This is a genomic window from Kitasatospora sp. NPDC090308, assembly GCF_044769485.1.
GTDB lineage: Bacteria > Actinomycetota > Actinomycetes > Streptomycetales > Streptomycetaceae > Kitasatospora > Kitasatospora fiedleri.
In genome coordinates, this window is the sequence record NZ_JBIVXY010000008.1 from 1 (window position 1) to 57,084 (window position 57,084).

The following is a 57,084-nucleotide window of genomic DNA, read 5'->3' on the forward strand; positions in this document are numbered from 1 at the left end:
GTCGCCGTCAACAAGGACCCCGAAGCCCCCATCTTCGAACTCGTCGACTACGGCGTCGTCGGAGACCTCTTCACCGTCCTCCCCCAGCTCACCGAGCAGGTCAAGACGGGCTGACGTCCCGTCGACCGGCCTGCCCGGCCCGAAGGGCGCGACCGCTCCGGTCGCGCCCTTCGGCGTTCCCCCGCCGCCCGCGGCGGGCCGGGCTCCGGCCCCGTCCGACTATGATCGTCCGCCAACCACCGGAACGAGGGGGACCCATGCCGCGGACCGCACCGCCGACCACCGCTTTCGACGCCAACGAGCGCACCGCCTGGGCCGGGCACGGCGCCGTCTACGCCGCCTCGTTCGGCCGGCTCTGCGCCCGCCCCGTGGAGCGGCTCCTCGACGCGGCGGGCGTGTCCGCGCGGGACCGGGTGCTGGACGTCGGGACGGGGCCGGGCACCGTCGCCGCGGCGGCGGTGGCCCGCGGCGCCCTGGTCACCGCCGTCGACGCCGAACCGAGCATGCTCGCACTCGTCCGCCGCGACGTCCCGCAGGCCCGGAGCGAACTCGCCACCCTCCCCGAACTGCCCTTCCCGGACGGCGAGTTCGACGCGGTGGTGGCCAACTTCGTGCTCAACCACGTCGGTCGGCCGCTGCTCGCGCTCGCCGAACTGCGGCGCGTGCTGCGCCCGGGCGGGCGGCTCGCCCTGACCATCTGGTCGGGCAGCCCCGCCCCGGGCCAGACGCTGGTCCCGCGCGCCCTGCAGGCGGCCGGCGCGGCCCGCCCGGCACACCTCGGGCCGCTCGACCCGGCCGACGACTTCGACCGCACCCCCGACGGCCTGGCCGGGCTGCTCACCGGCGCCGGACTGCGCGACGCCCACGGGAGCACCGTCGAGTTCGACCACGCCACCACCCTGGACGAGTGGTGGAGCGGCCCGGCGGCCGGTGTCGCCACCATCGGGCTGACCCTGCTCGCCCAGCCGCCCGCCGTCCGGGACGCGGCCCGCCGCCACTACGAGCGGCTCGCCGAGGAGTACCGCACCGACCCGGCGGCCCCGGACGCCCTGCTGCTCCCGCACCGCGCCCTGCTGGCCTCCGCCGTCCGCTGAACCGCGCCCGCCTGCCGCCTCACCACTCGCGGGGGTCGACCAGCTCCTCCAGGTCGGCCTCCGGGAAGCCGTACGCCCGGGCGAGGTGGTCGAAGTCCGCGGCGATCGCCTCGCGCGCGACGGTCTCGATCTCGCTGCCGGCCTCGTGGAACTCCTCCGCCAGCAGGTTGAACTGCTCCGTCGCGGCGTGCGTCAGCTCGTACAACTCGTCGAGCCCGCGCGGCGGTCGGCCCTCGATCCGCTCGCACAGCGCGTGCAGGATGTCGCCGCCCTTGGCCACCAGGTGCGCCGGGTAGTAGCCGTCCCCGCGCATCGGGCCCAGGAACTCGTACCCCGCCATCCGCTCGTTGGTGATCGTCATGCCGCCGCTCCGTCCGCTGGGGAATCCTCCCGGCCGATGATGCCCCCGGCCACTGACAGTCCCCGGCGGTCGGCGGTCAGCGACCCCGGGCCGGGTCGCGCAGCAGGTCGTCGACGCTCCGGCGCGGGGTGGCCGCCCCGGGCGGGCCGTAGCCGACCCGCAGCACCACCTGGACGGTGCCGACGCCGCTGTCGGGGTCGCGCAACCGCCAGCGGGTGTCCGGGAGTTCGACGGCCTGGTGGAGCACCGAGACGCGCAGCCCGCGCGCGGTCGCCACCAGCCACACCCGCTCCAGCGCCTGCCCGGCCCGCAGCCAGTCCGCCGCCGTGTCGCCCCGGGTGGCGATGGTCGCCACCTGCGGCAGCGCCTCGAAGCGCTGCGTGCGCACGGGCCCGCGCCCGGCGAAGTCCCGTACGGGGACCCGGGCTTCGTGGTCATGGGGCCCGAGCGCCCACTCCGGGATGCCGTCCGCGGCAACGCTCGCGGGAGCACGACCTGCGGGCTCCGCGCGCAGCCAACCACCCGTCTCCGCCCGGCGGGCGGCGTCCGCGGCGATCCGGGCCTCGGCCTCCGCGGTCAGCGCCAGCACCCGGCGCGCGCCGGACTCCTCCAGCACGTCCAGTACGGCGTCCTCGTCGGCGGCGGCCTCGATCAGCTCGCCGATCACCGCCTCGGGCACGTCCCGGTTCCCGAACGGCTCGCGGCTGGAGTGCCGTTGGCCGACCGCCTCCGCCAACTCGGCCAACTCGACCGGCTCGTGGGGCGCGCCGCGCGGGCCGAAGCGCACCACCGCCACCGGCCCGTCCGGCCCGTCCGGTCCCGGTATCAGGTCCAACTCCTCGACCGGCAGCCCGAGTCGGGCGGCCGCCACCCGCAGGTTGAACAGCGCCGCCCCGACCGACAGCAGCATCGCCCGCCCGTCCGGATCGGCCAGCGGCACCGCCCGCGCGGGGTCGGCGAACACCAGCACCCCGGGGCCGTCCGCGGTCGGCCGGAACCGCCACGGCTGCGTGTTGTGCAGCGACGGCGCGGCCCCGGCCGCGGCGACCAGTTCCCGCAGTTCGGCCGGGCTCGGCCCGCCCGGCACCCCGTCCACCGTTCCCGCCATCGGCTCGGTCATCGCGGATCACTCCTCGCCGCATCCTCGTCGGGTCGCACGCTTCCGTGTCTTGAGCCTGCGCCCGCCCCGCCCCGCCCGGTAGGGCCCAAAGGCCCGGGCCCGGCGACCTCCGACCCCGTCCGCCGCCCCGCGTACCGCCCCCGTCCGCCGCCCCGCGCACCGACCCCGCCGCCCTGGCCGCTCTGGCCGCCTGGCCGGGGTGGTGCCGACGCCGCCGCCGCTGACGTACGGTACAGATCATGGAATTCCGTCACCTGGGCCGCAGCGGCCTGATCATCAGCGAGATCGCGTACGGGAACTGGCTCACCCACGGCTCGCAGGTCGAGGAGGACACCGCGGCCGCCTGCATCCGGGCCGCCCTCGACGCGGGCATCACCACCTTCGACACCGCCGACGTCTACGCCGAGACCCGCGCCGAGTCGGTCCTCGGACGGGCCCTCAAGGGCGAGCGCCGCGAGGGGCTGGAGGTGCTCACCAAGGTGTTCTGGCCGACCGGCCCCGGCCGCAACGACCGGGGGCTGGGCCGCAAGCACATCCTGGAGTCGATCGACGGCTCGCTGCGCCGGCTGCAGACCGACTACGTGGACGTCTATCAGGCCCACCGCTACGACCCCTCCACCCCGCTGGAGGAGACCATGGAGGCGTTCGCCGACGTGGTCCGCTCCGGCAAGGCGCTGTACATCGGCGTCTCCGAGTGGACGGCCGAGCAGATCCGGGCCGGTCACGCGCTGGCCCGCGAGCTGCGCGTCCCGCTGGTCTCCAGCCAGCCGCAGTACAGCGCGCTGTGGCGCGTCATCGAGGGTGAAGTGGTGCCCACCTGCGAGGAGTTGGGCATCGGCCAGGTGGTCTGGTCGCCGATCGCGCAGGGCGTGCTGACCGGCAAGTACCAGCCCGGGGCGGAGCCGCCGGCGGGTTCCCGGGCCACCGACGAGAAGGGCGGCGCGAACTTCGTCTCCCGCTGGCTGCGGCCCGAGGTCCTGGAGCGCGTCCAGCTGCTGCACCCGCTCGCCGCGGAGGCCGGGCTGTCGCTCGCCCAGCTCGCCGTCGCCTGGGTGCTGCAGAACCCGAACGTCTCGGCCGCGATCATCGGCGCCTCCCGCCCCGAGCAGGTCACCGAGAACGTCAAGGCCGCCGGCGTGAAGCTGGAGCCCGCGCTGCTCGCCCGGATGGACGAGATCCTGGCCCCGGTCGCCGAGTTCGACCCGGCCCGGACCGCGGAGAACGCCCCCAAGACCCGCCCCTGAGCCCCACCGGCGTGCCGGGCGCCTGAACGCGCGGGCGCCCGGACCCGGCCGGCGCAGCGCGCCCGCGGGCGGCCACCGCGACACCCCGGTGGCCGCCCGCGGCCCGCTACTCCCCGCCGCCCTCCGCCAGCCCCGCCGGCCCCGGCACCACCGGCGCCGCCGAGGCCGCGGGCGCCCCCGGCACCTCCGACGTCTCCGACGCCTCCGGCACCTCCTGCTGCGCCCAGATGGTCTTGCCGTGCCGGGCGAACCTGGTCCCCCAGCGCTGCGCCAGCTGCCCGATGATGAACAGCCCCCGGCCGCCCTCGTCGGTGGACTTGGCGCGCCGCAGGTGCGGGGTGCTGTCCGAGCTGTCCGACACCTCGCAGATCAGGCCCCGGTCGTTGATCAGCCGCAGCCGGATCGGCGACTTCCCGTACCGGATCGCGTTGGTCACCAGTTCGCTGACGATCAGGCCGGTGGCGAACTCCAGCTCCTCCAACCCCCAGGCGGCGAGCTGGTGTTCGGCCAGCCGCCGGGCGGTGCGCACCACCGCCGGGTCCTCCGGCAGGGTCCACACCGCGACCTTGTCCTCGGGCAGCTCCAGGGTGCGCACCAGCAGCAGCACGGCGTCCTCGCGCTGGCGCTCGGGCAGCAGCGCGTACACCGCCTGGTCGCACAGCTGCGCCAGTTCCTCCTCCCCGGCCCGGGCCAGCACCCGTTGCAGCGCCGCCCGCCGGCCCTCCCCCGGCCCGGCCGGCAGCGTCTCGTCCAGGCCGCCGCGCTCCGCGCTCCGCCCCGGCCCGCGCTCCGCGGCGCCGTCCGCCCGGGGCGGCGTGCGCCGCGGCGGGCCGGACATCAGCCCGTTGGTGTACAGCGCCAGGACGCTGCCGACCGGCAGTTCCGCGACGCGCATCTCGTAGCAGCCGTCGCCGCAGCCCAGCGGCAGCCCGGGTTCGACCGGGAACGGCACCGGCACGCCGTCGGGGCCGACCACCACCGGCCCGGGGTGTCCGGCGGAGGCGGCCGTGCAGGTCCGGGCGATCGGGTCGTAGACCAGGTACAGGCAGGAGGCCAGGCCGTCCGGCAGGGTGCTCGCGCCGGCCGGCAGGCTGCCGCGCTGCTCGTCGGTCAGCACCCGGGCCGCGTCGTCCAGCCGCACCAGCAGTTCGTCGGGCGGCAGGTCCTGGACGGCCAGCGTGCGCAGCGCGGTGCGGACCTGGCCCATCAGGGCGGCGGCCTCGATGCCGGTGCCGGTGACCGAGCCGATCGCCAGGCCGACCCGGGCGGCGGACAGCGGCACCACGTCGTACCAGTCCCCGCCCGGGCCGACCACGCCCGGCAGGTAGACGTGGGCGCTGCGCACGGCGCTCAGCTCCACCGGTTCCCGGGGCAGCAGTTGGCGCTGCAACGTGGTGGCGATCGACCGTTCCCGGGCGTAGCTGCGGGCCTTGTCGATGGCGACCGCGCCGCGCGAGGCCAGTTCGACGGCCAGCTCCAGGTCGTCCTGGTCGAAGGGTTCGGGCCGCCGGTGCCGGTACAGCGCCAGCACGCCCAGCACGGCGTCGTGCACCACCAGCGGCGCGACGATCATCGAGTGCACGCCCAGCCCGGTCAGCCGCCGCCCCCGCTCGGGGTCGGCGGCCAGCCACTCCTCCTCCCCGCCCAGCCCGCGGATCAGCCGGGCCCGCCCGTCCTCCAGGGTCCGGCTGTACGGGGTCGGCGCCCCGTACGTGGACAGTGCGCCGTGCGGGACGGGGCCCGCCGAGGGTCCGGCGGGGCCGGTGCCGCGCACCGAGCGGTAGGCGGCCCGGCGCAGTGGCGCGCCGGGGTCGATCGGGCCGGGGCGCAGCGGCAGTCCGCGCAGTGGTTCGTCGAGCAGGTCGACGGTGGCGGAGTCGGCGAAGCGGGGGACGGCGACCTCGGCGAGTTCCTGGGCGGAGCCGATGGCGTCGAGGGAGACGCCGAGGCGGCGGTGCGCGCTGTGCAGGATGTCGAGCCGGTCGAGGGCGCACTGCCGTTCGGTGACGTCCTCGACGGCGGCGACCAGGTAGCGGCGGCCGGTGTCGGAGACGATCCGGAACAGGGAGACCGCGCCGACCATCTCGTGTCCGGGGTCGGCGGGCATCCGGCCGCGCACCAGGTGTTCGCGGACGTAGCCGCCGTCCTGGAGGGCCTGCCGGGCGAGCACCTCCAGTTCGACGCGGTCGAAGCCGGGGGCGAACTCGGCGGGGCGGTGTCCGACGATGTCGGTGCTCGCCATGTCGCGCACGCCGCGGGCGGCGCTGTTGTAGCGGATCACCCGCAGCTCGTCGTCGAGCAGGTAGAGGCCGATCGGGGCCTGCGCGAACAGCGCGTCGAGCAGGGCCGCGTCGACGTGGTCGCCCTGGCCGCTGCCCGCCGGCCGGGGCACCGCGCCCCCGCCCGCCCCGTCCGCCGGTCCGCTCACGTCGCCGCCCTCTCCGTCGCTGTGCCGGTCGTCCCGGTGGCCGTCCACGCCGTTCCTCCGCATCCCGTCCTGCTCGCCGTCCCCCCGCCGCTCCTCCTGCTCGCCGTCGCTCACCGGCCGCCCTCCCGGCCGGGGCCTCTGCTCGCGGCGTCCACCGCGCGTCCCTGCGGGTCGGGCCGGAAGGCGATCACGGCGATGTCGTCGCGGACGTCGGCGACCTGGGCGACCAGGTGGTCGCAGAAGTCGGCCAGCGGGCGGTGGCGGGCCGCGGCGGCGGTGCGGCAGAGCCGGGCGAGGCCGTCGTTCAGGTGCTCGCCGGGGACTTCGACCAGGCCGTCGGTGTAGAGCAGCAGTGTCTCGCCGGGCCCGACGGGGTGCCGGTGGGTGACCCGGGGCCGGCGCGGGTCCACGCACAGCGGGACGTCGGCGTCCTCGGCGGCCAGCAGCCGGGGCGGTCCGTCGACCGGGACGAGGACGGGCGGCGGGTGTCCGGCGTTGGCCCACTCCATCTCCCAGCCGCCGTCGGCGCCGTGCCGCACCAGCCGGGCGTGCACCGCGGTGGCGAAGCTGCCCACGCCCAACCCCTCGGCGGCGGTGTCGAGTTCGCGCAGGGTGTCGGCGGGGGTGTGGGCGTGGCCGCGGGTGTAGGCGATGGAGCGCAGCATGGCGCGCAGCTGGCCCATGGTGGTGGCGGCGGCGAGGTCGTGGCCGGCCACGTCGCCGATGGTGACGGCGAGCGAGCCGTCGGGCAGCGCGAAGGCGTCGTACCAGTCGCCGCCGACCTCGGCGTTGCGGCTGCCGGGCTGGTAGCGGGCGGCGACGGCGGCGGCGCCGAGCCGGGGCAGGGTGGTGAGCAGGGCGCGTTGCAGGACGACGGCGGCGTGCCGGGCGCGTTGCAGGGCGAGGGCCTGGCGCAGCGGGGCCTGGGCGCGTTGCAGGACTTCGTGCTGGAGGTCGATGTCGGCGGGTCCGGGCGGGGGCGCGTCCTCGCAGCCGGCGGTGGCGGCGAGGGCGACGACGGCGCCGTCGACGACGATGGGCAGCAGGGTGAGGCTGGTGGCGCGGGCGGCGGACAGCCAGCGGGCCGATATCTCGGGGACGGCTCCGCCGGGGACCGCGCCGTCGGTGAGGTCGAGCAGGGCGGGGGTGCGGTCGGTGACGGCTTGGCGGGCCCGGGCGCCGAGGGTGAAGGTCTGCTGGTTGAGCGGGGGCAGCGGGGGCAGTCCGGGGCGGGCGACGGAGGCGATCCGGGTGGCGACGATCTCCTCGCCGGCGGCGTCGGGTGCGGGCAGCAGGTAGACGGCGCACACGTCGGTGAGGTCGGGGACGAGGGTGGCGGCGAGGGCGGCGAAGGCGTCCTCGGCGCGTTCGGCCTCGGTGACGGCGCCGGCCCGGGCGAGCAGCCGTTCGCGCAGGCGTCCGCGCCAGTGGTCCTCGATGTCGCGGGTGGTGCCGATCCATTCGGTGCCGCTGCTCTCGTGCGGGACGGGGACGGCGCGGGAGCGGACGTGCCGGTAGCCGCCGGCGGCGCTGCGGACCCGGAAGGTGTGGTCGAAGACGCGGGGCAGGTCGCGGGCGGCGGCGGCCCAGCGGGCGGCGGTGTCGGCGCGGTCCTGGGGGTGGACGACGTCGAGCCAGCCGTCGTCGGCGGCGGCTTCGGAGAAGGGCTGGCCGGTGATCTCCTCCCAGCCGGGCATGAGTTCGCTGGCGGTGCCGTCGGTGCGGGCGACCCAGACCATCTGGGCGGCGGCGGCCATCAGCGCCTCGTAGCGCCGCAGGGCTTCCAGGCGTTCGGCGGACTGGCGTTCGGCCTCGAGGGCGGAGTGCAGTTCGGCGGTGGTGTCGATGGCGGCGGCGAGGATGCCGGGGCCGTACCGGGTGGCGGCGGGCGAGCAGGAGTAGACGAAGTGGCGGTGGGCGGGTCCGGCGCCGGGGCAGCCGAGGGTGCGGTGGGCGGTGACCTGCCGGGCGGTGCCGTCGGCGAGGACGGCGTCCAGGGTGGCGAGGAAGCGCTCGCTGCCGGGTTCGGTGAAGGCTTCGCGGGCGGGCGCGCCGAGCGGGCGGTCGCCGAACAGCTCGCGGAAGGCGTCGTTGTAGTAGACCATCCGGTGCTCGGGGCCGGCGGTCAGGGCGATCGCGACGACGGCGCGGTCGAACACCTCGGGCGTCAGCTGCGGTTCCGGCACGCCGTGGTCCTCCTCCCGTCCGCCGCTCGGCGGGTTCGTCCGGACCGGTCCGGTCCGTTCTCCGGCCCGGCCGGGCGGCCTCGGCCGGGCGGTCCCGGCCGGCGGCGCGGCGTCCGCGGGCCCGCCCGGTCCCGTCGGCCCTCGGGTCCGGTCCCGTCAGCCATCGGTGTTCAGGCGAGCAGTTTCTGCTTCGCGGCCCGGAACTCCTCCTCGGAGAGGGCGCCGCTGTCCTTCAGGTCGGCGAGCCGGGCGAGTTCGTCGACGTGCCGAGGTCCGGTGTCCCGGTCCTCCGTCCCGGCGGCCTTCCTGATGTAGTCCTGGAACTGTCCCTCGGCCTGCGCGGCGACCGCCCGGTCGCGGTGGCCCATCCCCTGGCCGCGGGCGATCAGGTAGACCAGGACGCCGAGGTAGGGCAGCACGATCACGAAGATCGTCCAGGCGGCCTTGGCCCAGCCGCCCATGTCGTGGCTGCGGAAGATGTCGGTCAGCACCTTGAACATCAGGAAGAACCACAGGATCCACAGGAACAGCCACAGCATGGTCCAGAACAGGTTGAGCGCCGGGTAGTCGTCCATCGACTGGCTCCCTTCCACAGGTCCTACGAGTGGTATCACCACATTTCGGGCACCGCACGTCGGCGGTCGGCCGCCGCGCAGCCCGCCGCGGACCGGGCGAGGATGTGAGCGGGTGCCGGGTCAGGCGCCGCGGGAGGCGCGGGAGGCGCGGATGGACGGCGGGCGGGCGGTGCGCACGGAGCCGGACGGCGGCGGGGTGGCGCTGGAGCGCTTGACGGCGCTGCTGGAGCGGCTGACCCGGATGCTGCTGGCGGCGAGCGGCGAGGGCGCCTCGGAGGTCGAGCGGACGGTGGCGCGGGTCGCGGCGGGTTTCGGCGCCCGGAGCGCGATGGTGCTGGTGCCGGACGGCGCGACGCTGACCGTGTCGCTGGACGGCCGCAGCTCGACGGTCGCGGTGCGGGCCTTCCCGGACGTCGCCCGGCTCGACAAGGTCGCCGCGCTCAAGCCGTGGGCGCACCGGGCCGCCCTGGGCCGCACCCCCCTCGCGGAGGCCGAGCGGGGGCTGGCGGCGATCGACGGCGCGCCCGCCCCGTACCCGTGGTGGCTCAAGGGCCTGGGGATCGTGCTGTTCACGGTGGGCTTCGCGCCGCTGATGCAGCCGACCTGGTACGAGATCGGCAGCAGCGCGCTGCTGGGCCTGGTCACGGCGGTGCTGGCGGTGGCGGCGGGGCGGTGGCCGCGGCTGTCGCGGGTGCTGCCGCTGGTCGCGGCGGCGGCCGTGTCGGTGCTGGTGCTGGAGGTGTTCGCCCGCACCCCGGCGCACGGCGGGGCGGTGCTGCTGATGCTCCCGGCGCTGTTCTACTTCGTCCCCGGCGACCTGCTGTCGGCCGCCGCCGCCGAGCTGGCCGCCGGGTTCCTCACCACGGGCGCGGTGCGCCTGGTGTACGCGGTGTTCCTGCTGCTGCAGCTGTACCTGGGCGTGATGCTCGGGGTGTACGCGACCGGCGGGGACACCTCGGCGCTGTTCGACGTGGCGGCGCGCGCCGACCTGCCGCGCTGGGCGGTGTTCCTGTCCTGGGTGGTGTTCACCGTCGGCACGGTGCTGGCGTTCGCGGTGCCGTGGCGGCTGCTGCCGGTCCTGCTGGGCACGGTGTACCTGACGGTCGCGGTGCAGTCGGGGGCGACGAAGCTGGTCGGCGAGGTGGGCGGGACGTTCGTGGCCGCCGTGGCGCTGGGGGCGCTGGCCACGGCGGTGGCGCACCGGCCGGACCGGCCGCCGCGGCTGCTGCTGGCGCTGCCCGGGTTCTTCACCCTGACGGTCGGCTCGCTGGGCATGCGCGGTCTGACCAGCCTGGCCGGCGGCCATCCCGTGCGGGGCTTCCACGACCTGCTGTCGATGGTCACCACGGTGGTGGCGATCGCCGTCGGCCTGCTGGTCGGCGCGGTGCTCGCCCAGCGCCCGCAGCCGCTGCCCTGAGCCGCCGGCCCGTCGGCCCGGCCCGCCCGGACACCTCGCCCGGCTACCCGGCCGCCGCGAGCCCGCGGTCCGTCCCGCTGCCGTGGCAGGGCAGGTCGAGCGCGGCCGGGTCCATCGCGGGCAGCCACTGGCCGCTCTTGCGCAGCACGGGCGTCAGCACGATCTCCGGCCGGCCGTCCTCGCCGGGCCGCACCAGGGCGTCGTAGCGGACCGGGCGGTGGGCGGCGGTGGCGGGCGTGGGCCGTTCGTCGCGGTGGGCGCGGGCCTGCGCGTCGAGGGCCAGGTAGGCGTGGTGGAGGTGCGCCTCCCAGCCGGGCAGGTGGTACGGGTCGGCGGGGACGAGGTAGCGGGCGCCGCGGTCGGTCAGCAGGGCGACCAGGCGGTCGACCGCCTCGGTGCGGCGCAGGTCGGGCGGGAGCAGGTCGAGTGCTTCGGCGAGCGGGCGGGTGACGCGCAGCAGTGCCTCGTTGAAGTCGAGGCCGTGCTCGCCCTCGGCCTGGACGAGCAGGGCGCGCTGGTCGCCGGTGAGGTGGAGCCGGCAGGGGTGGGCGCCGCCCTCGGCGAGCAGGTCGGGCCGGCCGTGCCAGTGGACGGGGGTGTCGCCGAAGCGGGCCCACTGCGGCCAGTGGATCTCGCCGCCGGGGCCCGCGACGGCGTGCCCGAGGTGGTGGTCGCCGACGGTGAGGACCTCGATCCGGGCGCCGACCACCCGGGCGGGTTCGGGGTGGTGGACCAGCCGCCGCCCGTCCCAGTCCAGGCCGCCGGTGCGCGCGCCGACGGGCGCGGTGGCGGCGAGGGTGAGCGGGCCGTGCGGGTGGGCCTCGTGCATGTGGGAGACCGTGACGGGGACCAGGACGGCCGCGCGGAGCACGGCCTGCCGGTCGGGGAACGGCCTGGGCTGGACCGTTTCGGTGGTGGGGTGCTCCGTCATGCGCCGTGCCCTTCCCGCGCCCGCACGGCGCGCGACCCGGCGGGTGCCGGCTCGTCGGCCGGCCACCCCGCGGTGTGTCCCGTCGGCCGCCCGCGCGGCCAGGGGGACAGCGTACGGGGCGGCGGGCGGTTCGGGAACGCGGGCGGGGCGGGCGGTGGTGAATCGTGACCGTCCGCAACGCCGCTGCGGTCAGCGGTCGTTGGGCGCGATCCGCCAGGCGAGCAGGACGACCAGGAAGGACGCGGCGCTGAACCCGGTGCACCACCAGGCGGTGGCCGTCTCGCCGCGCATCCAGGCGTTGGTGGCGGTGCTCAGCGCCCACAGCTGGCCGACCACGATGGTGACGCCCAGCGCCAGCCGGGCGGACAGGATCGCCGAGCGCTCGGGCTGCTGGTCGGTGCCCGCGCCGGGGCCGGGGCCGGTCGCGGAGACCCGGGGGTCGGCGTAGCCGGAGGTGGACCGGATCTGCGGGTACCGTTCGCGGACGGGCCGGTTGAGCCGCGGCTCGTCGCTGCCGGGGTGGTAGCCCTCCGGGTAGTGGCCTTCGGGGACGCTCATCCCGCACCTCCACACGTTGGTTGACGATCCGTCAGGTCGCTCCGGGCGCCGGTCATCGGCCGCTCTTGCGGTTCGCGCAGCCGGCCGCCTCGGCGAGGGCCGGGTTGCGCTCGGTCAGGCCGCGGCACAGGCCGGCCTCCTCGTCCTCGCCGGAGCGGGCGGTGCCGATCGCCCACACCGCGCCCTGGGCGTCCTCGACCACCACCACCTTGGGCAGCGGGCGGGGCGGCGGGCCGCCGGTGACCTCGCCGGTGCGGGAGTCGAACTGCCCCTCGTGGCACGGGCAGTAGAGGTCGCCGTCACTGCCGTGGTCGCGCCGCCAGAGCACCCCGCAGGCCAGGTGGGTGCAGACCGTGGAGTAGCCGACCAGGGTGCCGTCGGGCAGCCGGATCGCCATCGCCCGGTCGTCCTCGCCGGGGTAGTCGAAGCTCACCGCCTCGCCGCGCTCCAGCCGGTCGGCGACCTTCAACGGGGCGGCGGCGCCGTCCCCGTGGCGGTGCAGCACGCCGGCCGAGACGACGGTGGAGCCGACCGCCAGGCCGCCGGAGACGGTGGCGACGATCCGCAGGTAGTCGCGCCGGGTGGTCAGCGAGTCGGCGCTGATCCGGTCCTTGAGCGCGGCCCGTTCGGCCCGGAGGCCGTCGGGGTCCCCGGCGCCGTAGGGGTCCGTGGAGCCGCCGGAGCCGTACGGCTCGGGGGAGTTGCCGGGGCCGGTCACGCCCTCGCTCCGTTCCCGGGCGTGGGGCGCCCGTTGACCTCGATCAGGGTGAGCATGCCGCCGGGGACGGGGGCCCGCCGCTCCCCCGGCACCACCATGGCCACGCCGGTGGAGACCACGGTGTCGCCGAACGCGAACATCGTGGAGACGTCCACGCCGGGCCGTTCGGCCTGCAACTCCTCGACGGTGCCGTAGAACAGGGCGCCGGTGGGGCAGACCGTGGCGCACATCGGCGCCAGGCCGTAGGAGGTGCGGTCGTAGCAGAGGTTGCACTTCATCTGGAGCTTCGCCTCCAGGTCGATCTTGGGCACGCCGAACGGGCAGGCGTTGACGCAGTTCGCGCAGCCGATGCAGCGGGTCGGGTCGGCCTCCTGCACCACGCCGTCGGCGGTGATCAGGATCGCCTCGGCCGGGCAGACCTCGGCGCACGGCGCGACCGGGTCCTCGCAGTGCATGCACACGGTCGGCAGCGCGGCGACGGTGTGGCCCTCGTCCGGGTAGTCCAGGTGGATCATCGACTTGCCGCGGTGCGAGTCGCACTCGCGGCAGGCCGACACGCACGCCTGGCAGCCGATGCAGCGGCCCGGGTCGATGAAGATGGTGCGTCCGAGCATCTCGGTCAGCCCCTCTCGGCGGTGCCGCGGCCCTGCGGCGCGGTCGGCGACAGCGGGTCGGTGCGGGAGACCTGGGTCTCGGGGTACGGTTCGCGGCCCGGCGGCACCGGCGGCGCGGGCACCGGGTCGATCCGCTCGGCCCGTTCGATCCGCACCGCGCACACCTTGTACTCGGGGATCTTCGAGCGCGGGTCCAGCGCGTCGATGGTCAGCACGTTCGCCGCCGTCGGGTAGGGCCAGTGGTAGGGCACGAAGACGTGGTCGGGGCGGATCGCCTCGGTCACCAGCGCGGGCAGCACCTCGCTGCCGCGCCGGGTCACCACCCGCACCGGCTCCCCGTTGCGGAACCCGTGCGAGGGGTGGACCTCCACCCACGGCCGGGGCGTCTGCTCGACCAGGCCGCCCAGGCGCCGGGTCTGGTTGCCGGACAGGAAGTGCGCCACGGTGCGCCCGGTGGTCAGCCGCATCGGGAACTCGTCGCTGTACGGGTCGGCCGGCGGGTGCCACTCCACCGCCTGCAGGTGCACCTTGCCGTCCGGGTGGTAGGTCCGGCCGTCCTCGAACAGCCTTGGCGTGCCCGGGTGTTCGAGGCTCGGGCAGGGCCAGGCGATGCCGCCGGTGGCCTCCAGGCGCTCGTACGTGATGCCGTAGTAGTCGATCACCGTGCCGGCCGAGGCGCGGCGCAGCTCGTCGAAGACGTCCCGGGAGCCCTCGAAGGCGAACTTGCTGCCCTCGCCGAGCCGTCGGGCGATCTCGCACAGCACCCAGGTGTCGGTGCGCACGCCCGCGGGCGGCTCCTGCGCCTTGTTGTGCTTGACCACCCGGGCCTCGGCGTTGGCCATCACGCCCTCGTCCTCGGCCCAGGTGGTGACCGGGAAGACCACGTGCGCGTTGGCGGCGGTCTCGGAGAGGAAGAAGTCGAACTGGGCGTGGAACTCCAGCCGGTCGAAACCGTCCTTCACCACCGCGTAGTTGGGCAGCGAGACGAAGGGGTTGTTGCAGACGCCGATCAGGCCGCGGATCTCGTCGCGCTGCATCTGCCAGACCATCTCCATCATCGAGGTGCCGGCCTGCGGGAGTTCGGACTCCTCGATGCCCCAGATCGCGGCGATCTGCCGGCGGTGCACCGGGTCGTTGATGGAGCGGCCGCCGGGCAGCAGGTCGGACTTCTGGCCGTGCTCGCGGCCGCCCTGGCCGTTGCCCTGGCCGGTGAGTGTGCCGTAACCGGCGCCCGGACGGCCCAGGTTGCCGGTGGCGGTGCACAGGTTGATGACGGTCAGGCAGTTCTCCACGCCCTGGGTGTGGTGCTCGATGCCGCGCGCGTGGCAGGCCATCGCCCGCTCCGCCCGCCCGAACATCCGCGCCACCTGGACGATCTGCTCCGCGGGGACGCCGCAGATCTCGGCCGCCCGGTCGGGCGGGTACGCCGCGACGGTGGCCTTGACCTCCTCCCAACCAGTGGCGTGCTCGGCCAGGAACGCCTCGTCGGTCAGGCCCTCCGCGACGATCACGTGCAGCACGGCGTTGAAGAACGCCGCGTCCGTACCGGACTTGAGCGCGACGTGGACGTCCGCGGTGCGGGCGACCGCGGTCTCCCGGGGGTCGACCACGATCAGGGTGGCGCCCCGGTCGCGGGCCCCCCACACGTACTGGGTCAGCACCGGGAAGCACTCGCCGACGTTCGCCCCGGCGATCAGCAGGCAGTCGGTCTGCAGCATGTCGGAGAACGGGTTGCCCGCCCGGTCGATGCCGAAGGCCAGCTTGTTGGCGCCCGCCGCGCTCACCATGCACAGCCGGCCGTTGTAGTCCACGTGCCGGGTCTTCAGCGCGACCCGGGCGAACTTGCCCACCAGGTAGGTCTTCTCGGAGAACAGGCTGGCCCCGCCGAGCATCCCGAACGCGTCCCGGCCGTGCGCGGCCTGGATGCGGCGGATCTCGGCGACGGTGAAGTCCAGCGCCTCCTCCCAGCTCGCCTCCCGGAACTCCTCGTCGCGGCTGCGGCGCACCAGCGGCGCGGTCAGCCGGTCCGGGTGGTTGACCTGCTGGTAGGCGTTGATCCCCTTGGGGCACAGGCGCATCCGGTTGATGTCGTGGTTGCGCGGCTCCACCCCGAACACCTTGCCGCGCCCGTCCACCCGCAGGTACATGCCGCACTGGATGCCGCAGAAGCAGCAGTGCGTGGGAACGAGGGTCTGCTCGGTCTGGTCGGCCCGCCAGGCGGCGGCGGGCAGGCCGCCCGCGTCGCGGAAGGCGCGCGTCCCCAGCGGGGCGACGCTCGGGTCCAACGGGACGTGCTCGGTGCTCACTTGAACCCCCGCTTGACGTTCGACAGGTAGGCGTTGCCGCGCAGCACCCGCTTGCAACGGGGGCAGTACTCGGCCCACTCGTCGAAGCCCAGGCGCAGGTCGCGCATCGTGGCGCGCAGGTTGTCCACCGCCGCGACGGTGTCGATCGGCTGCCCGCAGCGCCGGCACGCCCGCAGCTCCTGGGCGTCCGAACCCTTGCGCCGCGCCGTGTACTTGAACAGCTGCATGCCGACCGCGGCCGGGCGCTGCACGATGTGGAAGAACTTGCCGAACGGCAGGTAGACCAGGGTCAGCACCACCGAGGCCATGTGCAGGATCGCCAGGAACTCGTAGCCGCCGCCGTGCAGGAACATCTCCGAGAAGGTCAGCAGCAGGCCGGTGACCGAGATGGTGATCAGCGCGAGCAGCGGCAGGAAGTCGTAGCCGAAGCGCTGGCCGGTGGTCGCGGCCCGGTCGCGCATCCGCCGCCACAGGAAGTAGCCGGCGCCGCCGATCACCATCACGGCGGCCAGGTCCAGGCCGTGGTAGAGCGCCCAGCCGAGGAAGCTGCCGGAGTCGAAGCCGAACAGCTTCACGCCCCACAGCCGCATCTCGTAGCCCGGGCCGGACGCGCTGGCGGAGGTGAAGGTGAACCAGCCCCAGGTCAGCGGGAAGGTGATCGCCGCGGCCAGCAGGCAGCCCCAGAAGATCAGTTGGTGCGCGGCCCAGCGGGCGTGCGAGCGGGCGCCGAGGAACTTCTGGAAGCCCAGGTAGGTGGCGATCATCCGCGGCAGCGCGGCGGGCGAGCGCTTGAGGTTCTCCCAGGACAGCGCGGCCTTCCAGCCCTGCACGAAGAGCCGGCGGGCGGCCGGCGCGGAGACCCACACCACGTAGCGGTACACCACGCCGAAGGTCAGGAACACCGACGCCACCGCGTACGGCACCAGCGCCGAGTCGAAGTCCCGCAGGCCCCGGCTGCCCAGCACGATCGCCACCACCAGCAGCACGCCGGCCGCGGCGGCGATCACCGAGGCGCGCACCACCGTCGTCGAGCCGGGCGACGGCGCGACCGGCTCGACGCCGCCCGGGCCGAGACCGCTCCCGCCCGGACCTCCCCCGGTCGGTCTGCCCTCCGCGGGCGGCGCTGTTCCGGCCACGCGCACTCTCCTCAGCGTTCGACGGCCCACTCGGTCTGGCCTGCTCTCCGCCGGACGCTAGCGATCAGCCCCGCCCGGGGCCCGTCGACCGCACCGCCAACGGCGCGTCGCTGCGCCGGACGGGTGAGCGGGCGGCGGGGGGCGGGTCGGCGCTCATCGCCCGGCGGGGGCCGGGCGTTCCCTGAACGCGGGCGCGGGCGCGGACGTGCGGGCGGGGGTGGCGGTCCGCTCCGGTGGCTCCGGGGCTGCGGGGTCGTCCGGCTGCTCGGGGTGGTGGCGGATCGGCAGGGCGAGCAGCAGGCCGAGGGTGGTCAGGGCGTACGCGCTGCCGCCGAGGAGGGTGCCGAGGTCGCGGCCGTCGGGGTGCCAGAGCCAGACCATGCCGCTGGAGAGCACGAGGTGGAGCAGCCAGCAGAGGGCGGTCCGGGCGCGGCGGCGGCCCGGGCGGCGCGGGGCGGCACCCATAACGGCGTCGGGGTCGGGGGCGGGGTCGGCGAGGACGATCAGGGCGGGCAGCATCCAGACCAGGTGGTGCACCCAGGTGATCGGGCTGACCAGGCAGCAGGCGAGGCCGGTGAGGCTGTACGCGGCGAGGGTGTCGCGGGCCGCGGCGGCGCGGTGCAGGCGGTGCGCCCAGAGCGCGAGGACGGCCAGTGCGGCGACCGCCCACAGGGCGCGGCCGGGCAGGTGGGGGCCGAGGCGGGCGATCAGTCCCTGCAGGGACTGGTTGGACATGTTGGCGAAGCCGCCGACCCGGTCGGTGTCCCAGAGCGTGGCGGTCCAGAACCGGCGGGAGACCTCCGGGGCGATCAGGAAGCCCGCGCCGGTGGCGCCGAGCGCGGTGGCGGTGGCGGTCGCGGCGGCCCGCCACTGCCGGGTGAGCAGCAGGTGGACGATGAACAGCGCCGGGGTCAGTTTGATCGCGGCGGCCAGTCCGGTGCCGACCCCGGCGAGCAACCTCCAACGGCTCTGCGTGAATTGACGGTTCGTCAATTGGTGGTCGGCGAAGACCAGGGCGACCAGCAGCAGGTTCACCTGGCCGAAGCTGAAGGTGTCGCGGACGGGGTTGGTGAGCGCGCACAGGCAGGCCGCGAGGCCGAACGCGTACCAGCGGCACCAGCCCCGGCGGCGGGCGACCGGGTCGACGAGCCAGTACAGCAGCAGGGCGGTGGCGGCGGCGGACAGCGCGACGCCGACGGCGATCGCCGGGTGCCAGCCGAGCAGGCGCATCGGCAGCATGCAGACGGCGGCGAACGGCGGGTAGGTGAAGCCGTAGGGGGTGCCGGGCCGGACGTAGTCGTAGAGCTGCCCGGTGGCGGTCCAGTGGCGCACGGCGCCGTAGTACACGCCGGCGTCGAACCAGCCGCGGTGGCCCAGGATGACCGCCAGGACCAGGCCGGTGGCCAGGACCGCGACGGCGAGGACCGCGATCCTGGCGGTGGTGGTGCCGCGGGTCAGCACGCCGGCTGCCTCTCCTGGAAGGTGATCTGACGCTCCGTCAGCAGGACGGCGATCGCCCCGACGCCCAACCCCCCGGCGGCCAGCACCAACTCGGCCTGGTCCGGCCCGAAGCCGTCCGGCATGACGGCGAAAGCCAGTGCCGCGCAGGTGAGTTCGGCCGCCCGGCGGGCCCCGGCGGTGCGCGCGGCGAACGCGGCCGGGACGACGCACCACAGGGCGTACCAGGGCCGGAAGGCCGGTCCGAGCGCGACCAGGGCCCCGAACGCGAGCGCCAGGGCCGCCGCCGGTTCGCTCCCCCGCCGCACGACCCGTGCCGCCAGCAGGCCCAGCGCCACCGCCGCCCCGACCGCCCCGAGCAGCCGGGCCGCCCCGACCGGCCCCTCCGGCGCGACCCCCAGCAGGTCGGCGGCCAGTCGGCCCAGCGCGGTGCTCGGCGACCAACTGCTCGCGGTGGCCGGGGTGGTGAGAGCACCGACCCAGCCGTAGCCGGTACCGGCCGCGGCGGTGACGGCGGCCGTGGTCGCGGCGGCGGCCACCAGGACCGTCACGGCGCAGCGCGATCGGCGCCCCCGTCCGGGGGCGTCGTCCGGGCGGCCGGCGATCCACCAGGCGACCGGGAGGGCCAGCGCGGCGGGAGCCTTGACCAGGGCCGCGAGGGTGATCAGGACGGCGGCGAGGAGCGGGCGGCGGCGGGTGGCGGCGAGCAGTCCGGCGAGCATCAGGGCGAGCGGGACGGCGTCGTTGTGCGCCCCGGCGACCAGGTGCAGCAGGACCAGCGGGTTGAGCGCCCCCAGCCGCAGCGCGCCCGCCGGGTCGGTCCCGAGGGCCCGGGCCAGAGCCGGCAGCAGGGCGGTCAGCGCGACGACGGCCAGGACGGCGGACAGCCGCAGCAGCAGGGTCCCGGCGTACGGGTGGTCGGCGAGCGGGGCGGCGACCCGCGCCAGCAGCAGGAAGCCGGGGCCGTACGGCGCGGGGGTGTGCTGCCAGACCTGGGGCACCTGCTGGGCGACGGAGCCGCCGAGCACGGCGGGCCCGTCCGCGTAGACGTCGAACCCGCCCGCCAGCATGGCGCCCTGGGCGAGGTAGCTGTAGACGTCCCGGCTGAACAACGGCGGCAGGAGCAGCAGCGGGGCGGCCCACCAGCCCAGGGTGACCGCCAGCCAGCGGGTCCCGGACGGGCGGGCGGCGCGGCGGGCGGCACGGGTGGGGACGGCACGGGTGGGGACGGCGTCGGCGGGAAGAGCAGGAGCGGGAAGGGCCTCGGCGGGAAGGGCCGCGGCGGAGCGGCCGAGCAGGAGCCAGGCGGCGGTGAGGACGGCCAGGCCGGCGAAGACCAGGGTGGTGCCGGCGCCGCCGGAGGCTCGCAGGGTGGGGCCGGTGGTGGCGGCGGGTAGGGCGCCGGAGGTGAGTGCGCCGGCGGCGAGGACGAGCGAGCCCAGGAGGCCGAGCCACCGGTACCGGCTCGGGTAGGCGTTCGCGCCCGTGTTCGGCATGCCGGGAACGCTGGCAGAGCGGCGTGGCCCCGGCGGGAAGAGTCGGCGTCCGCCGGGTGGCCGGAGGGCGTCCGGCCGATGCCGTCCGCAGGCCGGGGCCGGTGCGGGGGCGCGGCGGTGCCGGAGGGGTCGAACCTGCCATTCAGCAGGTGCACATCTGGCCTCCCTCGGATGGCCACCTCAGTGCCGGGCGGGTCGGGGAGACATACGGAGGCCGCCCGCGGCCGGTACCGCCCGACCGGCGGTCCGGGTGCGAGCGCTCGTGTCGTTGCGTGTCGTCCCGTGCCGTCCGTCGCCACCCTATCGCGCCCCGAGATCCCGGAGAGTCCCGCCATGACCACCGCCCCCGCCCGCACCGGACAGGTCCACGTCCCCGTCCAGTCCTCCGCCCGGCTGTCGTCCGGCCGTCCGTCGGAGCCCCAACCGCCCTCGTACCAGCTGGTGTTCGCCCGGACCGCGGAGGACGTGGCGGCCGCGCAGCGGCTGCGCCACCGGGTCTTCGCGGACGAGCTGGGCGCGGTGCTCGACTCGCCGCTGCCCGGCCTGGACGTCGACCCGTTCGACGAGTTCTGCGACCACCTGCTGGTGCGCGAGCAGCCCACCGGCGAGGTGGTCGGCACGTACCGGCTGCTGCGGCCCGAACAGGCCCGCCGGGCGGGCCGGTTGTACTCCGACACCGAGTTCGACCTGGCCCGGCTCGGCGGGCTGCGCGAGGGCATGGTCGAGGTCGGGCGGTCCTGCATCGCCGCGGCGCACCGCGGCAACGGCGCGGTGATCAACCTGATGTGGGGCGGCATCGCCCGCTACATGACCGCCACCGGCAACGCCTGGCTGGCCGGCTGCTGCTCGATCCCGCTGGCCGACGGGGGCGCGACCGCCGCCGCGGTGTGGGACACCGTCTCGGCCAAGTACCTGGCCCCGCAGCAGTACCGGGTCACCCCGCTGCGCCCGTGGTCGGCGCAGGGCGTGGCCCGGGCCGACCGCACCCCGGTCCCGGCACTGCTGCGCGGCTACCTGCGGCTGGGGGCCTGGGTGTGCGGCGAGCCCGCGTACGACCCGGACTTCGACGTGGCGGACCTGTACGTGCTGCTGTCGCTGGAGCGCACCGACCCGCGCTACCTGCGGCACTTCCTGGCCGCGGCGGCGGACCTGCCGCTGTCCGCGATCACCGGCGGCCCGGCGGGGGCCGTCGCCGCCGACGCCCCCGCCGACGCCCTCGCCGACGGCGGAACCGCGCACGGCACCGCGCCGGGGGCCGGGCGCGGGGCGAGGAACGAGGCGGGGAGCGGCGTCGCGCGCGGAACGGCGACGGCGGCGTGAGCGCCTGGCTGCCGACCGCGCCGTGCACGCCCGGTGACTGCGTGACGGTCGCCGGGCCCCGGGCGGGGGTGGTGCGCCGGGTGCTGCGGCTGGCCGGGTGCCTGGCGGTGCTGGTCGCGGGGGTGCTGGCGGCCGTGCCGGTGCGCGCGCTGGCCTGGCTGCCGGCCGAACGGCTGGTGCGCTGGTGGTCGCGGCTGCTGCTGGCCGCGCTGGGCGTGCGGGTGCGGCCGATCGCCGCGCCGGGTCGGCCGGCCGGCGGTTCGCTGCTGGTCTCCAACCACGTCTCGTGGCTGGACGTCCTGCTGGTGGCGGCCGTCCGGCCGGGCCGGATGCTGGCCAAGACCGAGGTCGGCCGCTGGCCGGTGCTCGGCCCGCTGACCTCCTGGGGCGGCACCATCTTCATCGACCGGGACCGGCTGCGGGCGCTGCCCGGCACCGTCGAGGAGATCGCCGCGGCGCTGCGCCGCGGCGAGCGCGTGGTGGTCTTCCCGGAGGGCAGCACCTGGTGCGGGCGCGGCGGCGGGCGGTTCCGCCCGGCGCTGTTCGAGGCGGCGGTGCGCGCGGACGTGCCGGTGCAGCCGCTGACGCTGCGCTACCGGGGCGCGGACGGGCGGCCGAGCACCGCGCCGGCGTTCGTCGGCGAGGACGGGCTGCTGGCCTCGCTGTGGCGGGTGGTGTCGGTGCGGGGCCTGACCGCGGAGGTCGAGTTCCTGCCGCTGCTGCCGCCCGCGCTGTTCCCGGGCCGGCGGCAGCTCGCGGCGGCGGCCCAGCGGGTGGTCGACCGGCACCGCCACCCGGACGGGGCCCCGGCCGACGCGCCCGGCTGCGCGGCCTGCGTCCGCTCCGTCCCCGGCCCCGTCTCCATCCCCGTCTCCATCCCCGCCTCCGCTTCCGCCTCCGTCGAGCGGCCGATCGGTGTCCCGGGCACCACCGGGGCGGGGGCGGAGGCAGGGGCGGCGGGGGCGGTCGCCGTCGAGGCGGAGTCGGGGGTCGCGGTGGCGGCCGGGCGGTAACCGGGCAGGTCGGAGCCGGTCCGGCGGTTCGTGCACCCGCGGTGCCCGGGCGGTGGCCGGGACGGGACGGCGGGGTGTCTCCCGTATGATCGGGCGAGTTCAGAGAAGGCGAGGAGGTGCTCGATGCAGGTGGACGACGAGGCCGTCGGCGCGGTGCTGAACCGGCTGCGCCGGGCGCAGGGCCAGTTGACCGGTGTGATCGCGATGATCGAGGCCGGGCGCGACTGCAAGGACGTGGTCACCCAACTCGCCGCCGTCTCGCGCGCGTTGGACCGGGCCGGGTTCAAGATCCTCGCCAGCGGCATGCGCCAGTGCCTGGCCGAGGCGGAGGAGGGCGCCGCGCCGATGAGCGAGGCGGAACTCGAGAAGATGTTCCTGACTCTGGCCTGACCCTGGCCCGACCGGCCGGGCGCCGACCGCCACGCACCGCGCCGGAGCGCGGTGCGTCGTCGTACGCCTGTCGTACGCCCGTCGGCCGGCCTCCGTACCCGCACTCCTGCCCGTCCGGCCGCCCGTCCGCCCGGCCGTTCGACCGGCCGGGCTCAGGCGAGGGCGAGGAAGAGCTTCTCCAACTCGGCCTCGCTCATCGGGGCGGTACCCTCCTCCGCCTCGGCCAGGCACTGGCGCATGCCGCTGGCCACGATCTTGAACCCGGCGCGGTCCAGGGCCCTGGACACGGCGGCGAGTTGGGTGACCACGTCCTTGCAGTCGCGCCCGGCCTCGATCATCGCGATCACGCCTGCCAGTTGGCCCTGCGCCCGGCGCAGCCGGTTCAGCACCGCGCCGACGGCCTCGTCGTCCACCTGCATCGGGACTCCTCCTCGTCCTCGGCGGGCGGCCGTCCGCCGCCCGCCCCGGGTTCCGTGTCGCGGATCGGACGGTGCCGGTGCACCGGGACCCGCGCCGTGACGCTCTGCTCATACCCCCTCCCGTATCAACCTCACCGGTGGACGGCGCATTCCTCTTCCGGCCCGCCGGTGAACGGACCTCGCCCGGCCGCGCCCGGGGAACGTCAGCCCGCGTCGTTCCGGGCGGCGGCCCAGGCCGCGTAGCCGCCGAGCAGGTCGGAGGTCCGCAGGTGGCCGTGGTGGCGCAGCAGGCTGGCCGCGATCGAGGAGCGGTGGCCTCCGGCGCAGTGCACGACGACGGCGCGGTCCTGCGGTATCTCGGCCAGGCGGTGCGGGAGTTCGGCGAGCGGGAGGTGGACGGAGCCGGGGACGTGCCCCTGCGCGCGCTCGCCCTCGTCGCGGACGTCGACGACCAACGGCGGTTCGGCACCGGCGAGTTCGGCGCGCAGGTCGGCGACGGTGCGGCGCGGGGCCCGGCAGGTCAGGTCGGGGGCGGCGCGGAAGGCCCGTTCGGGGTCGGCGAGGTAGCCGGCGACGCGGTCGAAGCCGATCCGGGCGAGCCGGGTGACGATCTCCCGCTCGCGGTCCTCGGGGGCGATCACCAGCAGCGGCCAGACCGGGTCGAGGACGGTGCCGGACTGCTCGGCGAAGCGCCCGTCGGCGGGGACGTTGACGGACCCGGCGAGGTGCCCGGCGGCGAACGCCTGCGGGTCGCGGGCGTCGACCACGACGGCGCCGTCGGCCCGGCGGCCGAGGAACTCCCCCGCGTCCAGCGGGACGGCGAGCGCGGCGGCGTCGAACAGCTCGCGGTCGCGGCGGTTGAGGTCGGCGTCGTAGCCGAAGTAGCCGGGGGCGGTGGGCTGTCCGGCGGTGACGATGGCCACGAACGCGTCCTCGGTCATCGGCGCGCAGGCGTAGTTGGTGGCGCGCTGCTGCCCGATGGTGGACTGCCGCTCGGTGGACAGGTTCTTGCCGCAGGCCGAACCCGCGCCGTGCGCGGGGAAGACCCGGACCTCGTCCGGCAGGGACATCAGCTTGCGCTGGACGCTGTCGTACAGCATCCGGCCGAGCCGGTCGGCGGTGACACCGGCGGAGGCCAACAGGTCGGGGCGGCCGACGTCGCCGACGAACAGCGCGTCGCCGGTGAGCACCCCGTACGGGACGGCGTCGGCGGCGCGCTCGCGGACCAGGACGCTGATCGACTCGGGGGTGTGGCCGGGCGTTTCGAGGATCTCCAGGACGACCTCGCCGAGGCCGATCCGTTCGCCGTCGGCGAGCCCGCGGATCGGGTACTCGGTCTCGGCGCGTCGCCCGTAGCCGATCCAGGCGCCGGTGCGGTGGGCGAGTTCGAGGTGGCCGGAGAGGAAGTCGGCGTGGAAGTGGGTGTTGATGACGCCCTCGACGGTGAAGCCGCGGGCCTCGGCCTCCGCGAGGTACTCGTCCACGTCCCGGCGCGGGTCGACCACCACGGCGCGGCCGGTGGTCTCGTCCGCGATCAGGTAGGAAGCCTGGGAGAGGCAGTCGAGGTAGTACTGGGCGAAGAACACGGAGTCCTCTTCTCTGCGTGGGGTGGGTCTCCTGCGCCGGGCGGATACCGCGTCCGGGCCTGCGGACTTCGATACCCCTATGGGTATTCTTGCAGGCGGTTTCCCACCGACGGCCTGACCGGGTGATACGGGTGGGGGTATATGCTCGGGTCCAACGATATACCCCCGCCGGTATTTTCCCGAGGACGGCCCGCCGTCCGGGAACCCGTCGGAACACCCTCGCGCACCGCCCCGCCACCCCAGGAGGACACCGTGGCCCGGTCCCCCCAGCCGCCCGCGCCCGAGCAGATCGACCCCGCCGAGGCGCACCGCCTGGTCGCCGCGGGCGAGGCGCTGCTGCTCGACGTCCGCGAACCCGTGGAGCACGCCGAGGTGCACGCGCCCGGCGCGTTCCTCGTCCCGCTCGGCGACTTCGGCGACTTCGACGGCGATCTCGGAGGTGGCGGTGGCGATGGCGATGGCAGTGGCGGTGGCAGTGGCGTCGAGGCGGTCCGGGCCGCGGGTGGTGGGCGGCTGGTGCTGGCGGTGTGTCGGTCCGGCAACCGTTCGCAGCGGGCTGCCGAACTGCTGAACGCGCGCGGGGTGCCGACGGTGAACGTGGTCGGTGGGATGCGCGCCTGGCGGCAGGCCGGACTGCCCGCGCACCGGGACGGATGTCGCTGCGGCGGCGCGGCATGACCACCGTCCTGCTGGCGCTGGCCGCCGGAGCGGTGGTCGGCCTGGCGCTCGGCGGCCTCGGCGGCGGCGGCAGCATGCTGGCCGTCCCCGCGCTGATCTACCTGATCGGACTGACCCCCGGCACCGCGACCACCGCCAGCCTGCTGATCGTCGCCACGACCTCGCTCACCGCCCTGGTCGCCCATGCCCGGGCCGGACGCGTCCGCTGGCGCGAGGGGCTGCTGTTCGGCGCGGCCGGCCTCCCGCTCGCCACCCTCGGCGGCGCACTCTCCCGCCACCTGCCCGCCCCGGCCCTGACCAGCGCGTTCGCCCTGCTGGCCGGCCTGGCCGCCTGGCGGATGCTGGCGGGCGGACGGGGGACGACCGCCAGCGACAGCCTCGACGGCGGGACCCTCCCGAAGCCTGCACGGGCGCTGCCCGCCGCCCGCCGATCGGCGGCGGCCGCGGAGCTCGTGCCCGCCACCGCAACGGCCGCAGCCCCCACGGGGGTGCACCCCGAGCCCTTCCCGCCCTCGACGGTCTCCGAACCGGCAGCCCGAGCCCCGGACACCACGCGCGCGCCTGATAGCGCAGAGGCGGAGGCCGCCACCGCAACGGCGACGGTCCTCGCAGGGATGCACCCCGAGCCCTTCCCGCTCCCGACGGTCTCCGAACCGGCAGCCCGGACCCCGGACACCACGCGCACGCCCGGCAACGCCGAAGCAGAGGCCGCCACCGCAACAGCGGCGGCCCCCACCGGGACCGACCCCGCGCCGTGTCCGCGTCCGGCGGGCTCCGGGCCGACGGCGCGGGTTGCCGCGGGCGCGGCGCGGCGGGCTGCGTGCGCGGGGGCCGGGTTGGGGGCGGCGACCGGGGTGCTGGGGGTCGGGGGCGGGTTCCTGGCGGTGCCCGCGCTGGTGTCCTTCCTGGGCTTCCCGATGGCCGAGGCGGTCGGCACCAGCCTGCTGGTGATCACCCTCAACTCGCTGGCCGCGCTGCTGCCCCGGATCGGCGGGGCCGCCGAGGTGCCGTGGTCGACGGTCGGGCCGTTCGCCGCCGCAGCGGTCCTCGGTGCCTGGGACGGCAAGCGGCTCGCCGCGAAACTGTCCGGCCGCACGCTGCAACGGCTGTTCGCCGGTGCGCTGCTCGCCGTCGCCGCCCTGATGCTGGTGGACGCCGTGCTCTGACGCCGTGCTCTGACGCCGCGCTCCGGCACCCCGCGCCCGCCGCCCCCGTACGGCCGCGCGTCTCCCGCCCCGCCCACGCCTCCCCCTTGCCCCCTTGCCCCCTTGCCTCCCGGCCGTCCGTACACGCCGGGCCGTCTCCTCCCGAAGGGTTCACCCGTTCCGATGACCACGCCCCTGACCGTCGACCAGCTCCAGCCCCGCCTGCACCGGCTGACCGTGATCGACGTCCGTTCGCCCGGCGAGTTCGCCGGCGGCCACATCCCCGGTGCCCACAACGTGCCGCTCGACCGGCTGGCGGAGGCCGTGCCCGCGCTGCGGGCCGCCGCCGGGCGCGGCGAGCTGGTCGTCACCTGCGCGTCCGGCGCCCGCGCGCTGCACGCCTGCGAGCAGTTGGCGGCGGCCGACGTGCAGACGCTGCTCGTCGACGGCGGCACGGCCGCCTGGGCGGCCAACGGCGGGGCGCTGAACCGGGTGCCGGGCCGGCCGGTCCGCTGGGCGATGGATCGGCAGGTCCGGCTGGTGGCCGGTTCGCTGGTGCTGGCGGGCCTCGTCGTCGACGTCGCCGTCCCGGGGGTGCGGTGGGTATCGGCCGCGGTCGGCGGCGGCCTGCTGTTCTCGGCCGTCAGCAACACCTGCGCGATGGGCTCGCTGCTGGGCAGGCTCCCCTACAACCGCCCGCGCGACTCCGGTGCCGAGCTGGACGCGACGCTCGCCGCGCTGCGCGACGGCGGCAGGTGACGCGTCCGGACCACAACGGTCCGCCAGGTCCCGCCCCACCCGTCGGCGCGGCCACCGCCGAACGGCCGTTCAGCGTTCGGCGACGGCCGCGCCCTGGGGGCTGGACGTGGCGGTGGTGGCGGTCGGGGTGCAGGAAGCGGCGGGGGCTGCGGTGTTGTAGTGGCTGGCCAGCCAGAAGCCGGCCAGCAGGCCCGCCACGCCGAGCGTCTTGTGGCGGTTGCGCTTCCACCACGAGGGCGTGCCGGCGGCCATGAACCGCAGTTGGGTGAAGTCCGGATGCTCGCTGGGTGGTGCGTCCTTGAACATTCCCATCGCGGATGATCCTCCTCTCGCGTCGGGGAGTTCATGACCATACGCCCGGTTCCGCCCGGACCGCAGGCAATTAATCCCGATTCAGGGGTCCACGCGCGCCCCCGCGCGCCCCCTCCCGCGCTCTCCCCGTCCTCCCGGCGGGGCTCACCAGTGCGCGGGGTGGGCCAGCGCGGCGCCGACGCGGGTGGTGGAGTCGCCCTTGGCGGCGTTGAGTTGGGACTGGGTGAGGAACAGCGCCCCGGTCAGGTCGGCACCCCGCAGGTCGGCGTCGCGCAGGTCCGCGCCGATCAGGTCGGCGTCGCGCAGGTCCGCGCCGGACAGGTCGGCCGCGATCAGGTAGGCGCCGCGCAGGTTGGCCCCGCGCAGGTCCGCGCCGCGCAGGCGAGCCCCGATCAGGTCGGCGCCGCGGTGGTTGCGCTTCTTTCCGGGCAGCGCGTTCCGGGTCAACTCGCTCGCCTTCAGCAGGAGTTCGCTGGTCTCGGCCCGGATCGCGGGCACGTCGGCGGCGAGCAGTGCGGCGGCGTCCCGCCCGGTCAGCTGCTCGATCCCGTCGAGCGCCCGACGCAGTTCGGGGTGCACCGGCCGGGCTTTCGGCAGCTCCAGCGCCTCGGTCAAGTACCAGAGCAGTTCTTGGAGTTGGCGCATCACCGGGAAGGTCTCGAACACCTGCCGGGCGGTGTCCGGGTCCTCGCGCCAGCTGCGTCCACCGAAGGTGTGCTGAGAGAGCTTCTGCCCGGCGCCGAAGCAGTCGAACACCGTGCAGCCCTGGTAGCCGCGCCCGCGCAGCTCGGTGTGGATGCCGCAGCGGTAGTCGGCCTGGAGGTTGCGGCAGGGCGTGCCCGCGTTCTTGTTCGCCGCGAAGTCCGCGGACTTGGCGAAGGGCAGGGCGACGCAGCACAGGCCGAAGCAGGCGGAGCAGTCGGCGAGCAGGTCGAGTCGACGGCCGGTCGGGGCGGGGTGCTGCTGGTCGGTCACGGTACGGGTTCTCCTGCGGCGGGGGATCGAACGGTCCATTCTCCCTGCCCGGCCGACCGCCCACCGCCACGGGTGCCGCGGCCGACCGCGACGGGTACCGCAGTCACCGGGACACGCCGCGGGCTCGGACGCCGCCGAGCGCCCCCGGGCGGGCCGCATCCGTCGGCAGGGCGGTCCGAATCCGTCGGAGAACGGTGAGGAGAACGGTCGAGCCCGGCGAAAACCCCGCCCCGACGGATGCCCGCACCGTGTCGGGTTCGGATCCGGGCGGGTTCGCCGAGTAGGGTGCGGTCCCCGGGTGCGGATCACCCGGGAGGCGGGACACCGGGCCGCGCGGTACGACAGCGCGCCGGGCCCGCCGACGGCTCCACGGGGGACGTGGCGAGGGAGGGATCACGGGTGCGGCCCGAGTCGGCGGGCGACAGCTCGACGGATTCGCTGCTCACGACCGCCTCCGCGGCCCTGCGGGTGGACCGCGACGCGCTGACCGGCGCCCTGCTCGGGCAGCTGCCCGTGGCGGTGGCGGTGCTCGACACGGAGCTGCGCTGGCGCTACCTGAACACGACGTTCCAGCAGGTCACCGGCGTGTCGCCGACGGCCATCCTGGGCCGGGCCGCCGACCGGCCGGACCCTGCCGTCCCGCGCGTCCTGGCCGACGGGCGACCGCGTTCGGGCACCTTCGCCGGGCGGCCCGCCGACTTCCGCCGGCTGGAGGTCGGCGGCGCGCCGACCGGAGTGCTGGTCGTCCTGCCGGGCGGCGCCGACGCCCACCGGGCCGAGCTCGAACGCGTCCGGGCCCGGTTCGCCCTGCTGGAGGCCGGTTCGGAACGGATCGGCACCACCCTCGACCCGGACACCACCTGCGCGGAACTCGCCGCGTTCGCCGTCCCCGGCTTCGCCACCCTCGCCCTGGTCGACGTCCTGCCGCTCGACACGCCCGACAGCGCCGCACCCGGCACCGCCGCCCCCGGCACCGCCGCGCCACGCCCGGACGCCGACCCGAAGCGGGGACGAGAGCGGGACCAGGAACGGGACCAGGAACAGGAGCAGAAACAGGAGCGGGACCGGTCGCGGCTGCGTTTGCGGCGGGCCGCCGCCGCCGGCGGCCCGGCCCGGCCCGGCGCGCCGCCGCCCGCCCCGGTCGGCGGGGCGGTGCGGCACCGGCCCGGCTCGGTGGCCGCCCGGGCGCTCGCCGAGGGCCGTCCGGTGGCCGCCAACCTGCTGTCCGGCGAGGAGCTGGCGGCGCTGGTCCCGGACGGGGCCGCCCTGTCCGCCTGCCGGAGTGCCGGAGTGGACTGCCTGCTCGCCGTCCCGCTGATCGCCCGCGGCCGTCCGATCGGCGTGCTCACCCTGGCGCGGGCGCACGGCAGTTCGCTCGGGTTCACCGACGAGGACACCGAGCTGCTCGCCACGATCGCCGGGCGCGCCGCGCTCACCCTCGACCACGCCCGGCGCTACGCCCGCTCGCAGGACACCGCCCTGGAACTCCAGCGGGCGCTGCTCGCCGAACCCGGCAGCCCGCACCCCAACCTCGAACTCGCCTCCCGCTACCTGCCGTCCGGGATCGCCTCGGTGGTCGGCGGCGACTGGTACGAGACGGTGCGGCTGCCGTTCGGGCGGACGCTGCTGGCCATGGGCGACGTGATGGGGCACGGCGTGGAGGCCGCCGTCGACATGAGCAACTACCGTTCCACGCTGCGCTACGTCGCCGCGATGGACCTGCCGCCGCACCGCATCCTGCGCCAGCTCGACGCGCTGATCGCCGAGCAGGAGAACGCCCGCCCCGCGACCTGCGTGCTGGCCCTCGCCGACCCGGCCCGCGCCCGCTGGACCCTCGCCAGCGCCGGGCACCTGCCGCCCGCCCTGCTCACCCCGCACGCCACCGAGCTGATCGAGGTGCCGACCGGCCCGCCGCTGGGCACCGGCGTCGGCGGCTACGAGCAGACCGTCGTCGAGCTGCGCGCCGACCACGCCCTGCTGCTCTACACCGACGGCCTGGTCGAACGGCGCGGCGAGGACATCGACGTCTCGCTCGCCCGCCTCTCCGCGCTCCGCCTCCCCGCCGACGGCCCCCTCGACTCCCTGCTCGACGGCACCCTCGCCGCCCTGGCTCCGGACGCCGCCGAGGACGACATCGCCCTGCTGGCGGCCCGGGTCCGCCACCGGCCGTCCTGACCAGGGGCGGGCGTCACCGTCCCAACAGGCGCCAGAAGTACGAGAGTTGCTCGGCCATGTCGATCTCGGGATCGTACTGCCACTGCATCTGCAACCCGTCGATGAGCGCGAAGACCAGCACCGCGAGGCGGTCCGCGTCGATGCCCGCGGGCAGTTCCCCGGCGGCCTGGCTCGCCCGGATCGCTTCGGCGCCGCCCGCCCGGACGTCGCGGTAGCGGTCGCGGAAGTAGGCGTGGGCGGGGTGGTCGGGTTCGACGGCCTCGGCGGAGAGCCGCGAGAACAGCTGGACCAGGCCCGAGACTTCGGCGTTGTGCCGCTGGAGCGCGGCGAGCGCCCCTACCAGGTCGGGCGGGAACCCGGCGTCCTCCGGGCCGCTCCCGCCGTCCTCGCCGTTTCCACCGCCCGCGCCGCTCCCGTCGGCCCTGCCGCTCGCCCCGGTGGCCGCCCGCAGGTCGACCAGGTCGCGGCGGCGCAGGATCTCGACGAAGAGCTGTTCCTTGCTGCCGAAGTAGTGCAGCAGACCGGTCTGGCTGAGGCCGACGGCCTGGGCCAGTTCGCGCACGGTGGCGCGGCTGTAGCCGACCCGGGCGACGATCTCCAGCGCGGTGTCGAGGATCTCCTCGCGCTTGGCGATGCCCTTCGCGTAGGAGCCACGTGGTCGAGCCATGCGGACGACTCTACGCCACCGTCCGCCACGGGAAGTGACCTGGTCGCGGTGCTTGTGACACGAAAACCGAATGTCGTACTGTTTTTGTGTTCGGCAGGGTGGCCGACCGTCCCCGGCAGTGCCCGGGCCGCCGCCCCGCCCCGGCGCGCCCCGCACTCCCCGAGGAGACCCCCGTGACCGCTCTCGGCCCCACCGACCCCGTCGGCTCCACTGACTCCACCGGCCCCAGCGACCCCAATGGCTCGACCGGCCCCGCCGACCTCGCCGCCGCGTCGGCGGACCTCTCGCTCGCGGAGCGCGCCGCGCTCGGCAGCGGGGCGGGCTTCTGGACCACCAAGGCCGTCGGCCCCGTCCCGGCCCTCACCCTGACCGACGGACCGCACGGCGTACGGCTCCAGGACGACCGGGCCGGGGAGAGCGACCACCTGGGCCTCGCGGCCAGCCGCCCGGCGACCTGCTTCCCGCCCGCCGTCGGCCTCGGCCAGAGCTGGGACGCCGAACTGGTCGCCGAGGTCGGCCGGGCGCTGGGCACGGAGGGCCGGGCGCTGGGCGTGGACGTGCTGCTCGGCCCGGGCGTGAACATCAAGCGGGACCCGCGCTGCGGCCGCAACTTCGAGTACTACTCGGAGGACCCCCGGCTCACCGGCACCCTCGCCAGCGCCTGGGTGCGCGGCCTCCAGAGCACCGGCGTCGGCGCCTCGCTCAAGCACTTCGCCGCCAACAACACCGAGCACGACCGGATGCGCTCCAGCTCCGACGTCGCCGCCCGCCCGCTGCGCGAGGTCTACCTGCGGGCGTTCCAGCAGGTCGTCCAGCAGGCGCAGCCGTGGACGGTGATGTGCGCGTACAACCGGATCAACGGCACCTACGCGGCCGAGAACCGCTGGCTGCTCACCGAGGTGCTGCGCGGCGAGTGGGGCTTCAACGGGGCGGTGGTCAGCGACTGGGGCGCCGTCCAGGACCGGGTCGCCTCGGTGGCCGCCGGGCTCGACCTGGAGATGCCCGGCACCGGCGGCACCACCGACGCCCAGGTGGTCGCGGCCGTCGAGGCCGGCGCACTGGACGCCGACGCGGTCGCCGCGGCCGCCGCCCGGACGGTCGCGCTGGCCGCCCGGGCCCTGGCCGGACGCGCCCTGCCGGTCGGTCCGTTCGACCCGGACGCGCACCACGCGCTGGCCCGCCGGGTCGCCGCGCACTGCGTCGTGCTGCTCAAGAACGACCCCGTCGACGGTGCGCCCGTGCTGCCGCTCACCGCCGGGCGTCCGCTCGCCGTGCTCGGCGCGTTCGCCACCGAGCCGCGCTACCAGGGCGGCGGCAGCTCGCACGTGAACCCGACCCGGCTCGACGTCCCGCTGGCGGAGATCCGCGCCCTGGCCGGGGCGGCCGAGGTGGTCCACGCGCCGGGCTTCACCACCGACGGCACCGGCGACGCCGCCGCGCTGCGGGCCGAGGCGGTCGCGGTGGCCGCCGCCGCCGACACCGCGGTGCTCTTCCTCGGGCTGGCCGCCCACCAGGAGTCCGAGGGCTTCGACCGCGAGCACATCGAACTTCCTTCCGAGCAGCTGGAGTTGCTGGCCGAGGTGGTCCGCGTCCAGCCGCGCACGGCGGTGGTCCTCAGCCACGGCGGCGTGCTGCGGCTGGCCCCCGTCACCGCCGCCCCCGCCCTGCTGGACGGCGCGCTGCTCGGCCAGGCGGCCGGCGGCGCCCTCGCCGACGTGCTGTTCGGCCGGGTCAACCCGTCCGGCCGGCTCACCGAGACCGTCCCCGTCCGGCTCCAGGACACCCCCGCCTACCTGGACTTCCCCGGCGAGCACGGCCACGTCGCCTACGGCGAGGGCCTGTTCGTCGGCTACCGCTGGTACGACGCCCGGGACATCGCGGTCACCTTCCCGTTCGGGCACGGCCTGTCCTACACCGAATTCAGCTACCACGGGCTGGAGTTGGCCGCCGACGCGGAGGGCATCCGGGCGTCCGTCACGGTCACCAACACCGGCGGGCGGGCCGGGCGCGAGGTCGTCCAGTTCTACGTCGCCAAGCCCGGCTCGGCCGTGGTCCGCCCGCCGCGCGAGCTCAAGGGCCACGCCACCATCACCCTGGAGCCCGGCGCGAGCGGGCGCGTCGAGGTCCTGCTGCCGCGCGCCGACCTGGCGTACTGGGACACCCGGGCCGGGCGCTGGATCGTCGAGGGCGGCGGGTACGAGGTGCTGGCCGCCGCGTCCAGCCGCGACCCGCGGGCCACCAGCAGCATCGAACTCGCCGGGGACGAACTGGAGTTGCCGCTGACGCTGGACTCCACGCTCGGCGAGGTGATGGCCCTGCCCGGCGCGGCCGAGACGCTCGGCGCCCTGCTGCCGCTCCCCCAGGGCGCCGGCGGCAACGGGGCCGGCGGCGGCCTGGGCGTCGACCTGGCCCGGATGATGGCCTCCGTCCCCGTCCGCCGCCTGGTCAGCTTCGCCGGCGGCGCGGTCACCACGGCCGACCTGGAACGCCTGCTGGCCCACCTCCAGTCCTGACCTCGGGTCCACCCCCCCGTCCCATTGGCCGCGCGGGCCGGGGCCGGGGGCCGCCCGGCCCCGGCATTCACACACCCGTGCGGAAATGGCGGCAGACGTTCGTCTGCGCGAAAGATCCCTTTGGCTGCCCGCACGCCCGGGTTGGCAACAACGTTGGCATGCGAGTCGCCATCGTCACCGAGTCCTTCCCGCCCGAGGTCAACGGCGTGGCCCACAGCGTGCTGAGGGCTGCCGAGCACCTCGTCCGGCGGGGCCACCAGCCCCTGGTGATCACCCCCGCCCCGGCCCGGGGCGCGCACTGCCCGCCGCAGTCCTTCGGCCCGGACCGGGAGCCGCTGCCGGTGGTGCGCGTCCCGTCCGTGCCGCTGCCCCGCTACCCTCAGGTGCGCATCGCCCTGCCCAGCCGCAGGCTGGCCGCCGCGCTGACCGCCCACCAGCCGGACGTGGTGCACCTGGCCAGCCCGTTCATCCTCGGCGCCCGGGCCGCCCGGCTCACCGAGCGGCTGGACCTGCCGACCGTGGCGGTGTACCAGACCGACCTGGCGGGGTACGCGCAGGCGTACCGGATGGGCCGGGGCATCGGCTCGGCGATCGCCTGGGCGCGGATCCGCTCCGTGCACCGGGCCGCCGCCCGCACCCTGGCGCCGTCGACCCCGGCCGCGCAGGACCTGACGGCGCACGGGGTGCGCCAGGTCCGGATCTGGGCGCGCGGCGTGGACTCGGCGCGCTTCCACCCGGAGCACCGCGACGAGGCGCTGCGCCGTGCGCTGGCCCCCGGCGGCGAGGTGCTGGTGGGGTACGTCGGGCGGCTCGCCCCGGAGAAGCGGGTCGACCTGCTGGCGGAGGCGGCCCGGCTGCCCGGCGTGCGGGTGGTGGTGATCGGGGACGGCCCGAGCGCACCGGTGTTGCGGGCCGCGATGCCCGGCGCGGTGTTCCTGGGACGCCGTACGGGGGCCGAACTCGCCCGCTGCTTCGCCTCGTTGGACCTGTTCGTGCACACCGGCCCGCTGGAGACCTTCTGCCAGACCATCCAGGAGGCGATGGCCAGCGGCGTACCGGTGGTCGCCCCGGCGGTCGGCGGCCCGCTCGACCTGGTCGGCCACCGGCGCACCGGGCTGCTGGTCGCCCCGCGCGACGCGGGTGCCGTCGCCCGTGCCGTCGCCGACCTCGCCGCCTCGGCCGAACTGCGCGCCCGGTACGGCGCGGCGGGCCGGGCCGAGGTCACCGGCCGGACCTGGGAGGCGGTCGGCGACCAGCTGATCCGGCACTACGAGGAGGTGCTCGCCGCGCACCGTGACCGCGTCCGGAACCTCCACTCCGACCTCGACCTCGACCTCCACCCCGACCTCGACCGCGACCCCGACCTCGACCTCGACCGGAACGCCGCACCCGCCGCCGCCCTCGCTCCCGTTCCCGCCCCCTCCCCGGTGGCCGCCGCCCCCGTGGCCGAACCGGCCGCGCAGCCGCTCCTGGGCGGCGTCCCGGCACCCCGCCGCCCCGACGGCCCCCTTCCCACCCCCACCTCCCCCGCTCCGCTCTCGGTCGAGGAGCAGCCCGCGTGAACCGTGAAACGGCCCGTCCGGACGGCGGGTTGTGCATCGTCCGGGTGGCGAACTTCGTCACCCCGGTCTCGGGCGGGCTGCGGACCGCGCTGCGCCACCTCGGGGCCGGGTACCTGGCGGCGGGCCACCGGCCCGTGCTGGTGGTGCCGGGGCCGGTCCGCACCGACGAGTGGACCGAGCAGGGGCGGGTGATCACCCTGCCCGGTCCGCGCGTCCCGGGCACCGGTGGCTACCGGGTGCTCTACGGCAGGAAGCAACTGTCCGCGCTGCTGGAGGAGTTGGCGCCGGACCGGCTGGAGGTCTCGGACCGCACCACGCTGCGCTGGACGGGCGGGTGGGCGCGGGCGCACGGGGTGCGCTCGATGATGGTCTCGCACGAGAGCGCCACCGGGGTGCTCGGCGCGTGGGGGGTTCCGCCCGGCACCGCGCGGCGGCTCGCGGACCGGCTCAACTCCCGTACCGCGCAGGGCTATGACACGGTGCTGTGCACCACGGCGTGGGCGGCCGAGGAGTTCGAGCGGATCGGCGCCGGGAACGTCGAGCGGGCACCGCTGGGGGTGGACCTGGAGGTGATGCGGCCCGAGTGCCACGACCCTTCGCTGCGGGCGGAGTTGGCCGATCCGCAGCAGGTGCTGCTGGTGATGTGCTCGCGGCTGTCGGGCGAGAAGCGGCCCGAGCGGGCGCTGGAGGCGCTGGCCGAGTTGCGCCGCCGGCACCGCGTCCCGGCCGTGCTCGCGGTCGCGGGGACGGGTCCGCTGCGCGGCCGGTTGGAACGCCGGGCGGCCGAACTGCGGCTGCCGGTCAGGTTCCTGGGCCACCTCGCGGCACGCTCCGAGGTGGCGGCCCTGCTGGCCACGGCGGACGCGGTGATCGCGCCCGGCCCGGTGGAAACCTTCGGCCTGGCCGCCCTGGAGACGCTGGCCTGCGGCACCCCCGTCGCGGTCAGCCGGTCCTCGGCCCTGCCCCGGGTGGTCGGCCGGGCCGGACTCGCGGCGGCCGACACGGGGGCCGGATTCGCCCTCGCGCTACGGGAGTTGCTGGACCGCCCGGAGGCGGAACGGCGGGCCGCCGCCCGCGCCCGGGCGGAGGAGTTCAGCTGGGAGGCCGCCACCGCCGCCTTCCTCGCCGCCCACCGGGCACCCGCCACCGCCCGGCGCCCCGGCCCGCCACCGGCTCCGTCCCCTTCCGCCAGCACGGCCGGGTGACACAGCCCGCCCCCGACCACCTTCACCCGCACCAGGGTTCAGCCACCTTCCCAGCCCCCGGAGGGACGTGATGACGGTTCGATTCGCTGCGCTCGGCGACTCCCTGACCGAGGGGGTCGGCGATCCGGTACCGGGCGGGTGGCGGGGCTGGGCGGCCCTGCTCGCGCCCGCCCTGTCGCCGGACCCCGTCGAGTTCCGCAACCTGGCCAACAGCGGCGCGCTCAGCCTCGACCTGTTGGTCTCCCAACTGCCCGCGGCGCTCACCCTGCGTCCCCGGTACGCGGCGGTGCTGGTCGGCGGCAACGACACCCTGCGGTCCTCCTTCGACCTTGAGTCGACGGCCCGCCGGTTCGCCTCCGCCCTCTCCTCGCTGACCGCGATCGGGGCGCTCCCGCTGACCGCCTGCCTGCCCGACCCGGGGCGGCTGCTGGGGCTGCCCGCCCCGCTGGCCCGACCGCTGGCCCGGCGGATGCGGGGCGTCAACGCGGTGGTGCACGCGCTGTCCGCGCACTACGGGGCCGCCCACCTGCACCTCGCGGACCTGCCCTGGACGCGGCAGCGGGAGCTACTGAGCGTGGACCGGCTGCACCCGAGCGCCGCCGGGCACCAGCTGATCGCCCGGGAGTTCCACGCCCTGCTCGCCGCCGCCGGCCACCCGGTCGGCACGGCACCCGCCCACCTGCCGGTGACGGCCCCCGGCCCCGGGGCCGACCTGTGGTGGATGGCCACCCGGGGCACCCGCTGGGTGGCGGCCCGCTCGACCGACCTCCTCCCGGGCCTGCTCACCCTGGCCGCCACGGAGACCCGCCACCTCCTGCGCGGCTCCGCCCGCCACCTCGACCACACCGCGGCCCGCACCGCCACCGCGATCACCGCCCGTCTGACCACCTCCCCGACACCGGCGCCCGCGCCCGCACCTTCCCTCTCCCCCTCTCGCTCCCGCACGCCGACAGGCGCCCCCGCCAACGGCTAGGGTGTGTTCTGAAAGTGCTGGTCACAGCCACTCGTTGATGGCTGCGACCAGCACGGTCCCGGCGTCGCGATGGCTCCGTGTCACGAGCCCGGCCCGCAAAAAGAACGCGACAGCGTGCGCGGGCCTGGCAATGATGGCAGCCATGACGGATGGAACTGGACCTGAGCCGCTGGGCCTGTGCATCGTGGCCAACATCGCCCCGGAGACCGGCCAGGGCGAAGGCGGGCTGGAGATTCGCCAGGGGCATCGGCACTTCGTGGCGGGGGCGAAGGTGTGGGTCGCGCCGCCGGGCTGGGGCGACGGCGGTGAAAGCGTCATCGTGGCCGGACGCCACCGGGGGAACAGCCGTCGTTACGCGCGAATCGTGATCAGGAGGCGGTTCCTCGTGAACTTCCGGGTCCGCGCCGTCTACAGTCCGGCGCTGGTAAGGGCGTTGACAGCGGCGGAGCCCGGTAAGGAGAAGGAGTCCGCCGCCCGCTTCCTGTGGTCTCCGGAAGAGGCGGAGAGCCGGGCGCGCTCCTGGAACACTCCGAAGTTGGAGGCGCAGCTAGACGGCCGGTCCATTTGGACCCGTCTGGTGACCGATCCTCCGCCCATGGAGCTGCACCTCGACGGTGTCACCTACTACCTGGCTCATTTCAACGCCAACCGGGCTCGCTACTCATCCGAGCCGCCACCGGTGGAGCCGTCTCCGACGACCGGCTGAAGGAGGCAGCCCGCTCCCAGAAGTGGATCAAGGTCATGCGATGATCACCTTCCATGGCCCGGGGAGATCTGACGGCCGCCCAGTGGGCAGTGCTGGAACCGCTGCTACCGCAGGGCGTCAAGCCCGGCCGGCCTCCGTTGCGCACCAAGCGACAGCTGATCAACGGTACACGGCTCCGCACCCGCATCCGCACCCGCATTCCGTGGGGGGACCTGTCGGTGCGCTACGGGCCATGGGGGGCGGTATGCGGGCCGTTCCGTCGCTGGCAGCGTGACGGCACATGGCACCGGGTCCTCGAACAGCTTCAGGCCCGGGCCGATGCGAAGGGCCTGATCGCCTGGGACATCTCCGTAGACTCCACGATCGTTCGCGCAACCGGCATGCAGCCGGTGCGCGCAAAAAGGGGAACCTGCAGGTCGAGTCGCCCGGTGGTGCCTTCACCGAGCCCGGCGACCATGGGCTCGGACGTTCCCGCGGCGGACTGACTTCCAAGAACCACCTGGCCGTCGGGCAGGCCCAGAAGCCTATGTCGCTCGTGATCACCGCCGGACAGCGCGGCGACTCCCCGCAGTTCCAGGTCGTCCTGGACCGAATCCGCCTGCCGCGCCTGGGCCTGGGACGCCCGCGTGCACGGCCGCACAGGGTCCGCGCCGACAAGGCGTACGGGGCCCGCGCGAACCGCGTCCACCTGCGAAGACGCCACGTCTATTGCACGATCCTCGAGAAGCGGGACCAGATCGCGAACCGCAGGAAACGTGGTTCCCACGGCGGGCGGCCACCGAAGTTCGACAAGGACGGCTACAAGGAGCGCCACGCGGTGGAGTGCGGGACCAGCCGCCTCAAGCGCCACCGAGCGGTCGCCACAAGGTACGACAAACTCGCCGTTCGCTACGAAGCGACCGTGCTGGTCGCAGCCATCAACGAGTGGCTGTGACCAGCACTTTCAAAACACGCCCTAGGCCGCTCACCCTCCCCTCGCACCAGCCGTCCGAAGGAGGTCGTACGCCCCCGACGTCCCGCCAACTCGCGTCTTCACCCCGTCACTTGACGGTCCTTCCGGTAAGGTCGGAAGTTCATCTGGACCCGCGAACATGGCTTGTCATGAGCAACCTCAGTCGCCGCATCTTCCTGCTAGGCGGGCTCACCACCGCAGGTGCCGCCGCGCTCCAACTCGGCGCGATGGCCCCGTCGTCGGCCGCCGCCTCCACCCCCTTCCCTTTCACGCTCGGCGTCGCCTCCGGAGAACCGGACGACAGCAGCGTGGTGCTCTGGACCCGGCTGGCTCCCGCGCCGACCAACGCGGACGGCCAGGGCGGCATGCCCAACGCCGACGTCGCCGTCGACTGGCAGGTGTCGGCCGACCAGAACTTCACCAGCCTGATCGGCTCCGGGACGGTCACCGCCCGCTACGCCCAGGCCCACGCGGTGCACGTGCTGGCCGGCGGGCTCGCCCCGGACTCGGAGTACTACTACCGGTTCCGGGCCCAGGGGTTCATCTCCCCGGTGGGCCGGACCCGCACCGCGCCGGCGCCGGGTACGCTCGGGCGGGCCTTCACGATGGCCTTCGCCTCGTGCGCCCACTACGAGCAGGGCTACTACACCGCCTACCGCCGGATGGCCGACGACCGCCCCGACCTGATCCTGCACCTGGGCGACTACATCTACGAGGGCGGCGCCACCACCACCGGCGTGCGCCAGCACCTCGGCAGCGAGATCGTCTCACTGGCCGACTACCGCCGCCGCTACGCGCTCTACCGCACCGACCCGGACCTGCAGGCCGCGCACGCGATCGCGCCGTGGCTGGTGGTCCCGGACGACCACGAGGTGGAGAACAACTACGCCAACATGGTCCGCGCCGACAGCAGCCCCGTGCTGACGGCCGCCCAGTGGACCGCGCGGCGCACCGCCGCGTACCAGGCGTACTTCGAGAACATGCCGCTGCGGGCCGCCGCGACGCCCTCCGGCAACAGCATCCAGCTCTACCGCCGGGTCCGCTGGGGCACCCTCGCCACGTTCCACATGCTCGACACCCGCCAGTTCCGCGACGACCAGTCCTGCGGCGACGGGACGAAGGTCTGCGCCGACGCCGACCTGGCCGGCCGTTCGATCACCGGCTCGGCCCAGGAGGCGTGGCTGCTCGACGGGCTCGGCCAGCGCCTGAGCACCTGGGACCTGATCGGCCAGCAGGTCTTCTTCGCCCGCAACGTGAACGCGTCCGGCGCGATGAACATGGACGCCTGGGACGGGTACCGGGCCAGCCGGTCCCGCATCCAGCAGGGCATCGTCGACCGGGCCGTGCGCAACCCGGTCGTCCTCACCGGCGACGTGCACGCGTCCTGGGGCAACGACCTCAAGGCCGACTACGCGAACCCGTCGTCGGCGACGATCGGCTCCGAGCTGGTCTGCACCTCCATCACCAGCGGCGGCGACGGCAGCGCCACCACGGCGGTCCCCAACGGGTCGCTCAACCCGCACCTGCGCTTCTACTCCAACCGGCGCGGCTACGTCCGCACCCGGATCGAGCCCTCGCAGATCACCGCCGACTTCCGGTCGGTGGCGGCGGTGACCGAGCACGGCGCGGCGGCGACCACCGCCAAGACCTTCATCATCCACGACGGACAGCCGGGGTTGGCCGATGCGTAAGCTCTCCGTACTCGGCGCGGCCGCCGCCGGTCTCGCCGCGGTCCTCGCCCTGGTCGCCCCGGCCTCGGCGGCGGGGCCCTCGTCCTGGGTGACCGTGAACAGCGACGCCACCGGCGACCAGGACTCCTCCTCGATCGCGACCGACCGCCTCGGCGACGTCGCGGTGGTCTGGGAGGACGACCGCGACACGACCGACCCGGGCGACGACGCGCACAGCGACGTGTGGGTGCGGATGTACCGCGACGGCGCCTCCGCCTACGAGACGAAGCTCTCGGCCGGCGGGACGGCGGGCACCGCCTGGCGGCACCTCCAGCCCGACGTGGGCCTCGACGACCGGGGCGACGCCGTCGTCGTGTGGGCGGAGGACCCGGACGGCAACGGGCTCTACAACATCGTCTACCGGGTGCTCTCCCCGACCGGCGCGGTCCTCGGCTCCGGCCGGGTCAACGCGAACGCCGACGGCCAGCAGCTCCACCCGCGCGTCGCGGTCGACCCGGACGGCGCGCCGGGCAGCACCACCGCGGTCGCGTTCTCGGTGGTCTGGGAGGACGTCCAGGGCACCGCGGCGGCGACCGTGAAGGCGGCCGGGTTCACCGGGACCACCACCAAGGCGTACGAGGTGACGGTCAACGCGACCGGCGGCGCGCACCACGACCCCGACGTGGCGACCTCCGCCTCGGGCGACGCCGTCGTCGTCTGGGACGAGGACACCGACGGCAACGGCTACTACCAGATCGGCCTGGTGAAGCTGGCCAAGGCCAACGGGGCCGTCACGCTCAGCCGCCGCAGCGCCAACGGCGTCGCCGACGGGCAGCAGCAACGCCCGGCCGTGGCCGCCGACTTCAACGGCGACTTCGTCGTGGCCTGGGAGTCCGACCACACCGGCACCCGCGGCGTCTGGGCCCGGTCGTTCACCGCGACCGGCACCGCCGGCCCGGCCGAGGTCGAGATCTCCGGAGGCACCGGGGCCGGCAACCCCACCGTCGGCATCGACGACCAGCGCCACGCCGTGGTCGGCTGGAGCGTCGCCGGCGCCGACCCGGCGGTCCGGGCCCGGGGCCTCAACCCCGACGGCACCTTCACCGGCCGGCTGCCCTCCCAGTCCGTCAGCAAGGTCACGACCGGCCGGCAGGAGCAGGCCGCGGTGGCCTCCTCCCCGTTCGGCGCGCTCGCGGTGTCGTACACCGACGACAACGACGGCAACGACTTCGACCAGGTCCTGCTGAGCCTGGGAGCGACCAACGCCGACTGGTGACACCGGGCCGAACACGGGCCGCCCCGGACGGACCACCTCCGCCGGGGCGGCCCGGAACCCACCGCTCCTCGACCGGCAGGACGCGCCGGTACCAGGTGCCCTGCCTGCCGCCGAGGTCCGCCGGGCCGACGGGGCCGACCGGGACGAAGCCCGCCTTGACCAGCACCCGCCGGGAGGCGGCGTGCTGCGCGACCCGGTAGCCGAGTTTCGCACCGCCGCCGCGCCCGTTGTCGCTCTCGCTCTCGCTGCCGGTGCCGGTGTCACTGCCACTGCCGATGTCGATGTCGAAGAGGTTGAACCTGCCGAGCACCGAGCCGTCCTCGGCGCGGAGCAGGTGGGAGGCGCATGCGCCGGATTCCTGCTCGGCCGGCAGGGCCCGGTGCCGGTCGGCGTACCGTTCGGAGAAGTCGTCACCGCGGTCGGAGACGGCCGCCGCGAAGTACGCCCGGTCCACCGGCTCGAAGGCCGGCACCGCCGGGGCGTGGTCGGCGCGCACCTGCTCCGGTTCGGGCACCGGCCGACCCTATTCGGGCGGCGCGTCGCGGTCATCCGGGTTTCCGGCGGCGGCCGGTGCCGGGTCCGGTCGGCCCCCGCACTCCCCCGGCGCCGGCGCGGGGCGTCACCGGCCGCCGCGGGTCACCACAGCTCGCCCTCGCGCCAGTCGCAGGCCAGGTCGGCGTCGAGGTCCAACTCCCCTTCGCCGCCCAGGAGGTAGATCCCGCCGTCCTCCTCGGCGGTGCGCTGCCGCCCGTGCGGGCCGAGGGCCCAGGTGGGGCCGGGCCAGGGGCGCCAGCCGCGGGCGAGGTAGAACGGGACGCCCTCCTCGCTGGCGCCGAGGGCGCCGATCTCGTGGGCGGCCCGGACGACGCGTTCCGCCTCGTCCATCAACTTCCCTCCGACGCCCCGCCGTTGGCGGCTCCGGCGGACGGCCACGCCTTCCAGGTAGCCGGTCCGCAGGATGCGGTCGCCGTTCATCAGGCGGCGCTGCACCACGGCCGCGTGTCCGATCAACTCGCCGTCCTCCCAGGCGAGTACGTGCAGGCCGCCGAGGCAGTGCGTCCAGTCCTCCTCGGTCATGTCGTCCGCGCCGAAGACCTCGAACAGCAGGGCCCGGGCCGCCCGCCGGGTCTCCGGGTCGAGGTCCGCCGTGTGCACCGTCCGCACCGTCACCGTGTCCGCCACCATGGGAGCATCCTGGCAGACCGGGCACGGCCGGAGGGCGACACCACCCGCGCTCCGGCCCCGCCCGTCCGGGCCGTTCACCCGTCCGCGCCGTAGCATCGCCTCGGAACATCCGCCAAGATCCACCGGCCGAGAACCACCGGCCGAGACCGGTCGGGCGGGGTCCGCCGGAGGGGCCCGTCGGGGGTCCGCCGAGAACTGGGAGGCACTGCGCATGGACGTCGGTTTCGTCGGTCTGGGGGGAATGGGGCGGGCGATGGCCCGTCGGCTGCTGGCGGCCGGGCACGCGGTGCGGGTGTGGAACCGCTCGCCGGAGCCGGTGGCCGAGCTGGTCGCGGACGGGGCCTCGGCCGCCGGATCGCTCGCCGAGGCGTTCGAGGCACAGGTGGTGGTGTCCATGCTCGCGGACGACCGGGTGGTCGAAAGCCTGTTGCTGGACGAGGAGTTGCTGTCCGGCGCCCGGGCCGTCACGCACGCCAACATGGCCACCGTCTCACCCGCGCTGGCCCGCCGGGCCGCCGAACTGCACGCCCGGCACGGCCTCGGGTACGTCGCGGCGCCGGTGCTGGGGCGGACGGACGTCGCGGCGGCCGGGAACCTCAACATCCTCGCGGCCGGCCCGTCCGCCGAACTGGACCGGCTGGCACCGCTGTTCGAGGCGATGGGACGCCGCACCTGGCCGCTCGGGGAGGACCCCGCGGCGGCCAACGTCGCGAAGATCGGCGCCAACTTCCTGCTGGTGTCGGCGATCGAGGCGTTCTCGGAGGCCGCCGCGCTCGCCGAGGCCAACGGGCTCGACCCGGCGGCGCTGCTCGACGTGCTCACCAACTCCCTCTTCCCCGGCCCGGTGTACGCCGGCTACGGGTCGATGATCACCCAGCGGACCTTCGAGCCGGCCGGGTTCCGCCTGGCCCTCGGCCTCAAGGACGTGAACCTCGCCCTGGACGCCGGAGCCGCCTCCGAAGTCCCGCTCCCGCTGGCCTCGCTGCTGCGCGACTCACTGCTCCAGGCGGTCGCCCACGGCCACGGCGAACAGGACCTCGCCGCGGTCTCCACCACCTCCCGCACCCGCGCCGGAATCTGACCGCCCGGCGGCCGGGAAGACACCCCGGCCGCCTGCTCAGCCGGAGCACCCGGCGCGAACGGCCGGATGAGGGTTGCCGAAGAGCCCCCCCCAGCCACCGACATTGCGAGTTCGGCCCGGGCAGGCGGGGATTGCGGCGACGGCCAGTTCTCCCTGCGGCAAGGCACCCGCATTTTCCTGACTTCCGGTCAGGACCCGGGCGGTTCGGAGCAGCGCCGCAGAGCGCCGCTGGACGAATGACACGAAGTCGACCTTTCGGGCGGCTTTATCGCGCCCGCCCGCCCGCACCGGCCGCATATCGATGCACTCACCGCCCTCCCTTCGGCGCTCCCGCAGTCAGGACGGCTCTCCGTCGACCCCTGCCACCTGGAGCCGTGGAAGCGACGCACCCCACCTGCCGAGGTCCGGGTCGATCCGGCGGTCCGGGCCCAACCCGGCCCCGAGGAAAGCCAATTGAGAACCCGCTCGGAAAATTAATCCCCCCCTCACCATCCGCCGGGGGAAACCAAATCGCCAGATGAGGGCGAAATGCGGACAGGCCGCCGAAGACGGGTACGAACAGCATGGAATCGGCTGCTCACGCTGAGTGATTCCATGATTGCGTAAAGATTCGATATGGGAATGTGATCCAGTCGGTTAAGTTCGGGTGAAAAGCGCGTGAGAACATTTACTCCGCGCACATACCAGTACAGCCGTGCGTCACGACCAGGAGGACGCACAGGCATGGCGAAGACCGATGAGATGTCGACCGGCGGGACGCCGTACGCGGCCCTGGACACCCCGGCGAAGCCGCGGCGGCGGGCCCGCCGGATCCTGCTGATCACCGGCGGCACGGTGCTGGTGCTCGCGCTGGCCGCGGGCGGGGCCGCGTACCTGGGCTACCGTCACCTGGAGGGCAACCTCGACACCGTCGACATCGACAAGGCGCTGGGTGGGGACGACCGGCCGGCCGTGCTGCCGACCGGCGCGCAGGACATCCTGGTGCTCGGCTCGGACTCCCGCAGCGGCGACAACGGCGACTTGGCGGGCGGCGACGTCGGCGGCACCGCGCGCTCCGACACCGCGATGGTGGTTCACATACCCGAGGGCCGCGCGAACGCCACCGTGGTGAGCATCCCCCGCGACACCATGGTCGCCCGTCCGGCGTGCACCACCACCGACGGCAAGCAGGTGGCCGGCGCGCCCCGCGTGATGTTCAACTCGATCTACACCACGGCGGGCCCGTCCTGCGTGGTGAAGACCGTCGAGTCCATGACGGGCCTGCGGATGAACCACTACGTCGAGATCGACTTCGCCGGGTTCAAGGACCTGGTGGACGCGATGGGCGGGGTGGAGATCACCACCGACGCCCCGATCGACGACGAGTACAGCGGCTTGCACCTGCCCGCCGGCACCCACGTGCTGGACGGCACGCAGGCGCTCGCCTTCGTCCGCACCCGGCACGGCATCGGCGACGGCAGCGACCTCGGCCGGATCGGCCTGCAGCAGAAGTTCCTGCTCTCCGTCCTGTCCCAGCTCCAACGCAAGGGCACCCTCTCCAGCCCGACCAAGGCCTACGGCGTGGCGGACGCGGCCACCAAGGCGCTCACCACCGACACCTCGCTGGGGTCGCTCAACGGCCTGCTCGACTTCGCGCAGAGCATGAAGGGCCTCCAGCCCGAGCGGATGAAGACCGTGATGCTCCCGGTGGTCACCGACCGGATCGACCACAACCGGGTGGCCGCCGACGAGCCCCGCGCCCAGCTGCTCTGGCAGGCCCTGCGCGAGGACAAGCCCGTCCCGGCCTCCTCCGCCGGCTGACAGAGAGACGGATTCCCGTGGTTGCCCAGCGCCCGAAACTGAGCGTCGTCGTGCCCTTCCAGGACGTCGAGATGTACCTCACCGAATGTCTGGAGTCCATCGCCCGGCAGTCGTTCCGCGACTTCGAGGTCATCCTGGTCGACGACGGCTCGACCGACTCCTCCACCGCGATCGCCCGGGCGATGTGCGCCCGGGACCCGCGCTTCCGGCTGATCCGGCAGGACGCGCACGGCCCGGGCCACGCCCGCAACACCGGCCTGCGCGCGCTCCACCCGGAGGCCGAGTTCCTCGTCTTCGCCGACGGCGACGACGTGGTGCCCGAGCACGCCTACGAGACGCTGCTGCGCACCCTGGAGGAGTCCGGTTCGGACTTCGTCTCCGGCAACGTGCAGATGATGAACTCGACGAAGAAGTGGCAGTCCCCGCTGCACCGGGCCCCGATGGCCGCCGACCGGCGGGGCACCCACATCACCCGCTTCGACAAGCTGATCTACGACCGCACGGTGTGGAACAAGCTGTTCCGCCGGAGCTTCTGGGACTACTACTTCATCGAGTTCCCCGAGGGGGTCCTCTACGAGGACTCCTGGGTGAACATGTTCGCGCACTTCCGGGCGTCCAAGGTCGACACCATCACCGACGTCGTCTACTACTGGCGCCGCCGCGAGGGCAACGCGGCCCCCTCCATCACCCAGCGGCACCACGAGGTCGGCAACCTGCGCGACCGGGTCGACGCCGTCCTCAGCGTCAGCCGCTTCCTCGGGCAGCACCGTTCCAGGCGCTTCGCCGAGTCCAAGCGCAAGTACGACCTGGCCTGCCTCACCTCCGACCTGATGCTCCACCTGAAGGCGCTCCCGGACGGCGACGAGGAGTACCGGGAGTCCTTCGTCACCTGGGCCAACGAGTTCCTGGACGAGGCCGGCGAGGACCTGATCGGGGAACTGCCCGCCGAGGCCCGGGTGAAGTGGCTGCTGGTGCGCCGGCGCAAGCTCCAGGAGCTGCTGGACGTCGTCGAGTTCGAGCGCCGGGGCGGGCCGATACCCGTCCAGCGCCGCCTCCACCGCTACCTGCAGTACCCGACCCTGGGCGACCGCAGCCTCGGCATCGACCGCAAGGCCTACCGCCTCGACAAGGAACTCTCCCTGCACGCCTCGATCAGCGGGGCGAGCTGGGACGGCGACCGGCTGAACATCACGGGTTCCGCCTACATCCGGTACATCAACATCCACAAGCGCCACATGTCGATCAAAGCCCTCGCCCTGCGCAACAAGAAGCAGGGCCGCCTCGTGGTGGCGACGGCGAAGACCGTCTACGCCCCCCAGGCCACCGAGCACTCCAACCAGGCCCGGTACTGCTACGACTGGGCAGGCTTCGAAGCCTCCTTCGACACCACCCGCCTCCAGCACAAGGGCCAGTGGGTCGAGGGCACCTGGGACGTGGCGGCCGGCGTGCTCAGCCGCGGCCTGCTCCGCTACCGGGGCATCGAGCGCGGCGGCGCGGGCAGCGCCGCCAACCCGCCCTACCGGTACGTCGACAAGAACACCCGGCTGCTGCCGCTGTTCCTCAAGGACCGGCTCAAGCTCCGGGTGGAGGTGGTCCGCTGCCGGATCACCAAGCACGAACTCGCCGGTGACAAGATCCGCATCCGCGGCGTCTACCTGGGTCCGACCGTGCCGGAGTGGGGAAAACTGCGCCTCACCAGCCTCGGCGCGGCCGGCCAGCACGACGCCTGGGTCAAGTTCCTCGACAGCGGCGACGGTTGGGCCAGCTGGGTGACCACCGTGCCGATGAGCGCCCTCGTCCCGGGCCACCGCGCCGCCGGCGAAGCCGAGGACGACGCGCCCAAGGCTTGGGAGATGGGCGGCAACGGCTGGAAGACCACCTTCCACGTCGCCGGGCGCAAGATGACGATGTACCCGGTCATGGCCGAGGAGACCCCGGACGGCCACTACCGGCTGCCCGCGGCCCTGCAGAACCCGGACGGCGACCGCGAGGTCGTGCTGCACCGCAACGGCTCCGGCTACCTGGTACTGTTCGAGCGCTCCGCCCTGCCGCTGGTCACCCGCACCGGCTGGGACGAGGACGGCTCGCTGGAGATCGTCGGCCACTACGCCGCCCTCGAACTGCTCACCCCCGAACAGCTGCGCGACACCCACCTGGTGGTGCGCTCCCGTGCCCAGGGAGCCGAGCGGGCCGTGGCGCTCGAGTGGCGCGGCAGCTACTTCCGCGCCGTGGTGAAGCCCGCCGCGATGCGCACCCTGGCCGGCTCCATACCCCTGGCGGCCGGCCGCTGGGACTTCTTCCTGCGCCGCCAGGACCCCTCCACGGTGGCTCCCGAGGAGCGCCTGGCAGATCTGATGCTCAAGATCGACCAGCCGACCATCGGGACCTTCCCGCAGGACTACGAGCGCAACCTGCGCCGCTACGAACTCCAGGCCGAGGCCTACGACCGGCTGTCCCTGCTGGTCCACTCGGCGATGCCCGACCACGCCCGCGGCCCCTACCGGCAGAAACTGCTGCGCACCAAGGCGTACCCCGCCGCCCGCCAGCAGCCCATCCGCGCCATCGTGCTGTTCGACGCCTTCAAGGGCACCCAGTACTCCGACAGTCCGCGCGCCCTGCACGAGGAACTGGTGCGCCGCCAGGTCCCGCTGGAGCACCTGTGGGTGGTCAAGGACGACCAGGTCGACGTCCCCGACACCGCCCGCGCGGTGCGCATGTGGTCGCCCGAGTGGTACGAGGCCCTCGCCACCAGCCGCTACGTCGTGGCCAACAACCACCTGCCCGACTGGTTCCGCAAGCGCCCCGGCCAGACCGTCGTCCAGACCTGGCACGGCACCCCGCTGAAGAAGATCGGCCACGACATCGAGGCCGTGCACTTCGCCGACAAGCGCTACCTCGAACGCCTGGCCGTCGAGGTGGAGAACTGGGACCTGCTGGTCTCCCCCAACAGCTTCTCCACCCCGATCCTGCGCCGCGCCTTCGGCTTCCCCGGCGAGATCGTCGAGTCCGGCTACCCGCGCAACGACGTGCTGCGCCGCCCGGACACCGGTCAGCGCGCCGCCGAGATCCGCCGCCGGATCGGCGTCCCCGACGGCAAGCGGGTCGTGCTGTACGCCCCGACCTGGCGCGACGACCAGTACTACGCCCCCGGCCGGTACAAGCTCGACTTCCGGATCGACCTGGACGACGCCCGCGCCCGCCTCGGCCACGACCACGTCCTGCTGGTGCGCCGCCACCCCAACGTGGTGGACCCGGTGCCCGGTGCCGGCGACGGCTTCGTCCACGACGTCTCCGACTACCCCGACATGGCCGACCTGTCGCTGATCACCGACGTGATGATCACCGACTACTCCTCCCTGATGTTCGACTTCGCCAACACCGGCCGCCCGCTGCTGTTCTTCACCTACGACCTGGAGCACTACCGCGACACCCTGCGCGGCTTCTACTTCGACTTCGAGCACAGCGCCCCCGGGCCGCTGCTCTTCGACTCCCCGGAGCTGATCTCCTCGATCCGGGACGCCGAGCGCATCCGGCAGCGCTACGCGGAGCGCTACCGGCGCTTCCAGGACGCCTTCTGCGACCTGGACGACGGGTACGCCTCGGCCCGCCTGGCGGAGCGGATCCTGGTCGCGGGCGGCGACCTGGTGCAGCTGCCGCAGCAGGCGTCGGCACTCCCGTCCCGCCCGTCCGGCGGCACCCGGCCGGGCCCCCGCTCCTTCCGCGAACCCGACGGGGCCGCGGCGGTGGTGGAGCCGCCGCGCGACCTCCAGGCAGAACTGCGCAGACGATTGGACTCGGCCCATGCCTGACCAGGCCAAGCACACCCGCCGCATCTTCACCGGTGTGGACACCACAGGCGCCGTCCCGATCGAGTACCGCTTCTCGCACGCCCGCAACGGCAACCGGCGCCTGGTCGTGGTGTTCGCCAACCTCACCGCGCCGGACGAGTACGGCTGGGCCAACGGCGTCCTGGACAAGGTGCGCGCCAACATCCTGTGGATCCGCGACTCCTTCGAGGGGGCCAACACCTACTACCTGTGCAAGGGGATGGACTTCTTGCTGGAGCGCTCCGTCGCCGGGCTGATCGACCGGGTGATGCGGTCGCTGCACCTGACGCCGCAGGACGTCACCGTCTTCGGTAGCTCCAAAGGGGGCAGCGCGGCGCTGTTCTACGGCCTCAAGTACGGCTTCGGCAACATCGTCGCCAGCGTGCCCCAGTTCCACATCGGCTCCTACGTGCTGGCCGACATGCCCGACGCGGCCCGGCTGATGATGGGCGAGGTGACCGAGCACAACGTCGCCGTTCTCGACGCCGTCCTGCCGGACCTGGCGGCGGCCAGCCCGCACCGCAACGCCAACATCTACCTGGTCACCTCCCCGCAGGACGAGCAGTTCCCGCGGCAGGTGCAACCGTTCCTCCACCTCTTCCAGGGCTACGCGAACTTCAACCTCGTCTACAACGACTCGGTGCTGATCACTGGCCACGGCAAGGTGACGCTGCGGAACCTGCCCACCATCATGGGCATCCTCAACCTGCTGGTGGACGGCGTCGTCCCGCGGATCGGCCTGATCACCAACGGCGGCGAGGTCCCGGAGCCCGACCTCACCGCGATCGAGCAGTTCCTCAAGGACACCTCGCAGGTCAAGGGCGACTCCTTCCCTCGACCGGTGATCACCTTCCCGCCGGCCGAGGCGCTGCTCCCACCGGACGGCGTGGCCGTCGCCGGCTTCGCGCCGGGCGGCGTGCGGGTCAGCATCTGGGAGAACGGCAAGTACCTCGCCTCGGCCCCGGTCGCCGCCGACGGCAGCTGGTCCTGGCAGGCGAACCGGGCCTTCACCGCGGGCCGGCACCTGCTGCGCGTGTTCGCCGCCGACGCCAGCAACGTCCAGAGCGAACGCTCCGACGTGGTCTTCACCATCGACCGGCACGCCCCCCGCGCCCAGCCCACCGTCACCGAGACGCCGCCGCCCGCGCCGGTGGTCACCGAACCGGTGGACAACAGCTACGTGCCCGGCCCCACCGTGCGGCTGAGCGGCCACGCGTTCGGCGCCGAGCGGGTCGAACTCGCCATCGGCGAGCACGCGCTGGGCACCGTCCCCGTCGAGGACGGCCTGTGGAGCTGGCAGCCCGCCTGGGAGTGGCGCGGCGGCGGCCACACCGTCGAGGCCCGGGCGGCCTACTCCGACGGCCGGACCTCGCCGCCCGGCCAGGTCACCTTCGTGGTGGCCGGCGCGCTCGCCCGCAACCCCGTGCTCCAGCAGCGCTACGGCGGCTGACGGGCAGTCAGGACGTGACGGCGACGGTGAGCAGTTCGGCCTCGTGGTCGGAGAAGCCGGTGTCCACCCGGCCGCAGCCGTGCCGGGGCAGTGCGGTGAACAGGTAGTCCAGCTTGAGCCCGTTCTCGTGGGTGGCGGCGAAGCCGGAGCGCTGGTCCGGCCTCTCCTGGGCGCACTCCCGGACGGTGTCGAAGTAGGCGGCGGGCCAGATCCAGGCGTCCCGGTTGTTCGGGCCCGGCGGCGAGGAGTTGAAGTCGCCGCCGAACACCGAGCCGGTCGTGCCCGGCGTTCGGGCCGTCCCGGCGGCGAGCAGCGCCGCCAGTTGGTCGTCACGGAGATCCGCACCGCGATCGGACCGGTCGGTGGGCGGCAGCGAGAGGTGCGCGACGCACAGCCGCAGGCCGCTGCCGGGCGGAGCGGTCGCAGTCGCGGCGCTCGAGGAGGCGGTGGGCGCGGCGGTGGCGCACAGGATGCCGCGGCGCAGGCCGTGCTCGGGCTGGGGCGCGGCGACCGGGGAGACGTCCGTGAGCGGGGCCGCCGCCAGGATGCCGATGCCGGCCTCGCCCCGGCCGTCGCCGCACTCCACCGGGGCGGCGGTGCCCGTCTCGTCCACCTGTGTGTACGGCTGGAAGACGAACCGCCAGCCCGCGCCGAGCCCGGCCCGGTCCAGGTCGCCCCGGCAGGCCTCCTGCACCAGCACCGCCCGCGCCCCGTGGTCCTTCGCCAGCGAGCGCAGCGCCCCGGCCTTCTGCTCGCCGCCGCCGTACTCGGCACAGCCCCAGGAGGCCACTCCGCACATGTTCCAGGTCGCCACCGTCAGCCGGGGCCCGTCCGGGCCGCCCTCGTCGGCCCTCGCCCCCGCACCGTGCCGCACCACGGGCACCAGCCCGAGCAGCAGCACCCCGGCCGCCGCGCCCAGAACCGCCCGCAGGCGAAGGTTCGGCCGCGGCCCCGGGACACTGGTGCGGTAGGGCGGCACGGCATCCCCCGGAGCGCTGAACGGTGACGGCGACCAGCATAACTTTGCCTCCGCACCGTTCCGACGCCGGTCCTGGACCCTGGCCGACCGCTCCCACCCCACCACCCACTTTTCGTCGTATTGACGACAAGCAGCGGTCCCGGTTATCGTCATCCGGACGAAAAGAGAGGACCGCGACTCCCATGGCCGACATCACGCGCCGCTTCGGCTTCCGCCACCTGCGCTCCACCCCCACCAGCCACATCCGCCACCTGCGCGGCGGGCAGCTCGCCCACGAGGGCACCGGGCTGGCCTTCTGGTTCCGGCCGCTGACCGCCGCGATATCCGAAGTCCCAGCTGACGACCGCGAGTTGGCGATGATGTTCCACGCCCGCACCTCGGACTTCCAGGACCTCGCGGTGCAGGCCACCGTCACCTACCGGATCAGCGACCCGACCACCGCCGCCACCCGCCTCGACTTCGGCATCGACCCGGACACCGGCAGCTGGCGGGCCGAACCGCTCGCCCAGCTCGGCGCCCTGCTGACCGAGACCGCCCAGCAGCACGCGCTCCAGCTGATCGCCCGGACCCCGCTCGCCGACACCCTGGTCGACGGCGTGACGGCCGTCCGCGAGCGGATCTCCGCCGGTCTGGCCGCCGAACCCCGGCTGGCCGAGATCGGGGTGACGGTGCTCGCGGTGCGCGTCACCGCCGTCCGGCCGGAGGCCGAGATGGAGCGGGCGCTGCGCACCCCGGCCCGCGAGCAGGTCCAGCAGGAGGCCGACCGGGCGACGTACGAGCGGCGCGCCGTCGCGGTCGAGCGGGAGCGCACCATCGCCGAGAACGAACTCGCCAGCCGGATCGAACTGGCGCGCCGCGAGGAGGAGTTGGTCGAGCAGCAGGGCGCCAACGCGCGGCGCGAGGCGGAGCAGAAGGCCGCCGCGGACGCGGTCCGGACGAGCGCGGACGCGGCCCGCCGGACCAGGATGGCGGTCGCGGAGGCCGAGGCGGCCGGCACCCTGGCCGCGCAACAGGCCGAGGCGGCACGGACGTTGGGCGAGGCGAAGGCCGCCGCGGAGGCCGCCTGGCTGGCCGCGCACCAGCAGGCCGGCCCCGAGGTCCTCCAGGCGCTCGCGTTGATCCGGCTGGCCGAGCACCTGCCGCGGATCGACAGCATCACCCTCACCCCGGACCTGCTGACCGGCCTGCTCACCCGCCTGTCGGTGCCGGGCGGCGGCGCCGCCGCACCGGAGGGGACGGAGCGGTGAGCCTCTCCCCGCGCGTGGTGCTGGTCCACCGGCGCACCGAGTACGAGGAGCTGATCGCCCGGCACGGCACCCGCGGCCAGGCCGAGTTCTTCCTCGCCCGGCGCGGCCGCTCGCTGGCCGAGGCCGAGCAGCGGCACCACCGCTCCCGGGGCGCGCTCGCCGAGGTGTCGGCGGCGGTGCCGCTGGACTGGCGGCAGGCCCGGGTGGAGCGCGCCGACCTGGACCGCTTCCTGTTCGGCCCGGAGGACGTGGTCGTGGTGGTCGGCCAGGACGGGCTGGTGGCGAACACCGCCAAGTACCTGGCCGGCCAGCCGGTGATCGGCATCGACGCCGAGCCGGGCCGCAACCCGGGCGTCCTGGTCCGGCACCGCGCCGACCGGGCCGGGGCCCTGCTGCGGGCGGCCGTCCTGCCGGGCGCGGAGCAGCGGTTGGAGCGGCGCACGATGGTGCAGGCGGTCGCGGACGACACCCAGCGGCTGCTCGCGCTGAACGAGGTCTACCTCGGCCAGCCGGGCCACCAGACCGCCCGCTACCGGCTGGCGGCGCCGGGCGGCGAAGCCGAGTCGCAGGCGTCCTCGGGGGTGCTGGTCGGCACCGGCACCGGCGCCACCGGCTGGTGCCGCTCGGCCTGGCTGGAGCGCTCCAGCCGCCTGGACCTGCCCGGGCCGACCGTGCCCCGGCTGTCCTGGTTCGTCCGCGAGGCGTGGCCGTCCCCGGTGACCGGCACCTCCCGCGTCGAGGGCCTGCTGGACGCCGACCAGCAGCTCACCCTGACCGTCGAGTCGGAACTCCTGGTCGCGTTCGGCGACGGCATCGAGTCGGACGCCCTGCACCTCACCTGGGGCCAGACCGTCCGGGTCGGCCCGGCCGCGCAACGCCTCCACCTGCTCGTCTGACCGCCCGCGACGCCTCCCGCGCCCCCGTACCGCCGCGCGACCGTCCCGCTACCGTCCGTCCGCACCCGCCTGCCCGCGACCGTCCGCCCGGCACCCGCCTAGGATGGAACGATGCCGACGGAAGAAGGCCAGGCCATGACCCAGCGATTCGCACTCACGTTCCCCGGAGAGACCGGCGGCCACGCCGAACAGGACGTGGTGGTGGTCGAGGCGACGGGCGGGCGCGGCCCGGGCGGCCACCCGGTGTACGCGGACCCCTCCGGCATCGTGCAGGCCGAGATCAGCGACCAGGGCGAGGTCCGCATGCTGGCCACCGGCGGCCACCAGGACCCGCGCACCCCCCTCCACGCCGAACCCCTGCCCTGAGCCCCGACCGCGCCCCGCCCCGCCCCGCCCGGGCCCGGCTACCAGCGCGAGTGCACCCGGGCCCGCAGCCGCCGGTCGTAGAGGTCGCGGACGGCCTCCAGGGTCCGCGGCGGCAGCGGCGGCAGGGCCATCGCCTCCGCGTTGTCCCGGGCCTGCTCGGGGTTGCGGGCGCCGGGGATGACGGTGGTGACGCCGGGCTGCTGGACGATCCAGCGCAGCGCGGTCTGCGCGGAGCTGGCGCCGGGCGGGGCGAGCCGGGCGAACGCGTCGGCGGCCTCCACCCCGGTCTCGAAGTCGATGCCGGAGAAGGTCTCGCCCTGGTCGAACGCCGAGCCGTCCCGGTTGTAGGTGCGGTGGTCGTCCGCGCCGAACAGGGTGTCCTTGGTGTACTTGCCGGACAGCAGGCCGGAGGCCAGCGGTACCCGGGCGATGATGCCGACGCCCGCCTTCTCGGCGGCGGGCAGCACCTCGTCCAGCGGCTTGAGCCGGAACGGGTTGAGGATGATCTGCACGCTGGCGACGCCGGGCCGGGCGATCGCGGTCAGCGCCTCCCGGCAGGTCTCCACGCTGACACCGTACGCGGCGGTGCGGCCCTCCTCGACCAGGGTGTCGAGCGCGTCGAACACCTCGTCGCTGGAGTAGACGGCGCTGGGCGGGCAGTGCAGCTGCACCAGGTCGAGCCGCTCGACGCCCAGGTTGCGGCGCGAACGGTCGGTCCATTCGCGGAAGTTGGCGAGGTCGTAGTTCTCCGGGAGCTGCGGCAGCCGGCGGCCGAGCTTGGTGGCGACGGTCAGGCCGTCGCCACCGTCCCCGCTCCGACGGCTCTTCAGGAAACGGCCGATCAGCTGCTCGCTGCGGCCGTCGCCGTAGACGTCCGCGGTGTCGAAGAACGTCACCCCGGCGTCCGCCGCGGCGTTCAGCACCGCGAGCGCGTCGTCCTCCAGCACCACGCCCCAGTCCGCGCCGAGTTGCCACGTTCCGAGACCGATCACCGAGACCGGACGGCCGGTCCTGCCAAGTACACGCTGTTCCATGCGCCGAGCCTGCCACAACCCCGCGCACCGCCGGAACGCCGACACTCCCCGCGTCGGCGTCGGCGTCGGCGACGGCGACGGCGACGAGACTGGCCCGAACGGCGCGGGCCGCCCCGCTGCCCGGAGGCGTCGGAGCGGCCCGCCCGCGGCGAGGGGGACGTCAGACGTTGACGCCGTAGTCGAGCGCGATGCCGCGCAGGCCGGAGGCGTAACCCTGGCCGATCGCGCGGAACTTCCACTCGCTGCCGTAGCGGTAGAGCTCGCCGAAGACCATCGCCGTCTCGGTGGACGCGTCCTCGGACAGGTCGTAGCGGGCGACCTCGCTGCCGTCGGCCTCGTTGACGATCCGGATGAACGCGTTGCGGACCTGGCCGAAGCTCTGGTGCCGGTTCTCCGCGTCGTAGATCGACACCGGGAAGACCACCTTGGCGACCTGCGGCGGGACGGCCGCCAGGTCGACCTTGACCTGCTCGTCGTCGCCGTCGCCGCCACCGGTCAGGTTGTCGCCGCTGTGCTCGACCGAGCCCTCGGGGCTGCGCAGGTTGTTGTAGAAGACGAAGTGCTGGTCGCTGAGCACCCGGCCGGCCTCGTTGCACAGCAGCGCGCTGGCGTCCAGGTCGAAGTCGGCGCCCGTGGTGGCCCGGACGTCCCAGCCCAGGCCAACGATGACGTTGGTGAGCCCCGGGGCCTCCTTCGTCAGCGAGACGTTTCCGCCCTTGGCGAGCGAGACTCCCATGTGTGCCCTCCTGTGGTTTCCCCGTACCGGGCGCGGCAGTTCGGCCGGTTCGGCGCGGCGGCCGTCGCCGGGCCCCTCGATCGGGCCCGGGCCCGAGTTGAATCTACAGCACTGTAGATCGGTACGGAATCCGCCTCCGTCCGACGCCCCCGCCCGTTCCCCTTCCCCCGGGGAGGCCGCTTCACCCCGCCGCGCCGGACCCGCTTCCGCCGCGCGTCCGGCGCACCGGGCATACCCTGGCCGAGGAGGTTCCACGATGAGCGACGACACGACGATCCCCGGCATCGACCCCAGCGTCCCGCCGAGCGGCGACGGCTGCGCGGAGTGCCTGGCCGGCGACGGCCAGGGCTGGTGGTTCCACCTGCGCAGGTGCGCCGCCTGCGGGCACATCGGGTGCTGCGACTCCTCCCCGTCCCAGCACGCCAGCACGCACGCCAGGTCGGCCGGCCACCCGTTCCTCACCAGTTTCGAGCCCGGCGAGGACTGGTTCTGGAACACCGAGACCGAGCAGTTCTACGAGGGACCGGAGCTGGCCGGCCCGTCCG

Annotated in this window: 45 protein-coding genes and 6 pseudogenes (1 of these 51 only partly in view); 28 read left to right on the plus strand and 23 right to left on the minus strand. The window is 74.8% G+C overall.

The genetic code is table 11. The features are described 5' to 3' along the window. A pseudogene (locus tag ACIQVD_RS19505) lies at positions 1-114 on the plus strand (electron transfer flavoprotein subunit alpha/FixB family protein); the annotation flags it as partial. A 143-nt stretch (positions 115-257) separates the two neighbouring features. Continuing rightward, positions 258-1,094, plus strand: coding sequence for a class I SAM-dependent methyltransferase (locus tag ACIQVD_RS19510; RefSeq protein ID WP_402290673.1), 837 nt, complete (start codon positions 258-260; stop codon positions 1,092-1,094). 19 nt (positions 1,095-1,113) lie between these two features. On the opposite strand, the gene ACIQVD_RS19515 is transcribed toward ACIQVD_RS19510, so the two are convergent. Next, on the minus strand, positions 1,114-1,455 hold the full coding sequence (locus tag ACIQVD_RS19515) for a DUF5713 family protein (protein ID WP_402290675.1): 342 nt from the start codon (positions 1,453-1,455) through the stop codon (positions 1,114-1,116). A 76-nt stretch (positions 1,456-1,531) separates the two neighbouring features. After that, positions 1,532-2,575: an Acg family FMN-binding oxidoreductase gene (locus ACIQVD_RS19520; RefSeq protein WP_402290678.1), complete on the minus strand. Its 1,044-nt coding sequence runs from the start codon at positions 2,573-2,575 to the stop codon at positions 1,532-1,534. A 239-nt stretch (positions 2,576-2,814) separates the two neighbouring features. Between ACIQVD_RS19520 and ACIQVD_RS19525 the strand changes: the two genes are divergently transcribed. Next, entirely contained in the window at positions 2,815-3,819 is a 1,005-nt protein-coding gene (locus ACIQVD_RS19525; protein WP_400679876.1) for an aldo/keto reductase family protein, read from the plus strand. Positions 3,820-3,925: 106 nt separating this feature from the next. Here ACIQVD_RS19525 and ACIQVD_RS19530 read toward each other — a convergent pair whose 3' ends face one another. The 3 genes from ACIQVD_RS19530 to ACIQVD_RS19540 form a co-directional block, all read right to left on the minus strand. Next, the gene (locus tag ACIQVD_RS19530) at positions 3,926-6,361 is read right to left on the minus strand and encodes a SpoIIE family protein phosphatase (RefSeq protein WP_402290681.1); all 2,436 of its coding nucleotides are present in this window, start codon (positions 6,359-6,361) and stop codon (positions 3,926-3,928) included. Further along, positions 6,358-8,433, minus strand: a complete 2,076-nt coding sequence (locus tag ACIQVD_RS19535; RefSeq protein ID WP_400679872.1) for a SpoIIE family protein phosphatase — start codon at positions 8,431-8,433, stop codon at positions 6,358-6,360. Before ACIQVD_RS19535 ends, ACIQVD_RS19530 begins: the two co-directional genes overlap by 4 nt. Positions 8,434-8,603: 170 nt before the next feature. Further along, positions 8,604-9,008 carry an SHOCT domain-containing protein gene (locus ACIQVD_RS19540; RefSeq protein ID WP_400679869.1) on the minus strand — a complete coding sequence of 135 codons (405 nt, stop codon included), beginning with the start codon at positions 9,006-9,008 and terminating at the stop codon, positions 8,604-8,606. 112 nt (positions 9,009-9,120) lie between these two features. On the opposite strand from ACIQVD_RS19540, the gene ACIQVD_RS19545 reads away from it, so the two are divergent. Then, positions 9,121-10,425, plus strand: a complete 1,305-nt coding sequence (locus ACIQVD_RS19545) for a threonine/serine exporter ThrE family protein (protein WP_400679867.1) — start codon at positions 9,121-9,123, stop codon at positions 10,423-10,425. A gap of 43 nt (positions 10,426-10,468) precedes the next feature. Here ACIQVD_RS19545 and ACIQVD_RS19550 read toward each other — a convergent pair whose 3' ends face one another. The 8 genes from ACIQVD_RS19550 to mptB form a co-directional block, all read right to left on the minus strand. Further along, complete coding sequence (locus tag ACIQVD_RS19550; protein WP_402290684.1) at positions 10,469-11,356, minus strand: hypothetical protein; 888 nt, start codon at positions 11,354-11,356, stop codon at positions 10,469-10,471. A gap of 189 nt (positions 11,357-11,545) precedes the next feature. Beyond that, positions 11,546-11,914, minus strand: coding sequence for a hypothetical protein (locus ACIQVD_RS19555; RefSeq protein ID WP_400679864.1), 369 nt, complete (start codon positions 11,912-11,914; stop codon positions 11,546-11,548). A 52-nt stretch (positions 11,915-11,966) separates the two neighbouring features. After that, complete coding sequence (locus ACIQVD_RS19560) at positions 11,967-12,632, minus strand: ubiquinol-cytochrome c reductase iron-sulfur subunit (protein ID WP_400679862.1); 666 nt, start codon at positions 12,630-12,632, stop codon at positions 11,967-11,969. Beyond that, positions 12,629-13,246, minus strand: a complete 618-nt coding sequence (locus ACIQVD_RS19565; RefSeq protein WP_400679860.1) for a 4Fe-4S dicluster domain-containing protein — start codon at positions 13,244-13,246, stop codon at positions 12,629-12,631. The genes ACIQVD_RS19560 and ACIQVD_RS19565 overlap by 4 nt, the downstream gene beginning before the upstream one ends. Positions 13,247-13,251: 5 nt before the next feature. Beyond that, entirely contained in the window at positions 13,252-15,552 is a 2,301-nt protein-coding gene (locus ACIQVD_RS19570; RefSeq protein WP_402290688.1) for a molybdopterin oxidoreductase family protein, read from the minus strand. Then, entirely contained in the window at positions 15,549-16,574 is a 1,026-nt protein-coding gene (locus ACIQVD_RS19575; RefSeq protein ID WP_400679944.1) for an MFS transporter, read from the minus strand. The genes ACIQVD_RS19570 and ACIQVD_RS19575 overlap by 4 nt, the downstream gene beginning before the upstream one ends. 267 nt (positions 16,575-16,841) lie before the next feature. Continuing rightward, a complete protein-coding gene (locus ACIQVD_RS19580) occupies positions 16,842-18,149 on the minus strand; it encodes a glycosyltransferase 87 family protein (protein ID WP_402290690.1) in 1,308 nt (435 codons plus the stop codon). Further along, a complete protein-coding gene (mptB, locus tag ACIQVD_RS19585) occupies positions 18,143-19,642 on the minus strand; it encodes a polyprenol phosphomannose-dependent alpha 1,6 mannosyltransferase MptB (RefSeq protein WP_402290692.1) in 1,500 nt (499 codons plus the stop codon). The genes ACIQVD_RS19580 and mptB overlap by 7 nt, the downstream gene beginning before the upstream one ends. A 333-nt stretch (positions 19,643-19,975) precedes the next feature. Here mptB and ACIQVD_RS19590 point away from each other — a divergent pair. The 3 genes and pseudogenes from ACIQVD_RS19590 to ACIQVD_RS19600 all read left to right on the plus strand — a co-directional run. Then, positions 19,976-20,785 (plus strand): annotated as a pseudogene (locus ACIQVD_RS19590) (GNAT family N-acetyltransferase); the annotation flags it as partial. Positions 20,786-20,958: 173 nt separating this feature from the next. After that, positions 20,959-21,975 carry a lysophospholipid acyltransferase family protein gene (locus tag ACIQVD_RS19595; protein WP_402290695.1) on the plus strand — a complete coding sequence of 339 codons (1,017 nt, stop codon included), beginning with the start codon at positions 20,959-20,961 and terminating at the stop codon, positions 21,973-21,975. Between the two features lie 123 nt (positions 21,976-22,098). Then, a complete protein-coding gene (locus ACIQVD_RS19600) occupies positions 22,099-22,365 on the plus strand; it encodes a metal-sensitive transcriptional regulator (protein ID WP_100839192.1) in 267 nt (88 codons plus the stop codon). Between the two features lie 152 nt (positions 22,366-22,517). On the opposite strand, the gene ACIQVD_RS19605 is transcribed toward ACIQVD_RS19600, so the two are convergent. Both ACIQVD_RS19605 and ACIQVD_RS19610 read right to left on the minus strand, forming a co-directional pair. Then, positions 22,518-22,784, minus strand: coding sequence for a metal-sensitive transcriptional regulator (locus tag ACIQVD_RS19605; protein WP_111552137.1), 267 nt, complete (start codon positions 22,782-22,784; stop codon positions 22,518-22,520). A 203-nt stretch (positions 22,785-22,987) separates the two neighbouring features. Then, positions 22,988-24,370 carry a rhodanese-like domain-containing protein gene (locus ACIQVD_RS19610; RefSeq protein ID WP_402290699.1) on the minus strand — a complete coding sequence of 461 codons (1,383 nt, stop codon included), beginning with the start codon at positions 24,368-24,370 and terminating at the stop codon, positions 22,988-22,990. A 252-nt stretch (positions 24,371-24,622) separates the two neighbouring features. Here ACIQVD_RS19610 and ACIQVD_RS19615 point away from each other — a divergent pair, with 252 nt between their 5' ends. The 4 genes and pseudogenes from ACIQVD_RS19615 to ACIQVD_RS19630 all read left to right on the plus strand — a co-directional run bounded on the left by ACIQVD_RS19615 (position 24,623) and on the right by ACIQVD_RS19630 (position 26,952). Continuing rightward, positions 24,623-25,048 (plus strand): rhodanese-like domain-containing protein, encoded by a 426-nt coding sequence (locus ACIQVD_RS19615; protein ID WP_402290701.1) that lies wholly within the window; start codon positions 24,623-24,625, stop codon positions 25,046-25,048. Next, positions 25,045-25,392 (plus strand): annotated as a pseudogene (locus ACIQVD_RS19620) (TSUP family transporter); the annotation flags it as partial. The gene ACIQVD_RS19615 and the pseudogene ACIQVD_RS19620, both read left to right, overlap by 4 nt. Before the next feature lie 468 nt (positions 25,393-25,860). Continuing rightward, positions 25,861-26,214 (plus strand): annotated as a pseudogene (locus ACIQVD_RS19625) (TSUP family transporter); the annotation flags it as partial. A gap of 162 nt (positions 26,215-26,376) precedes the next feature. Beyond that, complete coding sequence (locus tag ACIQVD_RS19630) at positions 26,377-26,952, plus strand: rhodanese-like domain-containing protein (RefSeq protein WP_402290703.1); 576 nt, start codon at positions 26,377-26,379, stop codon at positions 26,950-26,952. Between the two features lie 69 nt (positions 26,953-27,021). Here the strand turns inward: ACIQVD_RS19630 and ACIQVD_RS19635 are convergent, their stop codons facing one another. Beyond that, entirely contained in the window at positions 27,022-27,264 is a 243-nt protein-coding gene (locus tag ACIQVD_RS19635; protein WP_400679842.1) for a hypothetical protein, read from the minus strand. A gap of 144 nt (positions 27,265-27,408) precedes the next feature. Next, on the minus strand, positions 27,409-28,239 hold the full coding sequence (locus ACIQVD_RS19640; protein ID WP_402290706.1) for a pentapeptide repeat-containing protein: 831 nt from the start codon (positions 28,237-28,239) through the stop codon (positions 27,409-27,411). A gap of 399 nt (positions 28,240-28,638) precedes the next feature. Between ACIQVD_RS19640 and ACIQVD_RS19645 the strand changes: the two genes are divergently transcribed. Beyond that, a complete protein-coding gene (locus tag ACIQVD_RS19645; RefSeq protein WP_402290709.1) occupies positions 28,639-30,414 on the plus strand; it encodes a SpoIIE family protein phosphatase in 1,776 nt (591 codons plus the stop codon). A 13-nt stretch (positions 30,415-30,427) separates the two neighbouring features. Here ACIQVD_RS19645 and ACIQVD_RS19650 read toward each other — a convergent pair whose 3' ends face one another. After that, positions 30,428-31,081, minus strand: coding sequence for a TetR/AcrR family transcriptional regulator (locus tag ACIQVD_RS19650; RefSeq protein ID WP_402290712.1), 654 nt, complete (start codon positions 31,079-31,081; stop codon positions 30,428-30,430). A 173-nt stretch (positions 31,082-31,254) separates the two neighbouring features. Here ACIQVD_RS19650 and ACIQVD_RS19655 point away from each other — a divergent pair, with 173 nt between their 5' ends. The 8 genes and pseudogenes from ACIQVD_RS19655 to ACIQVD_RS19690 all read left to right on the plus strand — a co-directional run bounded on the left by ACIQVD_RS19655 (position 31,255) and on the right by ACIQVD_RS19690 (position 41,938). Next, positions 31,255-33,594, plus strand: coding sequence for a glycoside hydrolase family 3 C-terminal domain-containing protein (locus ACIQVD_RS19655; RefSeq protein ID WP_402290714.1), 2,340 nt, complete (start codon positions 31,255-31,257; stop codon positions 33,592-33,594). 158 nt (positions 33,595-33,752) lie between these two features. Next, a pseudogene (locus ACIQVD_RS19660) lies at positions 33,753-34,889 on the plus strand (glycosyltransferase family 4 protein); the annotation flags it as partial. A 263-nt stretch (positions 34,890-35,152) separates the two neighbouring features. Further along, positions 35,153-36,361, plus strand: coding sequence for a glycosyltransferase (locus tag ACIQVD_RS19665; protein WP_402290717.1), 1,209 nt, complete (start codon positions 35,153-35,155; stop codon positions 36,359-36,361). 70 nt (positions 36,362-36,431) lie between these two features. Beyond that, positions 36,432-37,334, plus strand: coding sequence for an SGNH/GDSL hydrolase family protein (locus ACIQVD_RS19670; RefSeq protein ID WP_402290720.1), 903 nt, complete (start codon positions 36,432-36,434; stop codon positions 37,332-37,334). Positions 37,335-37,476: 142 nt separating this feature from the next. Continuing rightward, positions 37,477-38,040: a hypothetical protein gene (locus ACIQVD_RS19675; protein ID WP_400679826.1), complete on the plus strand. Its 564-nt coding sequence runs from the start codon at positions 37,477-37,479 to the stop codon at positions 38,038-38,040. Positions 38,041-38,093: 53 nt separating this feature from the next. Beyond that, positions 38,094-38,974 (plus strand): IS5 family transposase gene (locus ACIQVD_RS19680; RefSeq protein ID WP_402290723.1). Its coding sequence is split into 2 segments (ribosomal slippage): positions 38,094-38,415 and positions 38,415-38,974, totalling 882 coding nucleotides; the frame shifts between segments, so codons are not numbered across the junction. A 167-nt stretch (positions 38,975-39,141) separates the two neighbouring features. Further along, positions 39,142-40,683, plus strand: coding sequence for an alkaline phosphatase D family protein (locus ACIQVD_RS19685; RefSeq protein ID WP_402290726.1), 1,542 nt, complete (start codon positions 39,142-39,144; stop codon positions 40,681-40,683). Continuing rightward, positions 40,676-41,938, plus strand: a complete 1,263-nt coding sequence (locus ACIQVD_RS19690) for a hypothetical protein (protein WP_402290728.1) — start codon at positions 40,676-40,678, stop codon at positions 41,936-41,938. Before ACIQVD_RS19685 ends, ACIQVD_RS19690 begins: the two co-directional genes overlap by 8 nt. 73 nt (positions 41,939-42,011) lie before the next feature. Here the strand turns inward: ACIQVD_RS19690 and ACIQVD_RS19695 are convergent. After that, a pseudogene (locus ACIQVD_RS19695) lies at positions 42,012-42,452 on the minus strand (GNAT family N-acetyltransferase); the annotation flags it as partial. Between the two features lie 122 nt (positions 42,453-42,574). After that, on the minus strand, positions 42,575-43,123 hold the full coding sequence (locus ACIQVD_RS19700) for a GNAT family N-acetyltransferase (RefSeq protein ID WP_402290731.1): 549 nt from the start codon (positions 43,121-43,123) through the stop codon (positions 42,575-42,577). Positions 43,124-43,334: 211 nt separating this feature from the next. Between ACIQVD_RS19700 and ACIQVD_RS19705 the strand changes: the two genes are divergently transcribed. From ACIQVD_RS19705 to ACIQVD_RS19720, 4 genes are all read left to right on the plus strand, one after another. Further along, complete coding sequence (locus ACIQVD_RS19705; RefSeq protein ID WP_402290734.1) at positions 43,335-44,204, plus strand: NAD(P)-dependent oxidoreductase; 870 nt, start codon at positions 43,335-43,337, stop codon at positions 44,202-44,204. Between the two features lie 723 nt (positions 44,205-44,927). Next, positions 44,928-46,004, plus strand: coding sequence for an LCP family protein (locus tag ACIQVD_RS19710; RefSeq protein ID WP_400679818.1), 1,077 nt, complete (start codon positions 44,928-44,930; stop codon positions 46,002-46,004). Between the two features lie 17 nt (positions 46,005-46,021). Then, positions 46,022-49,813: a CDP-glycerol glycerophosphotransferase family protein gene (locus tag ACIQVD_RS19715; protein WP_402290737.1), complete on the plus strand. Its 3,792-nt coding sequence runs from the start codon at positions 46,022-46,024 to the stop codon at positions 49,811-49,813. Beyond that, a complete protein-coding gene (locus ACIQVD_RS19720) occupies positions 49,806-51,281 on the plus strand; it encodes a hypothetical protein (RefSeq protein ID WP_402290740.1) in 1,476 nt (491 codons plus the stop codon). Before ACIQVD_RS19715 ends, ACIQVD_RS19720 begins: the two co-directional genes overlap by 8 nt. A gap of 7 nt (positions 51,282-51,288) precedes the next feature. On the opposite strand, the gene ACIQVD_RS19725 is transcribed toward ACIQVD_RS19720, so the two are convergent. Then, positions 51,289-52,182, minus strand: coding sequence for an endonuclease/exonuclease/phosphatase family protein (locus ACIQVD_RS19725; RefSeq protein ID WP_402290743.1), 894 nt, complete (start codon positions 52,180-52,182; stop codon positions 51,289-51,291). 260 nt (positions 52,183-52,442) lie between these two features. Between ACIQVD_RS19725 and ACIQVD_RS19730 the strand changes: the two genes are divergently transcribed. From ACIQVD_RS19730 to ACIQVD_RS19740, 3 genes are all read left to right on the plus strand, one after another. After that, positions 52,443-53,507 carry an SPFH domain-containing protein gene (locus ACIQVD_RS19730; protein ID WP_402290746.1) on the plus strand — a complete coding sequence of 355 codons (1,065 nt, stop codon included), beginning with the start codon at positions 52,443-52,445 and terminating at the stop codon, positions 53,505-53,507. Next, positions 53,504-54,403: a hypothetical protein gene (locus ACIQVD_RS19735; RefSeq protein WP_402290748.1), complete on the plus strand. Its 900-nt coding sequence runs from the start codon at positions 53,504-53,506 to the stop codon at positions 54,401-54,403. Before ACIQVD_RS19730 ends, ACIQVD_RS19735 begins: the two co-directional genes overlap by 4 nt. 135 nt (positions 54,404-54,538) lie before the next feature. Continuing rightward, the gene (locus ACIQVD_RS19740; protein ID WP_100839210.1) at positions 54,539-54,769 is read left to right on the plus strand and encodes a DUF6296 family protein; all 231 of its coding nucleotides are present in this window, start codon (positions 54,539-54,541) and stop codon (positions 54,767-54,769) included. Positions 54,770-54,807: 38 nt separating this feature from the next. On the opposite strand, the gene ACIQVD_RS19745 is transcribed toward ACIQVD_RS19740, so the two are convergent. Both ACIQVD_RS19745 and ACIQVD_RS19750 read right to left on the minus strand, forming a co-directional pair. Next, the gene (locus tag ACIQVD_RS19745) at positions 54,808-55,803 is read right to left on the minus strand and encodes an aldo/keto reductase (protein WP_402290752.1); all 996 of its coding nucleotides are present in this window, start codon (positions 55,801-55,803) and stop codon (positions 54,808-54,810) included. 160 nt (positions 55,804-55,963) lie between these two features. Then, on the minus strand, positions 55,964-56,539 hold the full coding sequence (locus ACIQVD_RS19750) for a TerD family protein (protein WP_100839212.1): 576 nt from the start codon (positions 56,537-56,539) through the stop codon (positions 55,964-55,966). 256 nt (positions 56,540-56,795) lie between these two features. Between ACIQVD_RS19750 and ACIQVD_RS19755 the strand changes: the two genes are divergently transcribed. After that, on the plus strand, positions 56,796-57,084 hold the 5' portion of the coding sequence (locus ACIQVD_RS19755; RefSeq protein WP_400679808.1) for a UBP-type zinc finger domain-containing protein. Its footprint extends 74 nt past the window's final position; 289 of the gene's 363 nt are visible here — the first part of the coding sequence; its start codon is at positions 56,796-56,798; its stop codon lies beyond the right edge, outside the window.

Bases quoted from the DNA above. Each gene is read 5' to 3' on its own strand.
- ACIQVD_RS19675 (WP_400679826.1), top strand. From the start codon at position 37,477: ATGACGGATGGAACTGGACCTGAGCCGCTGGGCCTGTGCATCGTGGCC.
- ACIQVD_RS19720 (WP_402290740.1), top strand. From the start codon at position 49,806: ATGCCTGACCAGGCCAAGCACACCCGCCGCATCTTCACCGGTGTGGAC.
- ACIQVD_RS19550 (WP_402290684.1), bottom strand. From the start codon at position 11,356: ATGACGGAGCACCCCACCACCGAAACGGTCCAGCCCAGGCCGTTCCCC.
- ACIQVD_RS19670 (WP_402290720.1), top strand. From the start codon at position 36,432: ATGACGGTTCGATTCGCTGCGCTCGGCGACTCCCTGACCGAGGGGGTC.
- ACIQVD_RS19525 (WP_400679876.1), top strand. From the start codon at position 2,815: ATGGAATTCCGTCACCTGGGCCGCAGCGGCCTGATCATCAGCGAGATC.
- ACIQVD_RS19510 (WP_402290673.1), top strand. From the start codon at position 258: ATGCCGCGGACCGCACCGCCGACCACCGCTTTCGACGCCAACGAGCGC.
- ACIQVD_RS19515 (WP_402290675.1), bottom strand. From the start codon at position 1,455: ATGACGATCACCAACGAGCGGATGGCGGGGTACGAGTTCCTGGGCCCG.
- ACIQVD_RS19710 (WP_400679818.1), top strand. From the start codon at position 44,928: ATGGCGAAGACCGATGAGATGTCGACCGGCGGGACGCCGTACGCGGCC.
- ACIQVD_RS19690 (WP_402290728.1), top strand. From the start codon at position 40,676: ATGCGTAAGCTCTCCGTACTCGGCGCGGCCGCCGCCGGTCTCGCCGCG.
- ACIQVD_RS19600 (WP_100839192.1), top strand. From the start codon at position 22,099: ATGCAGGTGGACGACGAGGCCGTCGGCGCGGTGCTGAACCGGCTGCGC.
- ACIQVD_RS19685 (WP_402290726.1), top strand. From the start codon at position 39,142: ATGAGCAACCTCAGTCGCCGCATCTTCCTGCTAGGCGGGCTCACCACC.
- ACIQVD_RS19700 (WP_402290731.1), bottom strand. From the start codon at position 43,123: ATGGTGGCGGACACGGTGACGGTGCGGACGGTGCACACGGCGGACCTC.
- ACIQVD_RS19745 (WP_402290752.1), bottom strand. From the start codon at position 55,803: ATGGAACAGCGTGTACTTGGCAGGACCGGCCGTCCGGTCTCGGTGATC.
- ACIQVD_RS19635 (WP_400679842.1), bottom strand. From the start codon at position 27,264: ATGGGAATGTTCAAGGACGCACCACCCAGCGAGCATCCGGACTTCACC.
- ACIQVD_RS19730 (WP_402290746.1), top strand. From the start codon at position 52,443: ATGGCCGACATCACGCGCCGCTTCGGCTTCCGCCACCTGCGCTCCACC.
- mptB (WP_402290692.1), bottom strand. From the start codon at position 19,642: ATGCCGAACACGGGCGCGAACGCCTACCCGAGCCGGTACCGGTGGCTC.
- ACIQVD_RS19565 (WP_400679860.1), bottom strand. From the start codon at position 13,246: ATGCTCGGACGCACCATCTTCATCGACCCGGGCCGCTGCATCGGCTGC.
- ACIQVD_RS19630 (WP_402290703.1), top strand. From the start codon at position 26,377: ATGACCACGCCCCTGACCGTCGACCAGCTCCAGCCCCGCCTGCACCGG.
- ACIQVD_RS19520 (WP_402290678.1), bottom strand. From the start codon at position 2,575: ATGACCGAGCCGATGGCGGGAACGGTGGACGGGGTGCCGGGCGGGCCG.
- ACIQVD_RS19540 (WP_400679869.1), bottom strand. From the start codon at position 9,008: ATGGACGACTACCCGGCGCTCAACCTGTTCTGGACCATGCTGTGGCTG.
- ACIQVD_RS19555 (WP_400679864.1), bottom strand. From the start codon at position 11,914: ATGAGCGTCCCCGAAGGCCACTACCCGGAGGGCTACCACCCCGGCAGC.
- ACIQVD_RS19750 (WP_100839212.1), bottom strand. From the start codon at position 56,539: ATGGGAGTCTCGCTCGCCAAGGGCGGAAACGTCTCGCTGACGAAGGAG.
- ACIQVD_RS19705 (WP_402290734.1), top strand. From the start codon at position 43,335: ATGGACGTCGGTTTCGTCGGTCTGGGGGGAATGGGGCGGGCGATGGCC.
- ACIQVD_RS19650 (WP_402290712.1), bottom strand. From the start codon at position 31,081: ATGGCTCGACCACGTGGCTCCTACGCGAAGGGCATCGCCAAGCGCGAG.
- ACIQVD_RS19740 (WP_100839210.1), top strand. From the start codon at position 54,539: ATGACCCAGCGATTCGCACTCACGTTCCCCGGAGAGACCGGCGGCCAC.
- ACIQVD_RS19605 (WP_111552137.1), bottom strand. From the start codon at position 22,784: ATGCAGGTGGACGACGAGGCCGTCGGCGCGGTGCTGAACCGGCTGCGC.